Here is a 56,200-nt window from a genome sequence, read left to right on the forward strand (position 1 = left end):
GTTATTGCAAATAATGGAGTGATTCCTCAAGAAATAGAGGAAAGATATTTAAGTGAAGGATCTAAATTAGTAAAGTTAGATTATGAAAACATAGAAGATTTAAATGTAAAGGTAGTTGAGACTGATTTAGTTAAAATTACTAAGGGATACGTAAAACATGATGCGGAACATTTAGCACAAGTTTTAATGACAACTATTTTAGATAAAAAATTACTTTATGATAAAAAGAAAATTATTGAGTATATGTATTTATCTAAAAAGATTGCAAATAAGAAATAAGTATATTAAGCTGTATCAAAATTTTGATACAGCTTTTTTATTTCCATTATTATATTATGACACATACGGCACAGTTTATGATATAATAATTTATATATTTATAGTTAGTTAGGAGAATAATTTATGTCGTTTTCAGCGAAAGTAAAAGGAGAAATATGTAGATATACTGATATATCTAAGGCGGAAGCATTAGCGGAGCTTTCGGCAATAATGAAAGGTAGTGGAACAATAGGGTTTAGTGGGAAAGGTCTTAGCTTTAGAATTACAACAGAAAATCCAGCTTCAGCAAGACATATATTCACTATACTAAAGGAACACTTTAATATACATTCTAAATTAATGGTTAAAAAGAGTAACTCTTTAAAGAAAAATAATATATATATGGTTTTAATTGAAGAAGACATGGGGGTTAGGGACTTACTTCAAGAAACAGGTATTTTTAGAGAAATAGATGGAGTACTAACTATTGACTATAAAATAGATCCTGAAATGGTAAAGACTGAAGAATACAAGAAAGCCTATATAAGAGGCGCTTTTATTGGTGGGGGAAGTGTAACTAATCCTGAAAAGACATATCATTTAGAATTTGTAACTCATAGTGAGGAATATGCAATTGATTTATCTAAGCTTATTAATTCTTTTGGATTGAATTCAAAAGTTATTCAAAGAAAAAATAGCTTTATAATATATATAAAAGAAGGCGAACAAATAGTTGATCTTTTAAATATTGTTGGAGCTCATACTTCATTACTTGAACTTGAAAATATAAGAATAATGAAGGAAATGAGAAATAACGTAAATAGACTTGTTAACTGTGAAACTGCTAACTTAAGTAAAACAGTAAATGCTGCAGTGAGACAAGTTGAAAGCATAAAGCTTATACAAAATAGTATAGGTCTTCAAAGGTTACCAAAGAATCTTCAAGAAGTTGCAGAGCTTAGATTAAGTTATCCAGATGAATCCCTTAAGGAATTAGGAGAAATGTTAGATCCACCAGTAGGTAAATCTGGAATAAATCATAGATTAAGAAAAATAGAAAAAATAGCTGAAGAAATAAGAAGTGGAAACTATTAAAATAGTCAATAATAAAAATATAATATTAAAAATAAAGTCTGCTACGGCAGACTTTAAAGTTATAATTAATATTGTAATAGAATAGTTAATAGTTTAAAATTTCTTATAATAAGGGGGTGTTTCATTGGAAAATAAAAAGTTCTGTCATCTCCACTTACATACAGAGTATAGTTTGCTTGATAGTTCAGCTAAGATTAAAAAAGTTATTAGTCGAGCAAAAGAGCTTGGGATGAAAAGCATAGCCATTACTGACCATGGTGTTATGTATGGATGTGTAGCTTTTTATAAAGAGGCGGTAGCACAAGGTATTAAACCTATACTTGGTTGTGAAGTATATGTAGCAAGTAAGTCTATGAATATCAAAATTAATGATAAGGACAATGGTACATATCACTTAGTTTTATTAGTAAAAAATGAAGTTGGTTATGAAAATTTAATGGAAATAGTATCAACAGCATCTATTGATGGATTTTACTATAAACCAAGAGTTGACCATGATTTCCTAAGAAAGCATAGCGAAGGTTTAATTGCTTTAAGTGCTTGTCTTGGTGGAGAAGTACAAAAAAATTTATTAAGAGATGATTATGAAAAGGCAAAAGAAGTTGCCTTACTGTATAAGAATATCTTTAAAGATGGTTTTTATTTAGAAATACAAGACCATGGCATGGAGGAGCAAAGAAAGGTTACAGAAGGTAATATTAAGTTATCTAGAGAGACAGGAATACCTTTAATTGCAACAAATGATGTCCATTATATTAAGCAAGAGGATTCTAAGGCACATGATATTCTTATGTGTATTCAAACAGGTAAAACGGTGGAAGATCAAAATAGAAGAAGGTATCCTTCAGACCAATTCTATTTAAAGTCTCCTGAAGAGATGTGGGATATGTTTTCTTATGTTCCAGAGGCGTTAGAAAATACATTGAAAATTGCAGAGGAATGTAATTTTGATTATGAGTTCCACGTTTCTAAGTTACCTAATTTCCCAGTTCCACAGGAATATAAAACTCACTTTGATTATCTTGAAGAAGTGTGTTTTGAAGGTCTTGTTGAAAGATATGATGTATTTGAACAATTTAAAGATAAGTTAATTAATGTTCAAGAGGTAAAGGATTTTGCTGAGACTAATGAGGAAGCAAAAGAATATGTAAATAGGCTTAATTATGAGCTTGGTGTAATTAATCAAATGGGATATGTTGATTACTTCTTAATTACTTGGGATTTTATTAAGTATTCAAATGACCATGGTATACCAACTGGTCCGGGCCGTGGATCCGCAGCAGGGTCTATCGTTGCTTATACTCTTGGAATAACAAAAATAAATCCGATAAAGTATAGCTTGCTTTTTGAAAGATTTTTGAATCCGGAAAGAGTAAGTATGCCAGATTATAAATAAGTTTATACTAAGAATAAAATAATTCTTAGAGGGGTAAGGTTTTGAAGCGATAAGAGTTAGATAAATATAAGGAAGATATTATAAAGTTATATGAATATGAAAAATTATCATTTAGTAAGATAGTTTATTCAGTAAATGAAAGTTATTTTTGTAAGATAGATAAAAATCATTAAAAAAAGTATAGGCTCAGATTATGAAATTAGATCATATATATCTAATTCAATTTATGGTAAATGTGAATATTGCAGAATATTAATAAATAGCCCGATGTCAGTTAAAAATATAAAAGATAAGGGTGTTATTAACAATAAATCATTAAAACTTAAATTTCTAAATAGTAAAATATTGGATGTAAAATTATATAAACATTTCATTAGAGGATACTTTGATGGAGATGGAAGTTTGGTTTTGTCAAAAAACTCTATAAATTTTAAGTTTTTCTGAACTAAAGAGTTTTTAGAAGTATTAGTGGATATTTTTAATTCAATTTCACAATATAGATATAATAAAAGACTATACAAACGAAAAGATGATAATAAAAATAATTACTATATCAGCTATGGCGGAAGAATAAAAACATTAAATGTAATGGATTATTTATATGATGACTGTAATATTTATTTAGAGAGAAAATATAAAAGCTTAAAATCTATACTTTAAATTTAATAGTCGTGTATATTAGAAATAATGTACTTAAAGAGCCTCGAATTGCTTGAAAGCCCTTAGAGCTATTAGTGCTACAACGTAAAAATGAAATAAGTTTAAGCGTGAATGCTAAAAAACTAATAGATTGGGTAATGAGCAGCGAAGTCCTTAATAGGGAAACGTTCAACGACTAGTCCAAAGGGACGTAGTTATCTTTAAATGAAATTCCAAATTTTAATTTGGAGAATTGAATTTACTTAGCGACTGAAAGGAGTCGAGTTTCATTATAAAGGGTAGCGAAGTGGGGCAGCCCAAACCGTATAGAGGTCGGTGGGTGAAGATATAGTCTATACCCACTACATAAAGTAGTGTTTAAGTATCTCGAAAGAGAGGGTAGTAATAGATAGATTCGGATTTTTGTTATGAAAGAAGACAGGAAGTAATAGATTATGTTGTTGAAAAGTATGGAGTTAAAAATGTATCACAGATAATTACTTTTGGTACAATGGCCGCTAGATTATGTTTAAGAGATGTAGGAAGGGCTATGAACTATTCCTATGCAGAAGTAGATAGAATAGCTAAAATGATTCCTACAATGCTTGGAATAACCATAGAAAAGGCTTTAGATTTAAATCCAGAGCTTAAAGCAGCATATGACAATGAAGATAGAGTAAAGACATTGGTAGATGTTAGTAAGACTTTAGAAGGGTTACCAAGGCATTCATCAACACATGCTGCTGGTGTAGTTATAGCATCAAAGCCATTAGTTGAATATGTACCACTTCAAAAGAATGAAGATATGATAGTAACCCAATTTGATATGACAACTTTAGAAGAACTTGGACTTTTAAAGATGGATTTCCTTGGTTTAAGAACTTTAACGGTTATGAGTGATGCTGTTAAGATGATTAAAGAAAACCGAGGGGTAGATATTGATTTAGATAAAATAGACTTTGATGATAAAAATGTTTATAACATGATTGGTGAAGGAAAAACAGCTGGTGTATTCCAATTAGAATCTCCAGGTATGACGTCATTCATGAAAGAACTTAAGCCAGACTGCTTGGAAGATATTATAGCCGGAATATCACTATATAGACCAGGTCCGATGGCAGAGATTCCAAGATATATAGAAGGAAAAAGAAATAAAGATAGTGTGCGTTATGAGACACCAGAGCTTGAAGCTATACTGGATGTTACATATGGAGTAATGGTGTATCAAGAACAAGTTATGCAAATAGTTAGAGATTTAGGGGGTTATTCCCTTGGAAGAAGTGATATGGTTAGAAGAGCCATGTCAAAGAAAAAGCACAGTGTCATGGAACAAGAAAGAAAAAACTTTATATATGGAATAGTAGATGAAAATGGTAATGTGGAGGTGCCAGGTTGTCTGAGAAATGGTATAAGCGAAAAAGCAGCAAATGAAATTTTCGATCAGATGATGGATTTCGCTTCGTATGCTTTTAATAAATCCCATAATCTTATAAGTGTGGCAATATAGAGGAATCTATATTGAAAACTCCTTAAATTGCTGGAAGTTCCTAAAGCTATCTAAACTACAACGTAATTTGAAAAGATAAGCGTGAATGTGGCAGAAATGCAGAAAAAATTAGATAGATTATATAGGGGGAGACCCTAAGTATATCAATTTTATCTATTGGGTAAAACAAAATGGATAATCAGCAACGAAATTTCTAAGGTGATAATTTGTATTGATAATAGAACTTTAAAAATTATATATAAACTAAGAGTTAGTAAAGTAAAAGAAAGAGATATAAAAAAAGCAGTTAAATGAAATTTATAATATTAATTGTACAATGCAAGAGTTAAAAAGGATTCTAAATAAGATTTCTATAGTTTATGAAAAATATAGTGAATATGTATAAGCAATCTTTTATTAATAGAAATGATGAGTATAACATTGTTAAGTTGTATAAAGATGTAATTGAATTTTTATGTGATTATTTAAAGATTAGTTATACCGTTATTAAATCAGAATTTAAGGATAAGTATAGAATTGTTTTGTATGGTGAAAAATTAGTAGCAGAAATGAAAAGATTAGGTGTTAAAGAAAGACGTTTTCTTTACAAGGACCTGATTTATACGAACATTAGAAGGAATATTTATCATATATAGTAAGAGACATAATATATGGAGATGGATGGATAAGAAACGATGGAAGAGAATTTTTAATTTCATATGTATCCGATAAATTCATAAAGTGGTGTAAAGATGTCTTAAAATACTTAGGCTTTGAAGATATTTAAGAACGATTTATAGCTAACGAGTTTAATGGAATTTTTATTATAAGAACTGCAAAAAAATATAATTTAGAAGTTTTAAGACATAAAATATATAATAAGCCATTTGGTATGGAGAGAAAATATAAATTATTATTATGAAAGACGCTCAGAGACTATAATAGGAGATACTAATTCTATTAGTATATGGTATAGTCCAGACTACAACTTTATATTTAAAATAAGGGCTTATGAAAGTAAGAGTAGTAAAGGCAGCAGCCTATGCAGTAATAGGCTATCAGACAGCATACTTAATGCATTACTATCCAGTAGAAACTATAGCAGCAATGGTTAACTCTGTTATGGGAATAAGTGAAAAAGTAGCACATTATATAAAATTTGCAGAAAGTTTAGGTATACAAGTGCTACCACCAGATATAAATGAAAGCTATTCAAAATTTACAGTTAAAGATAACAGTATAAGATTTGGTATGGCGGCAATAAAAAACGTTGGAGTAAATGTTGTTGATGGAATTGTAGAAGCAAGAAAAAATAAAGGGAAATTCGAGTCATTAGTTGATTTTATTAATAAAATCGACTTATCTACAATAAATAAAAGAGCTGTAGAAAGTTTAATAAAAGCAGGAGCTTTTGACGAATTTAGGGTATTTAGATCAAAATTATTAGCTGTTTATGAAAAATTGATGGATAGTATAGCAAATGATAAGAAAAGAAATATAGATGGGCAAATTAGCCTTTTTGGTTTAGCAGAAGAAAGTATAAAAGCGCCTGAAGTAAGATATCCTGATATAAAAGAGTTTGCAAAAAATAATTTATTATCAATGGAAAAAGAAATGACTGGGCTTTATATATCAGGTCATCCTTTAGATGAATATGAAAAAAGCATAAAAATGATGACGTCAACTACAGTTGAATCAATTTTTAAATCCTATGAATCTATAATGGATGGATTAGAAGATGATGATCATTTAATTCAAGATAACCAAAGAGTTATACTTGGAGGAATATTGGCAGAAGTAAATCAAAAGGTAACTAGAAATAACTCAATTATGGCTTTCTTAAAGTTAGAGGACTTAACAGGAGTTATAGAAGTTGTAGTATTTCCTAAAACTTTAGATAAAGTAAGAAACTTAATTAATTTAGACTCAATGGTTGTTATTAATGGTAGAGTAAGCATAAAGGAAGATGAAGAACCTAAGCTTATTTGTGAAAGTATAGAGGCACTAGAAAAAGTAAATAGTGATAAGCTTTATATAAGAGTTGATAATTTAGCTAAAGCAAAAGAAATGAAACCAAAGTTAATAAGTGTTGTGGAAGAATACAAAGGAGATTCTGCACTTTATGTATTTACTTCAAATGATAGAAAAAATTATAGAATGCCACGAGATATGTGGGTAGATTTAAATACTGACGTTGTCCTTGAACTAAAAAAAGTTTTTGGAGATGAAAATGTAAAAATAGTTGAGTAAAATTTAAAAAAATATCTTCACAAAAAAGTTTGTGAAGATATTTTTTATTAATTTTATTAATTTTATTAATTTTATTAATTTTTGTAAGAATTCACAAAATTTAAATAGAAAGAATATTTTCTAAAATGAAATTTTTGAAAAAATAAAAAAAATTCAATAAAAACAATGTTAATTAAATAACAATAACTAAAAAAAACATTTAAATTTGAGGTATTTTTACATAAAATATAGTAAAATAGGATATGTATAAAGCTACAAAGAAATAAAATTGTAATCATTAATATGTATATAATTTCGATAAATTTAGGGCAAAATAGACATATAGAGTTGTAAATAAACGATATTTTTAGACATAAGTACATTTATTTTAGTTGCATTAAGAACAGTTTACAAGTAAAATAAAAAAGGTGGTAAAAAGTTTAACAATAAACAAAATAGTAATAATGATAACAAATATTTCAAAATGAGTGGACATGCAGAGTCCTTAGTAGTATCGAGGAGGAATATTTTATGAAGAAAATAGCTGTTTTAACAAGTGGTGGAGATGCTCCAGGAATGAACGCTGCAATAAGAGCGGTAGTAAGAACTGCAATACATAATGGTATTGAAGTTATGGGAGTACAAAGAGGATATGCTGGATTAATTAATGGTGAATTATTCCCAATGAATAGATCATCAGTTTCAGATATAATTCAAAGAGGCGGTACAATTTTAAGAACTGCTAGATGTTTAGAATTTAAACAAGAAGAAGTAAGAAAAGAAGCTGCACAAATTCTTGCAGATAACGGTGTAGATGCTTTAGTAGTTATCGGTGGAGATGGATCTTTCACTGGTGCTAAATTATTATCTAAGTTAGGAGTAAAAACAATAGGTTTACCAGGTACTATCGATAATGATTTAACTTACACTGATTATACAATAGGATTTGATACAGCATTAAATACTGTAGTAGATGCTATAGATAAAATTAGAGATACTTCAACTTCTCACGAAAGAGTATCTATCGTAGAAGTTATGGGTAGAAACTGTGGAGATATCGCTCTTCACACAGGTATAGCTTGTGGAGCTGAATATATAATTGCACCAGAAAAAGGTTATGATAAAGACGAATTATGCAGAGTTATCTTAGAAGGTAAGAAAGCTGGAAAAATGCATAACTTAGTATTACTAGCTGAAGGTGTTGGTGGAGCTTCAGAATTAGCTAAATATGTAGAAGCTCAAACAGGAATCGAAACAAGAGCAACAGTTTTAGGTCATATCCAAAGAGGTGGAGCTCCAAGTGCTTTCGATAGAGTGTTAGCTTCAAGAATGGGTTCAAAAGCAATTGAACTATTAATGGAAGGTAAAACATCAAGAGTTGTAGGTATTAAAGATAATGAAATCTTTGACCAAGATATAGATGAAGCTTTAGCTTTAGAAAGAACATTTGATGAAAAATTATATGAAATTTCAGAAGAGATTTCTAAATAATTTTAATAATTTTTGCTAATAATTTATTTTAAATACATTAAATTTTGAGATTAGAAGGAGAGTTTTAAATGAGAAAGACTAAAATCATTTGCACTATCGGTCCAGCTAGTGAAAACCCAGAAATATTATCACAAATAATTGAAGCAGGAATGAATGTTTCAAGACATAACTTCTCTCACGGAGATCACGAAGAACATGCAGGAAGAATCAACTTAGTTAAAGAGTTAGCTAAGAAGTACAACAAAGAAATCGCTGTTATGTTAGATACAAAGGGACCAGAAATAAGAACTGGTAAATTTGATCCAAAGAAAGTTGAATTACAAGCAGGTGCTAAATTCACTGTACATGCAGGTGGAGATGTTATAGGTAATACAGAAGAGTGTTCAGTAACTTATGCTGGATTAGCTAATGATGTTAAACCAGGAGATACTATCCTTATAGATGATGGTTTAGTAGGATTAACTGTTGAAACAATCGACGGAAACCAAATCCACTGTACAGTTCAAAACACTGGATTTGTTGCTACTCACAAAGGAGTTAACGTTCCAGGAGTTTCAATAAAATTACCAGCATTAACTGAAAAAGATATAGCTGACTTAAAGTTCGGTTGTGAAATTGGAGTAAACGCTGTTGCTGCTTCATTCATAAGAAAAGCTTCAGACGTTGAAACTATCAGACAAATATTAAACGAAAATGGTGGAGAACACATCCAAATAATCTCTAAAATCGAAAACCAAGAAGGTGTTGATAATATAGATTCTATATTAGCAGTTTCTGATGGTTTAATGGTTGCAAGAGGAGACCTAGGAGTTGAAATCCCATTCGAAAAATTACCAGCTGTTCAAAAGATGATGATCGAAAAATGTAACGCTGCTGGAAAGCCAGTTGTAACTGCAACTCAAATGTTAGACTCAATGATGAGAAACCCAAGACCAACAAGAGCTGAAGTTTCTGACGTTGCTAACGCTATATTAGATGGAACAGATGCAATCATGTTATCTGGAGAATCAGCTAACGGAGATTGGCCAGTACAATCAGTTCAAACAATGGCTAAAATAGCTGTTGAAGCTGAAACTAAATTAAACTACGAAACAGCTGTTTCAAGAGCTAAGTCTCATACTCCAGCTATTTCAGGAGTTATCTCAAGAGCTGCTTGCAACGCTGCTAACGAATTAGCTGCTGCTGCAATAGTTTCTTCAACTAAGAGTGGAGCAACTGCAAGAAGAATTTCTCAATGCAGACCAGAATGCCCAATAGTTGCTGTAACTCCATGTGAAAAAGTTGCTAAGAGCTTAGCATTCTGCTTCGGAGTATACCCAGTAGTAGCTGAAGACCAAAATTCAACAGATGCTATGATGGCTAACGCTACTAAATTAGCTGTTGAAAATGGATTTGCTAACTCTGGAGATACAGTTGTAATAGCTGCTGGATTAGATGAAGTTGGTTCAACAAACCTTTTAAAAGTAAGCGTAGTTGAATAGTTAACAATAAATAAGAAGTGTAAATATACACTTCTTATTTTTTTGTTTTTTAATAAAAGTATTTTAGTTAATATAATATATGATTTGCTTTTATAAATTAAAAAGATAAAAAAAACTACATTAAACAGTAAGATATAATATAAAAATGAATAAAATTATTCAGTGAAAAAAGATAAATCTCTAAAAATTGCAATAAATCATATCAAAAACAGGTGTTTTTATAAAAAGTTAACAAAAAGTTAACAATTAATATTGCAAATTTGGGTTATAATTGATAATATCAGATTAAGTTCGAAAGAAATTAAGATGGTAACGGCAACTGATTCATTTAACTTGGCACCGAAAGGTGTCTTTTTTTTACATAAATATATATACAATGTTTATAACAAAAGTAATATGGTATATAATATTAATAATCTTAAAGAAATTTTACGGTATATAAATAATTTTATAATAAAAATAAAAAAACTAATGATAGATAGGTGATAGTTTTGATAGAAAAAAATAAAGAGTATATATTAGATATAATAGCACAAGGATATGAGGGGGAAGGTATAGCAAAGGTTGAAGGAACTTTCCCTATATTTATAGAAGGAGCATTAAAAGGAGAAAAAGTTAATGCTAGAATAGTAAAAGTTAAAAAGAATTTTGCTTATGGAAAGTTAGTAGATATAATTGATCCATCAAAAGAAAGATGCCAAGCAAAGTGTGATATACATAAAAGATGTGGAGGATGTAAATTACAGCACTCTACATATAAGGAACAATTGAATTTTAAGTTTGAAAGAGTAAAGGATTGTATAAGTAAAATAGGAAAATTAGATGAAAGTATAGTTAAATTTCCATTAGGTATGGAAGAACCTTGGAGATATAGAAATAAGGTTCAGTTACCTATAGGAATTATAAATGGAGAACTAAAAATAGGATTTTTTGCTCCAAGAAGTCACGAAATAATAGATATGGAAACTTGTTTAATTCAAGATGAAATAGCTGATAAAGTAGTAAGTTTAACAAGACATTGGATTAAAAATAATAATATTAAGCCATATAATGTTGATGGAAACTATGATGAATCAGGAATACTTAGACACATAATGATTAGGCGTGGGTTTACAACTAATGAAGTAATGATTGTAATAGTTACTAATGGATATAAGTTACCTAATAAAGACGAGTTTATTAATTTAATGGTTGATAATATACCAGGAATAAAAAGTATAGTACAAAATATTAATTCTAAGCCTACTAATGTAATATTAGGTCAAGAGTGTATAACTTTATGGGGAGAACCTACTATAAGTGATTATATAGGTGACTTTAGATTTAATATATCACCATTATCATTCTTCCAAGTTAATCCTACACAAACAGAAGTCTTATATGGTAAGGCACTTGAATATGCAGAATTGACAGGAGGAGAAACTGTTTTTGATGCATATTGTGGTACAGGGACAATAACATTATTCTTATCTCAAAAAGCTAAGAAGGTTTATGGTGTAGAAATAATTCCTCAAGCTATTGAAAATGCTAATATAAATGCAAAAGAAAATAATGTTGATAATGTTGAATTCTTTGTTGGAGAGTCTGAAGTTATAATTCCAGATTTAATAAATAAAGGTATAAAGGCAGATGTAGTAGTTGTAGATCCACCAAGAAAAGGTTGTGATGTTAAACTACTAAATGCTATAACTAACATAAATGCAGAAAGAATAGTATATGTAAGTTGTGATCCAAGTACACTAGCAAGAGATTTATCTATTTTAGAGGAAAACGGATATAAGACATTAGAGGTTCAACCTGTAGATATGTTCCCTCATACAGCACATATAGAAAATGTTGCAGTATTAGTAAGTAAATAAGTTAATAAAAAGTTTAAGAATATAATTTAGGGTTTAATTTAATAATAAATAATTAAAAGGCTATCGCATTAACAGGTAAAAAAATCTGTTAGCGATAGCTATTTTTATTATTGATAATTATAAATTGAAATCTTTATTACTAGTGCAATTTTTTTTACGATATTCTCTTGGAGTCATGCCAGTTATATTTTTAAATTGTTTTGAAAAATAACTATGGTTCTCAAATCCACAACATATGCCTATTTCAATGATTGGTAAATTTGTAGAAACTAAAAGTTTTGAAGCTGCACTAATACGACGACGAGTTAGATACTGCATTGGAGTTATATGAAGGATTTTGGAAAAACAACGCTGACATTCTCTAATGCATATACCAGTAGCATTTGCAAGATCTGAGATAGTTATTTGTTCCATATAATGTTCATCAAGCCATGAGAGCATCTGTTTCATTCTGAGTTCCTGTTGAGTAGATTGTTTACAGGATATTCCATTTAAATGTCCATTTAATAATAAAATGATACTAGAAAGAGCATCACGTATTATAAATTCGTATCCAATATCTTTATTTTCGCAGGCCTCAAAGGCAGTTTGAAAAAGTTCAGAAATTACTGTGTCATTGCACTTATCGTCTGGACGAAAAATCCAGGCAGAACTACCCTGCTCAATAAAAGGACGAATATATAGTATATCATAAGCGCTTCCAGAAGCTCCAGATATAATACATGGGTCAAATACTATAGAGTGATATATCAAGGAAGTATCAGGAGCACAAGAAATTCCGTGAAGTACATTAGAGTTAACAAAATAGCCTTCCCCAGGACGTAAGTCAAATTCAGAATCCACTAGGGATATGTGTGCATTGCCCTCAATGAGAAAGAATATTTCCATTTCGTAATGCCAATGGGCAGGAATTTCACAAGTGATATACTGTCTAATATCTCTGTTATAAGAGGAACATGGAAAAAGAGGTGTTCCACGTTTTAATATTTCTTGCCCATTTTTATTCTTTGGAATTGAATAAATAGCGTCCATAAAATTGAACCTCCAACTTTTTATAGTGAAATAATTGATAAAATTTTTTAGTCTTAAAAGAATATAGAATATAAAATTGTCGTTTTTATTATATTATATGCCGTTTTTACCGGAGAATCAACGAAAAATAATCGCTATAATTATATTTGAGGATAGGGTAGATAACATCATAGGATATATTTTTAGTGTTACTAGTATTTGATTATATTTGTGTGTATTAGAAAGCAGGAAAGGAATGATTTTTTTATGATGAAATGTATAAAGGAAGTTACTAATTCGCTAATTATCTCAAATCTTATATTTATGACACAGGAATCTACATCTAAATCTAATTATCAGATGTATTTAAATTATTTAGTTGAATTAATGAAAAAAACAAAGGGGAGAGAGCTTGAGATGGAATATAAGCATATTATTTTTGAGCTTGATGGAACATTAATTGATACAGAAGAATCTGTTTTAAATACTTGGAGATTTACTTTAGGGGAATATAATTATGATTATTCTTTAGAAGATTTAAGAACTGTGTTAGGAGTTACTACACGAAAAGCTTTAGAACAACTTAATGTGAAAGTTGATGAGAAGTTTGAAAAGAGATGGATACGAAATTATCGAAACTTTGCTGGAGATGCAACTTTCTTTAATGGCGTAAAGGATATGCTGATGGTATTAAGAGGTCAGGGGTATTCCCTAGGAATTGTAACTTCAAGATGTAAAGATGAGTATAATGACTATTTTCATTCATTCAACCTAGAGTCTCTATTTGACTTAATTGTATGCGCAGATGATACAGAAAAGCATAAACCAAATCCAGAGCCATTATATAAATATACTCAATTAGCAAAAACTGAGTTAGATTCATGTATTTATATTGGGGACATGCTTACAGATATCGAATGTGCAAATAGAGCAGGAGTTGCTTCGGGATTAGTAGCATGGAATAATTCAGGAGTTTTTTGTAAGGAGGTAGATTTTATATTTTCTTCACCAGAGAAACTTCTTGACAATTTCCTTTAATGAAGGCATCAGAAGTTGGTAGTTAATTATAAATAAATATTATTTTAATTAGTTAAGCTTAATATATAAATGCTAGTAAAAGTAAATAAAATAAGCATTATGATTTAAAGTTACTGTTATGAACTTTATTTATTTAATGTAAAATAAAAAGAATAAAAATGAACATAATAATATTATTATGTTCATTTTTATTCTTAAAATTTATAGGAGGAAAATATGGCTGTTCAATTTGTTCAAGGAAATCCACTTTTTATAAATATAAATAAAGTAAATAAACAATACAATTATCTAACAAAAGATATAGAAACAGAGGTCATTATAGTAGGAGGAGGAGTTACAGGAAGTATATTAGGATACTATTTTTCAAAAGAAGGAATAAAATCTGTAATACTTGAAAAATCAAGAATAGCTCATGGAAGTACTTCAATAACAACATCATTACTTCAATATGAATTAGATAGCAATTTAATGGCATTAACAGAAACTGTATCCTTAGATCATGCTATTAATTCATATAAATTAGGAGTAAAGGCATTAGATGAAATAGAAAAGTTTATTAAAAAATATGGCAACAAGTGTGATTATATAAAGAGAGATACATTGCTATATACAGCTAAAAAACTAGAAATAGAAGAATTATATCAAGAGTATAAACTTAGAAAAGAAAATGGATTTAATGTTAAATTTATTAATGAAGATGAGAATCCATTTAGTTTTGACTTAAAAGCAGGTGTATATGGTATTGAAGGTGGAGCTGAATTAGATCCATTTAAGTATACTCATCATCTTTTAGAAGTAGCTTGTAATAATGGATTAAGAGTATATGAAAATACTCCAGTAATAGATGTAAGGTATAATAAGGATTATGTTGAGGCTATAACTAGCTATAATCATAAAGTAAAGGGAAAGATATTAGTGTTAGCAACTGGTTTTAATACTAAATTATTTACAGATAGAAATTTTGGAGTAAAAACTTATACATATAATATAGTAACTAAGCCATTAAATAATATAGAGGGATGGTTTAATAATGTATTAATTAGGGACAATGAAGATACTTATAATTATTTTAGAACAACTCCAGATAATAGAATAATAGCAGGTGGAGAAGATACACCTTTTACAGATAACTTTAATCCTAAAATTGCAATAGAGAAATATGATATTTTAGAACAAAGAGTAAAAAATATGTTTAATAAAATAGATAATATAGAGATTGAATATAAATACTGTGGTGTTTTTGATTCTACAAAGGATAACTTGGGATTTATAGGTAAAGATCCAAAGAATGATAAGCTATGGTATGGATTAGGGTACGGAGCTAATGGAATATTATTTGCTATTTTAGGTGGAATGATGCTACCAAAGCTATATAAAGGTGAGGTTAGTGATTCTATAAAATATTTTAATGTATGTAGATTTGATTAAAAATTGTAAAGTTTAATTAGAAATAGTTATTAATAAAAAGTAATAATGTGTGCAAAAAAATTATATTATAAAATAAGTAGTTTTAAAAATATCAATTGATTTTTACGCTTTGTTTGTTAGTTCATTGGCATATATGGTATAATTTTCATTAGAAATATGTTAAATTAATGTTTTGAATATAAAGCAATTGTGGGTGGATTATGAATAATAAAAAAGAAGATGTGCATACAGCGTTACAAGATAGTTTTAAAAATTTAATACTGAAGCATAGCTTTGATAAGATAACAATTAAAATGATAACTGATGGTGCAGGTCTTATTAGACCAACGTTTTATAATCATTATGCTGATAAACATGAAGTATTAGAAGAGATTTGCTATGATGATATATTTAAAGGTAGTGAAATGCTTATAGAAAATAAAATGCCATATGAAGCAATATATTATATGTTTTCAAGAATAGAAAATAATAAAGAATTTTATATTCAAGCAGCAAAGGTAGAAGGGCAAAATTCCTTTGAAGAAATAATAAATAATAATTTAATTAAAATTTTTAAAGAACTATTTGAGAAATATGGAACGAATAGTAGAGGAAAAGATAAGTTTTCAGCTAAGGATATAGCAGAATATTATTCTAGAGGATTAACATTTATAATACTAAGATGGATAGAAGAAGGCGTAAATATATCTGCAAAAACATTATCTAATAAATATAAATTATTAGTAACTAATTCATTAGATGATATAATACATGATTTAATTAATTAAAGATATAAATGATAATATAAACACAATGTATATTAAAATAGATTAATCCACATTGTGTTTTTTATTACTATAAATCCACATTTTAAATTAATTGTAAGAGATAAAAATACAAATTAAAGTGTTTGCAAAAAGACGACTACAAAGTTGTCTTTTTGTTTATTTATATAGACATTAAGCTAAAATTATAGATTTATTTAATTTCCTAAATTTACTAAAATAAACTTGTAAGGGGGAGTTGGATGAATGAGCTTATGGGAAGTGATTATAGTATCCTTTGGATTAGCTTTAGATTCCTTTACAATAGCAGTGTGTAAGGGATCTACACAAGGAAAATTAAGAAGGTCAACAGTTACAATAGTAGGATTAATATTTGGTGCTATACAAACAATAATGCTTGCTGCTGGAATGATAGTTGCAATATATCCTATGTTAAATATACAAAATGAAAAAATAATATCAATTAATCAATGGTTTTCAGCAGTTATATTAATTTATTTAGGAATAAAGTTTTTTAAAAACGCATTTAAGGTAAATAATCTTAATGAAAGAAGAGAAGAGTTTTTTGGATATAAAGGAAGTGTAGGATTGGCATTAGCTACTAGCTTAGATGCATTTATTTTAGGAATAGGCTTTGGATTATTAAGAACAGGAATTATAAGTAATATATTAATTTTATTTATAGTAACAAGTCTTTTAGTTTCTTTAGGATTATGGGTTGGTTATTGCATGGGAAATAAATACAAAAGGCAGATAGATATCTGTGGGGGAATTATTCTTTTAGTTATTGGTATAAAGGTTATTTGTAATTATTTTAATATTATGTGAAGGGGAGAGATAGTCGAATGTTAAGTCCAAAGTATAAGATTCAACAATTTGCTTTAAAACAAGTTTTAGGATATTTAAAAAAGGATCCAGAAAAGAATTTACCCAAAATTATAAGTTGGGTAAGAAAATTTGACACAGAGAAAATATATGTAGATCAATATGATATGATAGATGAATATTTAAAAGATCCAGAAAATAATTGGACTAAGTTAATGCGTAATTTAATAAATAATGTCCATCCTAATATTGTACAAACTGTATTTACAAATTTTTTGTTAAATGCATCAATTAGAGGATGGGCTGAAATACAAAGAAATAAAGATAAATATGGTCATGAAATACCATTTACAATACTTGTAGATCCAACTACAGCTTGCAATAAACATTGTGTAGGATGTTGGGCAGCCGATTATAATAAGGCATTAAATTTAAGTTATGAACAATTAGATAAACTATTTACTGAAGGAAAAGAATTAGGAATATACTTTTATATAATGACTGGTGGAGAGCCATTAGTTAGAAAGAATGATATATTAAAATTAGCTAAAAAACATAATGATTGTGTATTTATGTTCTTTACAAATGGTACATTAATAGATCAAAAATTCTGTGATGATTTAATAGCGGTAGGTAATTTAGTACCAACAATAAGTGTTGAAGGTTTTGATGATGCAACTGATGGTAGAAGGGGAGAAGGTTCTTGGAAAGATATCATGAGAGCTATGGATCTTATGAAGTTAAATAGAATCCCATTTGGATTCTCAACTTGCTTTACTACTGCAAATTGCGATAGTGTTTTATCTGAGGAATTTATAGATTTAATGATAGATAAAGGGGCATACTTCTCTTGGTATTTCACATTTATGCCAATAGGTTGTAAAACAGATACATCATTAATGGCGAATCCAGATCAAAGGGAAAAATTATATAGAACTATTAGATCTTGGCGTAGTACAAAAGCTATATTTAATATGGATTTTTGGCATGATGCTGAATATGTTGGTGGATGTGTAGCAGGAGGAAGAAGATACTGTCATATTAATGCAAATGGAGATGTAGAACCATGTGTATTCTGTCATTATTCAAATGCAAATATTAAAGATGTATCATTAATAAAAGCTTTAGGTCAACCACTATTTATGGAATATCAAAAAAATCAACCATTTAATGAAAATCAATTCAGACCATGTCCAATATTGGATAATGCTCCTAAAATTGCAGAAATGGTTAAAAATTCAGGAGCTAAATCCACTGAATTTATAGATCCTGAAGATGTAGATGAGTTATGTAAAAAGACTGTTAATTATGGATTAACTTGGGCAAAGAGAGCAGAGCCATTATGGAAGGAAAACCTAGAGAAAAAAGAGCATGATAAAGAAGCTAAGAAAAAGAAAAATGAAGAAGAATTAATAAGGAATTAATTTAAAAGCAGTGATTAAATTCACTGCTTTTTTGTATAAAATATATATTTATTGGAATAATTTAATATATAAGGCGAATCAAGCCTAAAACCATTGTTATTAATAATATATTTATAAATTCTCATATAGCGCCATAAATATATTTATTAATTACAATGGTTAATTTATTTTACAATTTTATGAGAGGAGTTAACTATATGGATATAGAAAAAAGCTTTTTTAAAACTTTTCTAAAGAATTTCGATGAAATTTCTTTTAGATTAAAGTTTTGGGATGGTGAAGAAATAAAAATAGGACCAGATGAACCTAAATTTAGAATAATATTAAAGAAACCATTAAAGAAAAAGGATTTATTAACTAGTACTTCATTAACATTTGGTGAAGCATATATGAATGGAGATGTAGAAATAGAAGGTGACATGTTCACTGTATTTAATGAACTATTAAGATGCATAGATAAATTCTCAACAAACTTTAGTAGTTTAAAAAACATATTCTGTGGATCAACATGTATGAAAAAGCAAAAAGAAGAAGTTTCATCACATTATGATATAGGAAATGATTTTTATAAAATATGGTTAGATGATACATTAAGCTATTCATGTGCATATTTTAAAAATGAGAATGAATCATTATATAATGCACAAATGAATAAGATTAATCATATATTGAAAAAGCTTAATTTAAGTGAAGGGTTAACTTTGCTTGATATTGGTTGTGGCTGGGGAGGGTTGCTTATAGAAGCAGCTAAGCAATATAAAGTGAAAGGATTAGGCATAACTTTAAGTCGAGAGCAATATAAAAAGTTTAAAGAAAGAATAAAAAAAGAAAATTTAGAAGATTTATTAGAAGTAAGAATGATGGATTATAGAGAATTAGAAAAGAGTGCTCTTTCATTTGATAGAGTTGTAAGTGTTGGTATGCTAGAGCATGTAGGTAGAGCAAATTATGATTTATTCTTTGAAAATATTGATGCTGTATTAAAGAATGGTGGATTATTTTTATTACATTACATAAGTGGACTTAAGGAATCTGAGGGAGATGCATGGATAAAGAAATATATATTCCCAGGTGGTGTTATACCAAGCTTTAGAGAAATAATAGAGATAGCAGCAGATTATAATTATCATACTATAGATGTAGAAAGCTTAAGATTACATTATAAAAAGACTTTATTAAATTGGGCAAAGAACTTTGATGATAATATAGATGAAGTTAAAAAAATGTTTGATGAAAAATTTATAAGAATGTGGAGAATGTATCTATATTCTTGTGCAGCTTCATTTAATAATGGAGTAATAGACTTACATCAAATACTATTTGTAAAGGGAGTTAATAATAATTTGCCTATGACAAGAGAATACATGTATAAATAGATAAAAATAATATTTTAGATATTAATAAATACTAATTAAAAAAAGTGGCTGTTAAGCCACTTTTTTTAACTCTAATATTTTAAATACATTAAATCTTTATATTAATAATATTATTCACCAAGAATTTCGTTTATAGCATTTTTGTAAGCATCTGCTTTTGCACCGAAGATAGCTTGAACTCCGTTACCAACTTCAACAACACCAGCAGCACCAAGGTTCTTTAATTCTTCCTTGTTAACATTTGCTTTGTCTTTTACTTCAACTCTTAATCTTGTTATACAAGCATCAACAGATACTATGTTAGCTTCTCCACCTAAAGCAGCTAATACTAAAGGAGCTTTTTCAGCTATTTCACCTTTAGCTGAAGATTTTGGAGCAGCAGCTTCTGTAGCACCACCCTTAGCGTTTTGGTAATCAGCCTTAGTGTAAAGTTTAGTTTCACCTTCGTTTTCGTCTCTACCTGGAGTCTTTAAGTTCATCTTAGTGATCATGAAGTAGAATACGAAGTAGTAAATTACTGCATATATAGCACCAACTATTAATACCCAGTACCAGTTAGTTGGAACTCCTGCACCTGCTGGAAGTAAACCGAATAATGAGTAGTCAATTACACCACCAGAGAATGTCATACCGATAAATACGTTGAATATATCCATTAACATGAATGATAAACCTGCTAATACACAGTGAACAACATATAATACTGGAGCAACGAATAAGAATGTAAATTCTAATGGTTCAGTTATACCAGTTAAGAATGAAGTTACAGCAGCAGCTAATAATAATGATCCAACAGCTTTTCTCTTGCTTGGAAGAGCTGCTTTATACATAGCAAATGCAGCAGCTGGAAGACCGAACATCATGAATGGGAATTTACCAGCCATGAATCTAGTAGTTCCACTAACGATATCGTTCATAGTTGAAGCTGAAGCACCAACTAAATCAGTCATGCTTGATAATTGAACGAAGTAAGCAGTGTTAGCACCAGCAACAGTTTGAACAGCACCGTTAACTAAAACGTTAGCTTCAACGAATGATCCAAACCAGAATGGAGTATAGAATACGTGGTGTAATCCAAATGGAATTAACGCTCTTTCAATTACTCCGTAGAAGAAAGTACCGATTGTACCAGCTTCTCTAACAAGGTTAGCAACAATAGAAATACCATCTTGAACAACTGGCCATGCAAATGCAAGTACTGCACCAACTAAAGCCATTGTAAGTGAAGTTATTATTGGAACAAATCTTGCACCTGAGAAGAATCCAATAACTGGTGGTAATTGAATTGTGCAGAATTTGTTGTGTAATAATGAAGTAACTATACCAGTTATAATACCACCAAATACAGACATATTTAATGTGAATATACCTAAGTTAGTAGTTATATAAGTTCCATATTCACCAACTGAATCTGGAGTAAGAACTCCTAATTGAGTAACTCCTAAAGCTAAAAGTGTAGAAACAACTTGGTTCATTACGATAAATCCAAATACTGAAGCTAAAGCAGCAGTACCTTTATCTTTTTTAGCTAAACCAACAGCAACACCAACAGCGAATAGTAAAGGTAAGTTACCGAATACTATATCACCTATATTTTTCATAACAGTTAAAACAGCTGTAATAGCTGGGATGTTAACAAATGCTATTAATGGTTCATAAACAGCAGGTGGATTGTTTAATCCAGCTATTCCTAGTAATGCACCACCAACTCCTAGTAAGATACCAGCGATTGGAAGTGCTGCAATTGGAAGCATGATTGCTTTACCGATTCTTTGTAAAAATTGCATCATTTTATTATTCCTCCTAAAAATTATTAATTTAAAATTGAACTATAATGACATGAGCCTAAAGCTTTTTTGAAAAATAAAAAAGGCTCAAATATCTATAAATTAATATAATTATCCTCCCTTATTATTTGAGATAAAAATATAATTTATACATATTTAAGCCTTGCCTGCTTTACCAGTAACACGCTTGCTATTCAATTTACAAAAGTAATGATAGCATAGTAAAAAAAAACTGTAAAGGTTTTTTGAAAAAAATTTTATTTTCATAAAAAAATTTAAATAAACTTTGAATAAACAGTAAAAAAGTTTTTAAAATTATGAATAATTCAATAAATCCATATTATTCATATTGAGATTTTTAAACTTATTCTATAAAATAGAAATTACTAAATACTAGGGGGATGACCAAATGGCATACATAGTTTCATATGCATTATTAATAGCAGCTGGATTTTGTTCATATAAATTAGCTAAAGAAAAATTACAAAATCATGTTTTATGGCCTATATTAACAATTATTTTAGGACCAGGAATATTTATAATTCAATACTTAGTAACAATATTTAAGAAAAAGACAATAGTATAATTAAATTAAAGCTGTAGCTAATATTAGATAAAAAAATCTGATATGCTACAGCTTATTTTTATGTTCAAAAATATAAAGTTTTAATTTAAATATGATTATATGAATTTGATTAAGTAATAATAAATGATAAATTTATTTATAGAAAATGTGTATAATTTTATTGTTGTGTGTAAAGTGTCTTAATAGTGTTAAAAGTTATCCACAAAATGTGGATAACTTTAAAAAACTGTTGAAAACTTTTTAAAACCTATTGACACAACATATTAGGGTATCAGAAAAATATACAACAAGATAGGGGGGATTGTAGAAAAAACACATAGAATGTTGAAATAAAAAAATCGAACAAGCATTCTATTAAAAAGTTATCAACAATATTAACATAATTGTGGACAAAATCTGTGGATAACATGGCTTTTTACTAAATATAGAAATAAAAACTTTAATTTCAAGATGAAAAGTTGTGGATAACTCTTATTAAGAGATATAATAATAAGAAAATAAATGAATAATATTAATATAAATTGTAATATTTTAAGGAGAAAAGATGAAATATAATAAAAAAATAGTTAAAGCGGAATTTATAAGTAGACCTAATAGATTTAATGCTATTGTAAAACTTGATGGAGAAGAAATAAAAGTTCATGTACCTAATACAGGAAGATGTAGAGAAATATTAGTACCTGGATGCACTGTGTTTTTAAGAGAAGAAACTAACCCTACAAGGAAGACCCCCTATGATTTAATTGCAGTATATAAAGAAGAAAAACTTATAAGTATAGATTCTCAGATACCCAATAAAGTAGTTGATGAAGCATTAAAGAATAAAAAGATAAAGGGATTAGAAGAGTATACTAATATTTTAAGAGAAAAAACCTTTGGAAAAAGTAGATTTGATTTTAAAATAGCCACAGAAGATAATAAAGAGTATTATTTAGAAGTAAAAGGGGTTACTTTAGAGGAAGATGGATATGCAAGGTTTCCAGATGCACCAACAGAAAGAGGCGCTAGGCATTTATTAGAGTTAGTTGAGGCAAAAAAGCAGGGGTATGGAGCAGGTGCAATGTTTTTAATACAATTAGAAGCTGTTAATAAATTTTCTCCAAATGATATAAGAGATAAAGAGTTTGGAGAAGCTTTAAGGTTTGCAAAAGAAAATGGAGTGGATATTTTTGCATACAATTGTATAGTAACTGAAGATGGAATAGAAATAAATGAACCGGTAGAAATTATTATATAGAAAAATTAAGAGTTGCATAAAAGCAACTCTTAATTAGATTCTTCTCTAATTATGCTAATTTTTAAGATTCCATCTTTATAAGAGATTTTAGCGGAGTTTATCATCATACCAACTAATGTAAGTTCAGAATCAAATTCACATTCACCACCAAGATTCCAATAGTAATTTTCAACTTCATATTGTCTTGGGGTATTTAAAATATTAGCTAAAGACTCTAATTCATCTTTTGAAATACTACCAACTTGTCCATAAATATTAAAATAAGAATTTTCATTATCAGAGCTTAAATCAATATGAACATCAACAGTTCCTAGCTTATAAAAGTAAGCAATTAATTCATTAATAATCTTAATGTTTTTTTCAATTTTAAATTTCATAAGTTTAGATCTCCTTTTTAAAGGTAGTTATTAATGGAATTAATATCATTGCAACAAAACCTCCAGCTAAACCATTATTATAAAGATTAAGACCACCATGTAAATACCCTATGTTTGTAACTATATTAACATGAATTATACCAGCTAAAACACCATATTTCCAGCCAAACTTCCCACAAATAGGAGCAAGTGTAGTAGAAAATAATATAGATAATAATAAAGAAGGTGAAGTAACTCCATTTACATTAAATATAGCAGCAATTGTAGCTCCTATAATTATAGGAATAGTATTCTTAATATTCTTACCAAAACAACTAAAACCTATTATGGTAAAAATCCCACATATGGTAGCACCATTTAAATCACCACCGATTAAAATAACAAAACAAGTTGCTAAAATACCTAAGACCCCCATGTTTATATAGGTAGTTTCTCCAAAAACAATATAAAAGTCACTTATTAATCTACCAGTTTGCTTATTAATATTAATAAGGTTAGTTTTTTTATTCTTACCATAAATTACTCCAATAATGATTAAATAAACGCAACAAATCATAAGAAGGATAAATAGAATTTTATTTGATCCAGTATGCCAGACAAGTCTAGAATCTAAATCTATACCAAAGCCTCTCATCATTGACATTAATAATGTTGCAAGTAGTCCACTAGCAAAGCCTATATTATATAAATTATAACCATTATGAGCCTTAATGCTATGTGAAGCTATAGGTGGCAATATAAATCCAACAGCAATACCAAGTAATATACCTAATATTAATGGAATAGGCCCTGTTATATTATTACTAAAGCTAACCTGACTTACTACTGGAGAAAGAGAAGTACCTAATAAAGCAACTAATATATAATTAAGAAAAGGTTCTTTTTGATATTTAGAAAATAAATATACGCCTAGTATTATAGGCCATATATTAAATATATTTTTACCTAAAAATGAAAAACCAGTCATAAGCCATAGAGACATTATAGTTGATCCATTAGGCTTAATTCCTATAATCATTAAAAGTAATAATGATAATAAACTTGTTAAAGCAGCATTTACTAAAGCCGCTCCAATTCCTCCAACAGCCATATAATCAGTTATTAATATATCTGATGACAGTATTATAGCTTTTAGTCCAGAGAAAATTTCTGAAGGTGTATCTAAGCAAAAAGCAAATACAATAAGAAATAAATACAGAATGGAAAGGATTACATAGGGAGGGTAATAATTTTTTAATAATTTCATTCAAACACCTCATAAGTCATAACCAAAATTTAAATTTGATTAATCGATATTAAATATATTTTATCAAATAATTGTTAAGATTTATATAGAATGTGTTAAATTTATGGCATTTTAATATAAACTTCTTTAAAATTTAATTTAAAATAGTATAATAATACTTATAAATTTATTGATAGGGGTGTTTTAATGGAGATAAAAAAGCATAAAACTGTGCCTGAGATTAAAGGACTTCTAAGAAGCCATGTAGTAGAAGTACCACCTTGTATTAGAGATTGTTCAGGGATAAAAATATTTGGAAAAAGAATAAAATCATTACTATTTACAACTGATGTTGCAATTATAAGAAATACAAATGCAGATGCAATAATAGCTGTATATCCATTTACTCCTCAACCATTAATAACAGCAGCATTAGTTATGGCAGCGGATGTACCGGTTTTTTGTGGTGTTGGGGGAGGAATAACTCAAGGTAAAAGAGTAGTCAATTTAGCACTAGATGCTGAGTTTAAAGGAGCTATGGGAGTAGTTGTAAATTCACCTACATCAAATGAAGTAGTTTCAAAGATAAGAAAAACAATAGATATACCGTTAATAGTTACAGTAGTTTCAATTCATGAGAATATAAGAGAAAGAATAGAAGCAGGGGCAACAATATTAAATGTTTCAGGGGGAAAAAATACTCCAGAAATAGTAATGAAGATAAGAGAAGAGTTCCCGGACTTCCCTGTAATCGCTACAGGAGGGCCTACTGAAGAGACTATAAGAAAAACAATTGATGCAGGAGCTAATGCTATCACTTATACACCACCAGCAAATGGAGATACTATGAGTGGGTTGATGGATAAATATAGAAGTATATAATTAAAATGGAATAAAGATTAAAATATGGTTGAATAATTTTAGTTATATGGTATCATATTATTAAACATGAACATACAATATAGAAGCTAATAGAATACCTATGTTAGAGGAGCCGTTTATAAAGAGTAATAAATAGGAGTCGACGGGCAAAGATTATTTATGAAAGGTATAATGGCCGAAGAAATAATTTATGTAAAAAGTTATTTCTGGGTATACATATAATATATGTATAACTGTCACGGAAGTGGAGTGCTAAAAAGGTGCGATTATTAAATTGTTCAATTGTATTTATTGAATTTATTTTGAAAAAATTGCATTTTAAATAAGCATAACTACCATTATAGGTTTTTCTATAGTGGTAATTTTTTTATGTTTTTTTAATATTAAAAAAGAAGTTAGAACTTCAAAGTTAGCAATTTTCAAAAATTTTAAATTAATTGTTAAGGAGTGACTACTAACTAAATTAAGTGGAGGCAATAGCAATGAAATTATTTGGGGCAATGGAAATTAGAGAAAATGAACTATTTATTGGGGGAGTTAGTTCAACAGAATTGGTGAATAGATTTGGGTCACCATTATATGTAATGGATGAAAGTCTTTTAATAGACACATGTAAAAAATATTATAGAGATTTTAAATGTTTAGAAAATAATAATAGAGTAGCTTATGCAGGAAAAGCATTTTTAACAAAGGCAATGTGTAGACTTATATATGAACAGGGGCTTTATTTAGACGTTGTATCAGGGGGAGAATTATATACAGCTTATAAGGCAGAATTTCCTTTAGATAAGGTATATTTCCATGGCAATAATAAGAGTGTAAATGAAGTTGAATTAGGAGTTAAATTAGGTGTTGGAGTTTTTGTTGTTGATAATTTAGATGAAATGAAAAGATTAAATGAAATAGCTAAAAGATACAATAAGAAGCAAAATATTTATTTGAGATTAACACCAGGAATAGAAGCTCATACTCATGATTATATAAAAACAGGTCAAATAGATTCAAAGTTTGGTTTTGCACCAGTTGGTGAAACAATAATGGAGGCTGTAAAATTAGCTTTAGACTGCGAAAATTTAGATTTAAGAGGACTACATTGTCATATAGGCTCACAAATTTTTGAGATACAACCATATGAGGATGCAGTTGAAGTTATGCTTGGATTTATAAAAGAAATAAAAGAAGAGACAGGACATATAATACCTGAATTAGATTTAGGTGGTGGATTTGGTATACATTATACCGATGAAGACAAACCAAAAGAAACAAGGGATTATTGTACTTCTATTTTAAATAAGGTTGATGAAGTATGTGAAAAGCTAAGAATAGAGAAACCTATATTAACAATAGAACCAGGTAGATCAATAGTAGGAAATGCAGGTACTACTCTTTATACAATTGGAGCCATTAAAGAAATTGAAGGCATTAGGACTTATGTTTCAGTAGATGGAGGAATGACAGATAATATAAGACCTGCATTATATGGGGCAAAGTATGATATGGCTATAGCAAATAAAATTACTGATAAATGTAATGATAGAGTTGCGATAGCTGGTAAATGCTGTGAATCGGGCGATATATTTGTTAATGATATCTGTATTCAAACACCTAATATAGGAGATATATTAGCAGTATTTTCAACAGGTGCATATGGATTTTCAATGTCAAGTAACTATAATAAGAATCCAAAAGCAGCAGTTGTATTTGTAAAAGATGGAGTAGCTAGGGTAGTGTCAAAGAGACAAAGCTATGAGGAACTTTTAGCACTTGAAGTTTAGATTCTGCTTAAAATATAGTAAAGCTATATCAAAATATTTTGATATAGCTTTTTTTTGTAACAAAACTGACATAATAATGATATATAATGGAGAGTAATACTATTAGTTATTAATTAATTGTGATATACTTATAAACAGTTATTGAAGTTAAAGTTAAAAAAACTTTGATTAGTAAAAAATTTATGTAGTAAAGCTTTAGATTAAAGTTGTTTCATGATTTAAATATTTAATTAATGGAAGTTATGAAAGGTGGATTTAGCAATTATTGCTAGTTGTTATGAGGAATAAAAAATTTATAGTAGATAGAATAGAAAATAAATCTGTTGTTTTAGAAGATGAGAAACAGGATATAATCTTAATAGATATAAATTTATTTGATAAACAACCTAAAGATGGCGATGTAGTGATAATGAATAATAATTCATTTTATGTAGACGAAGATGCTACAAAAGAAAGAAAAAATAAAATTAATAGTTTAATGAAAGGTATGTGGGAATAGTGAGTCAAGAAGTAAAGAAATCAAACTTCTTTAGTGACTGGATTGTACCTATAGTAATAGCTGTAATATTAGCTATCTTAATAAATAGATTTTTAATATTTAAGGTTAAAATTCCATCAGAATCTATGGTACCAACATTAAATGTGGGTGATAGATTATTTGTTACTAGGGTTTATAAACCAGAGCATTTAAAAAGAGGAGATATAGTAGTTTTTTATTCAGAAGAAAAGAATGAAGATATGATTAAAAGATTAATTGGTTTACCAGGAGACAATATTGTAATTAAAGATGGAATAGTAACTGTTAATGGTGAAATCTTAAAAGAAGATTACATAGGAACAGCAGATAATTATAGTGGTGAATTTACAGTACCAGAAGGAAAGTATTTCTTTTTAGGAGATAATAGATATTGGTCATTAGATTCTAGGTATTGGAAGGATCCATATATTGATGGAGATGAAATAAAGGGGAAAGCTCAAGTAAAGGTATATCCATGGAAAGACTTTGGAAAAATAGAGTAAAGAGCCTTATAAATTGAATTCTTAGTTTTAGTAGGAGATTTTAAAAATATGAATAATGATGTAAACAATAGAAAAGATGGAGAAAAAAAGAACAATAATAAAAAGTTTTTAATAATTTATGCAGTAATAGCATTCCTATTTTTATACTCATTTTCAACAGCAAAGGAAATGTTAACGACAAAAGAAATTTCTTATAATGAATTTGTCCAAATGGTTGAAAATAAGGAAGTTAAAGAAGTTACTGTTGATGGAACAGCACTTGTAATTAAACCACAAGATTCAAGTGAGATGAAAGGTAAAGTTCTTTATACTGGTAATGCAGATAATCCAGATTTAATAAAGTTATTACTGGATAATGATGTTAAATATTATCCGCAAATAACAAAACAACAATCTGTATTTATGGATTTCATAATACTTAACGTATTACCATTAGTATTAATGTTCTTCTTAGTTAGATTTGTATTTGGGAAAATGGCTAAGAAAATGGGTGGCGGCCCAATGGGAATGGGCATGGGTAAAAGTAATGCCAAAGTATATGTTGAAAAAGATATAAAAGTTAGTTTTGAAGATGTTGCAGGGCAAGATGAAGCTAAAGAATCATTGACAGAAATAATAGATTTTCTTCATAACCCTAAGAGATATACAGAAATAGGAGCTAAATTACCTAAGGGTGCGCTTTTAGTAGGGCCTCCAGGAACAGGTAAGACTCTTATAGCAAAAGCAGTTGCAGGTGAAGCAAAAGTACCATTTTTATCAGTTTCAGGTTCAACATTTGTTGAAATGTTTGTTGGTATGGGTGCAGCTAAAGTAAGAGACTTATTTAAAGAAGCAGAAAAGATGGCACCATGTATAATATTTATAGATGAAATTGATTCTATAGGTAAGAGTAGAGATAATCAAATGCAAAGTAATGATGAAAGAGAGCAAACTTTAAATCAATTACTTACTGAAATGGATGGATTTGATACCTCTAAAGGAATAGTTATCTTAGGTGCTACAAACAGACCAGAAATATTAGATAAAGCACTTTTAAGACCAGGTAGATTTGATAGAAGAGTTATTGTTGATAGACCTGACTTAAAGGGAAGAATTGCAATATTAAATGTTCACTCTAAAGATGTTAAAATGTCTCCAGAAGTTGATTTAGAATCAATTGCAAAAGGAACACCGGGTGCTGTAGGGGCTGATCTTGCTAATATAGTAAATGAAGCAGCTTTAAGAGCAGTTAGAAGTGGAAGAGAATTAGTTATTCAAGAAGATTTAGAAGAGGCAGTTGAAGTAATAATTGCTGGGAAAGAAAAGAAGGATAGAATACTTTCTAAAAAAGAAAGAGAAATTGTTGCATTCCATGAAGTTGGGCATGCACTTGTTGCTGGACTTTTAGAAGGAACAGACCCAGTTCATAAAATAACTATAGTTCCTAGAACAATGGGTGCATTAGGTTATACAATGCAGCTTCCAGAAGAGGAAAAATACCTAGTTTCTAAGGAAGAGCTAATGAATCAAATAATGGTTATGCTTGGTGGTAGAGCTGCAGAAGAAGAAGTGTTTAACCTTGTATCTACAGGAGCTTCTAATGATATTGAAAGAGCAACTCAAACTGCAAGAAATATGGTTACTGTTTATGGTATGACTGATAATTTTGATATGATGGCTTTAGAATCAGTTCAAAATAGATACTTAGATGGTAGGGCAGTTAGAAATTGTAGTGAAGAAACATCAACTTTAGTAGATAAAGAAGTTTTATCTATAATAAGAGAATGTCACCAAAAAGCAAGAGAAATATTAAGAGAAAATAGAGATTTATTAGATAAGATATCTGAATATTTATTAGACAAAGAAACAATCTTCGGAGATGAATTCTTTAAGTTTGTATATGAAAAATATCCAGAGTTAAAGATAAAGAGAGAAGAAGAAAAGAAGAGTAGAGAGCTTGAAAATAATGAGAATGCTTCTGAAGAGGTAGTAACTGAAGTAGAAGAAGAATTGCAAGATAAAAAAGTTGCACAAGAAGTAATCGAAGCAGTTGAAAAAGAAGAAGAAGATATTATGAAAGAAGCATCTATCGAAACTGTAGAAATATTAGATATGGACAAAGAAGAAGAGTCAAAAGATAAATAAGAAAATATAAAGATAAGGGGTTAAGACGGTATATCGACTTAACCCCTAATGTTAGTTAGAAGTTAATATATAACTACTAATAACTAGCTAATCAAAGGAGTGTGTTGTTTTGAATAAATTTGAATTTTTACAAGAGGAACAAAATCTAGAGGTAACTTTAGATTTATTAAGTAAAGAAATATTAAATTACATACAAAAAAGAAAAGATGTTGCAGATTATATATTAGAGTATAGAAAAAAATTCATAGAAGAATATAGAGATGATGAAGATAAAGTAATGGAATACTTCGATCATGAGAGATACGTTAAGGAAGAAATGTATAGAACTATAGATAGAAAGTTAGCAGAGTTTACAAAGCTAAAAGAATCACCTTACTTTGGAAAAGTTAATTTTGAGGATAATGGTTATGCTGAACAAATATATGTTGGTAGATATGGTTTAACTCCAGAAGGAAGCTTTGATGCAGCTGTTGTAGACTGGAGAGCTCCAGTAGCATCCTTATTTTATAAGGGAACATTAGGTGAAACAAGTTATAAATCACCAGATGGAGAAGTACCAGTAGATATTTTAGCGAGAAGACAAATAATGATTAAAAAAGGTAAACTAGAAGGATTCTTTGATTCAGATGTTGATGTAAAAGATGATATTCTTCAAATGATTCTATCATCAAATGCCGGTGAGAAACTTAAAGATATAGTTATGACTATTCAAAAAGAGCAAGACGAAATAATAAGAGAAGAAAGAATGAAGGTTGTAGTAGTTAATGGAGTTGCTGGTTCAGGAAAAACTACAATTGCCCTTCATAGAGTTGCATACCTTCTATATAATTTTAGAGAACAATTAGGAGATAAGGTACTAATATTAGGACCTAATGATATCTTTATTGATTATATTAGAGATGTACTTCCTACATTAGGAGAAAGCAATGTTAATCAACAAACATTTGCTCATTTTGCAATGAATGAAATAGAGTTAAATGAGGCTGTAGTTGATTTTACTGCTTATTTAGAAGAAGTTTTAAAAGGAAATGAAGAAGTTATTAATGAAATTAAGTATAAAGCTGGAGAAGAATTTATAGATGTTTTAGATAAAAAGTGTGAAGAACTAGAAAGTAATTATTTTACATTTAAATCAGTGAAATTCTTTGATGAAGAGGTAGTTTCATTAGATGAAATAAATGAATTATTTGAAAAGCATTATAAATACATGCCTTTATTTAGAAGAAGTCAAAAGATTAAGAGAGTTATTATTTCAAAGCTAAAGGATAAGAGAGACGAATTAGTAAGAAACTTAAATTCAGAAGTTAAGGATAAGCTTGCTAGTCTTTCGGAAGAGCAATTAGCAATTGAACAAAATAATATAGAATTCCAAAGAAGATTAAGAGTTAGAGAAATTGTAGGAGAACTTATGGCTCAAAAGGATAATTTAGCTCATTGGATAGATAATAAAAATATAGTAGATATTTATAAAGAGTTTACTAATACTGATCAGCTATCATATTTAGATTTACCTGCAATTCTGTATATGATGATTAAACTTGATGGTAAAAAAACTAAACAAGATATTAAGCATATAGTAATTGATGAATCTCAAGACTATAGTATGTTACAATTCATAGTATTAAAAGAATTAACTGGTTGTAGAAGTTATACTATTGTTGGAGATGCAAATCAAAGATTAATAAAAGTAGAAGAAGAACCAGCAATGCTTAAATTAAAATCTCTATTTGGAGGCTTTGTTAAGAATTATGCTTTAAATAAAAGCTATAGATCAACATTCCAAATAATGGAGTATGCAAGCAAGTTGTTAGATGAAAATGCTATAGTTCCATTTGTTAGAAAGGGAAAATTTGATGTTGAAGAAGTTAATATTAATGATAAAGATGATTTAATTGATACTATTTTAGAAACACTAGAAGAGTATGATGATGAAAATTATGACAATATTGCAATTATAACAAAGGATAAAGAAGACCTTAAGAATATAGCACCAGAACTTAAAAAGTTTACTAAACTTTTATCTTTTGATAGAGAAGAAGTTATGTATAGAGGTGGTAAGGTTATAGTTCCATCTTATTATGCTAAAGGATTAGAATTTGACGGAGTTATAATAGTGAATTTTGATGATAAGACTGATGATTTAGTAAAATATATTATGGCAACTAGAGCACTTCATAGATTAAAAGTGATAAATTATAAATAATTGAAAAAAGCTGTATTTTAGACAAAATACAGCTTTTTTATGGAACTTTTACAATTAAACGTTTAAGATAAAAATAATAGTTGCAAATTTGAATGAATGTCTAAAAATTAAAATATTATTTTTTAAAGGTAATTATTAATTAATTTAAACTATATGATTTTATAAAAGATTTTAATAAAAATAGACTATAAATTTTCAATTTGTATATTGAACTAAAATTAGAATTTTGTTGACAACGATTACTTCTGGTGATATTTTATATCTTCAGAAGGACTTTAATTAAATTTTAAGATGAGGAGGGGCCAAAATGATTATAGAAAAAGTTTTAAATAATAATACTATTGTAACTATTGATCCAAAAACTAATAAGGAGATTATTCTAGTTGGATGTGGTATTGCCTTTAATAAAAGGACAGGTCAAGAGGTTGATGAAGATAAAATAGAAAAAACTTTTATTATAGAAAATAAAAGGATGGGAAATAAGTTAAAAAAGCTTATTAATCAAATACCAGATGGCATTTTTGAATTATCACATATTATAATTAGTCATGCAAGTAAAGAGTTGAATAGAAATCTTGATAAACAGGTTTATATTTCTTTATCAGATCATATAGCTTTCGCTATTAAAAGATATAAAAAAAATATAATTATAAAAAATCACTTTTTAGATGAAATAAGAAGAATTCACAAAGATGAATATAAAGTTGCATTATGGGGAGTTAAGCTTATAAATGAGAAGCTAAATATAAATTTACCAGAGGATGAAGCTGCATTTATTGCATTACATTTAGTTAATGCAGGTAATAATGACAGTTCAAAGGAGTCTTTAGAAACAACTAACATAGTAAAGGGAATACTAAACATAGTAAGATACTACTATTCTGTTGAATTTAATGAGGATGATTTAAATTACGATAGACTTTTAACTCATCTTAAGTTTTTTGCAAAGAGAATATTTACTGAAAATCAACATAAAGAAAGTGATGGAATGCTTTTAGAGATAGCTGAAAAAAACTATCCAGAAGCATTTGATTGTGCATTAAAAGTTAAATATTATATAGAAAATAATTATAATTATGTGGTTGTTGATGATGAGTTAGTATATTTAACTATACATATTCATAGGGTTATTAGTGTTTTAAGGGATGAACTTAAATGAGTATAAGAGAAGTTTTGAAAAATTCCTTTGGTGGATTACAGAAAATAGGGAGAGCACTTATGTTGCCAGTTGCATTATTGCCGGCAGCAGGGTTATTAGTAGGAATTGGACTAATTTTTAATAGTAATGAAATTACACTAGATTCATATTGGATTAATACTTTTGCTAATATTTTATCAGCAGCAGGAAATATTATATTTGATAATTTACCACTTTTGTTTGCAACAGGTGTTGCTATTGGATTATCTGACGGAGATGGAGTATCTGGATTATCAGCAGTAGTAGGATTTTTAGTTTTTAATATGACAATGTCAGTATGTATAGGGTTAACTCCAGGAGCAATTAGAGGTAATCCATATTTTGATATGGTTTTAGGAATTCCAACATTACAAATGGGAGTAATGGGAGGAATAATTATAGGGGTAGTAACATCAATCATATACAAAAAGTTTTATAGAATTAGATTACCGGAATGTTTAGGATTTTTTTCGGGAAAAAGGTTTGTACCAATTATGACTGCAATAGTAGCTGTATTTTTAGGCTTAATTCTAGTAGGAATTTGGCCTAGAGTACAAACTTTATTAATGAGTATATCAAGAAGTTTAATAAATACAAACCCTAATTTATCTACGTTTATTTTTGGGACTGTAGAAAGAGCATTGGTTCCAGTTGGATTACATCACATATGGTATAACCCGTTTTGGTATCAATTTGGTGAATATTTAAATTCATCAGGACAATTAATTATAGGAGACCAAGCAATATTTTTTGAACAGCTTAAAGATAATGTAGCTCTTACTGCAGGTACTTTTATGACAGGGAAATTCCCAATAATGATGTTTGGATTACCAGGAGCTGCTTTAGCAATGTATCATGAAGCTTTTGATGAAAATAAGAAAAGAGTATCGGCATTGCTTTTATCAGGTGCCTTATCATCATTTTTAACTGGAATAACAGAGCCAATAGAATTTTCATTTTTATTCTTAGCACCAGTATTGTTTGCTATTCATTGTGTATTTGCAGGGTTCTCATTTATGATTATGAATATCTTAAATGTCAAAATTGGAATGACTTTTTCAGGTGGATTAATAGACTTCTTATTTTTAGGAGTACTTCCAAATAAAACACCATGGTATTTAGTTATTCTAGTAGGAATAGGATTTTTTATTATATACTATTTAGGTTTTAGGTTTATAATCAGAAAATTAAACTTACAAACTCCAGGTAGAGAACAAGATTATGAGCTTGAAGCAATAAATGAGTTTGAAGTAGAAATTGATTTAAATGGTGAAGAATTAGCTAAAAATGTTTTAAATGCATTAGGTGGAAAAAATAATATAAAATACCTAGATGCTTGCATAACAAGATTAAGAATAACAGTTAAAAATATAAGAAAAGTACAAAAACAAAAATTAAAAAAATTAGGTGTGGCAGGAATTATGGTAGTAGGAAATAATATTCAAGCTATTTTTGGACCACAATCAGATCTTTTAAAGGATCAAATAAAAGATATAATGGCAGGAAAAGAAATAAAGTTACCTAAAGCAATGAATAAAGAGCTTCCAATTATGAAAAAAGGAGAAGATACTGGGAAAAAATTATTTGTTCCTATTTCTGGAACTATAACAGCGTTAGAAAATGTTCCAGATGATATTTTTTCTCTTAAGCTTATAGGTGATGGCTTTGCAATAGAACCGTCTGAAAATATAATAGCTTCACCGGTTGAAGGAGAAGTAATATTTATATCACCTAATAATCATGCTATAACAATAAAATCAAATGATGGATTAGAAATACTTATTCATATAGGAATAGATAGTATTAAGATGAAGGGCAAAGGATTCAACTCATTAGTTAAAGTTGGAGATATAGTAAAAGTTAATGATCATCTTATAGAATTTTCATTAGATTTATTAAAAAAAGAAGCTAAATCAACTATAATTCCAATAATATTTAAGAATTTATCAAGAAAGGAATTTATATATTTTATACCAGATAAAACTGTTGAAAGAGGTATGAACAATATAGTTCACATACATAAAAAACAAGATAATTCTAATAATAATTTAGATAAAATTCAGGTTTCTGAATAAATATGAAAAAAAATTCACATAACATGTTGACAATGTTTACAGTACATTGTACAATGAAATCAACTTAAAACAATTTATAAATATTAGGATTGTTACTGAAGAAGGCGATACCTAAACAAAGAATAATTTTTAACGAAATTATTATTCTTTGTTTAGGTATTGCCTTTTTGGCTTGTATTAATTATGTCGCGACTTTTAATAATAACAATATATTTAAAGAGGAGAGAAATTTTATGGCATTAAAATTAGGGAAAAAATCACTTATGGCAGCAGCTTTAGCTACGGCATTAACTTTAAACTTAACAGCGGTAAATGTACTTGCTACAGATAAAAGATCAAAAGTTGTAGATTTTAGCAATGTATTAAATGTAACAGCAAACCCAACAGATTTATTATATGGATCATATTCAACAAATAAATACAACAACTTCTCAGATCAAGGGGCATGGCATGGATACTACTTACCATCAAAGGATGCTACTAACATCTATGGAGGATTTGCAGGACCTGTAATAATAGCTGAAGAATATCCAGTAAACTTAGGTGACACAATAAGTAAAATTACAGTAAGCAATGTAGAAGATGGACAAGTGTATGATTTAACACAAGCAGAAGTTTCATTTGATTATTATCCAGGAAAGTTAGTTCAAACTTATGATTTAACAGATTTTAAATTAACTTTAGAATTAATATTTGCTTCTAATAGAACTGCATTAATAACAACTAAAATTGATAATAAAACTGATAAAGATTTAAACTTAAACCTAGAATGGACAGGAAATATATTTAACCAATTCAAAGAAAAAGAAGATGGAAAAGTATATGAATTAGGACAAAGTTTACAAGCTACTGAAAATGGAGTACAAGTTAACTTCTCTGAAATGAGAGAAACTTGGAGATATTTCTCAACAGAAGAAACTAAATTTGTAGTTAATTATGAAGGTGATGTTGAAACTACAGTTGAAGGAAACTCTTATACAACAAGACTTACAACGCCGGTAACTATTAAGTCAAATGAGTCATTCACAACAGATTCAACTCAAACATATACATTTACAACGGATGAATTAAATAAAGAACAATCAAAGATTCAAGATATGCTTGATAATTCAGAAAAATACTTTGTAGAAAATAACACTCGTTGGCAAGGTTACTTAGATAAGACTTTTGCTAATGTAAAAGGAAAAACTGATGAAAGCTACAAAAATGCAGCTGTAAAATCTATCGAAACTTTAACTACTAACTGGAGAAGTGCTGCAGGAGATATATTACATGATGGTGTTGTTCCTTCAATGTCATACAAATGGTTCATTGGAATGTGGGCTTGGGATTCTTGGAAACAAGCAGTAGCTACAGCAGAATTCGATGGAGAATTAGCTAAAAATAACATAAGAGCATTATTTGATTACCAAATTACAGAAGATGATGAATTAAGACCGCAAGATGCTGGAGCAATAATCGATGCTATATTCTATAACAAAGATGGCGCTAGAGGCGGAGATGGTGGAAACTGGAATGAAAGAAACTCTAAGCCAGCATTAGCAGCATGGGCAGTATGGAATGTATATGAAGCTACTGGAGATGAAGCTTTCTTACAAGAAATGTATCCAAAATTAGTTGCTTACCATGATTGGTGGTATACAAACAGAGACCATGATAAAAACGGTATAGCTGAATACGGTGGAATGGTTCACGAATTCAATAATTCAAAAGAAGAAATTATATTAGCAGCAGCTTGGGAAAGTGGAATGGATAACGCTCCAAGATTTGATGTTGAAGGATTTGGAGAAGGAGATACAGGTGTAGATGTATTTGAAAACAAATCTGAAGACGGAACTCTTTTAGGATATTCTATAAACCAAGAATCAGTAGACTTAAATGCATACCTTTATGCTGAAAAAGGATTCTTAAAATCAATGGCAGATGCTTTAGGAAAAACTGAAGATGTTAAGAAGTACACAGAAGAAGCAGAACACGTAAGAGAATACGTAAGTGATAACATGTTTGATGAAGAAACAGGATTCTTCTACGATTTACAAATAAATGAAGATGGTTCAGAAAAGAAATTATTAGTTAACAGAGGTAAAGGACCAGAAGGTTGGATACCACTATGGGCTAAAATGGCTACTCAAGAAGAAGCAGATCAAGTTGTAGAAAATATGTTAGATGGAAACAAATTCAATACAACTGTACCATTTGGAACAGCTTCTCAAGATAACCCAAGCTTCAGCGCAAGCAAATATTGGAGAGGCCCAGTTTGGTTAGACCAAGCGTTATATGGAGTTGAAGCTCTTCAAAACTATGGTTACTATGATCAAGCAGTAACAGCTGCTAAAAAGATGTTCAACAACGCTGAAGGATTAATGGGAGATGGACCAATAAGAGAAAACTATAACCCATTAACTGGAGAAGGATTACACACTAAAAACTTCAGTTGGTCTGCATCAGCTTATTACTTAATGTACAAGAACACATTAGAAGGTGATGAAACAACTTCTCAAAAAGGATTTGCTATTCCAACTAATGTTGAAGTTCCAGAGGTTCCAGAAACACCTGAAACTCCAGATGTTGATGTTAAACCAGAAACACCAGAAACTAAACCAGAAACTAAACCAGAAGTTAAGCCAGAGGTTAAGCCAGAAAACAAACCACAAAAACCAAGTGGAACACTTCCACAAACAGGTGCTGTAGTTGGTTCAGGAATTTTAGCTGCAATAGGTGCAGTAACTGCAGGGGTAGGTTTCTACTTAAATAAAAAGAAAAAGAATAAATAATTAATTAGCCCTATATCCTATTAAATATATAAAACTTAAATACTTATGGAAAAAATAACCTATACAGATAAACTCTCTTTTGAGAGTCTATCTTATAGGTTCTTTTTTTTATCATATATTTTAGGAATTATAAATCAATATTTTAGAAACTTAATTCTATTTGATTGATAATAAAAATTTGTAATAATATATATGAAGATTAAGAAATCGATTTCTTTTAAAAGTTTAATTAAACGGGTATTACAAATTTTATTATAAAATATAGAGGTGATGGTTTGAATACTACGATAAATAAAAAATTGATAAAAACAATGATATTTCCATAAAAACTTTACTTACTTATAGTTGCGGAAGCCTAGGGAATAATATGATATATGCATTAATTAATTCGTATCTTTTAATTTTTTTAACAGATAATTTTGGCGTAGGTGCAGCAGCGGTAGGAACATTATTTTTAGTAGCTAGAATTATAGATGCCATAACAGATCCTATAATGGGTGTTATAGTTGACAATACTCATGCTAAAATTGGGAAAAGTAGACCTTATTTATTTGCTATTCCAATATTTATATCAATTACGACTATAATGTGTTTTTCAACACCGGATTTAAGCTATAGTAATAAAATTATATGGATATATGTAGCTTATATTTTATGGGGGATATCTTTTACTGCTATGGACATACCATATTGGTCACTATCTGCTAATATTACAAGATCTTCTGAAGGAAAAACTAAGATTGTTACATCTGCGAGAACAGTAGCATATGTTGGTAGTTTTATAATTTTTACTCTTACTATTCCACTTGTATCACTTCTTGGAAGTTGGACAAAGGTAGCTATAATTTATGTATGTTTTGCTAGTATTTTCACATGGATTACAGCCTTTGGTATTAGAGAAATTAATACTAGTGATAATAAGAAGAAAAAAGAAAAGCAAGGTTTTAAGCAATTTATAAATTTATTAAAAACAAATAAGCCCTTAAGAATAGTACTATTATCAATGTTAGTATTAGAATTAAGTGGTTCAATAAAAAATACAATATCTATATACTATATAAAGTATAATTTTAATGCAGAAATGATGATTCCAGTAGTAAGTTCAATTGGTATGGCGGCAAGTATATTGGGTGGTTTAATATCTCCATATTTAACAAAAAAACTAGGAAAAAGAAATACGGCTCTTTTAGGGTTATTAGTTAGTTCAGTTGGGTCACTTTTAGTATTTTCACTATCATACTCTTCTTTATATGCAATGATTGCTATAAACTTTATATGTGGAGTTTTTGATGGAGCTGGATATATTACCTTAACTTCAATGGTTGCTGATTGTGTTGAATATGGTGAGTGGCAAACAGGACATAGATCAGAAGGAATGATATTTTCTCTAAATATATTTAAAAGTAAGATTTCTAGTGCAATTGGTGGTTCTTTATGTGGATACATTTTAGCTTATATTGGATATAAAGCAAATTCCACTCAATCTAAATTCACATTAAATGGAATACACATTATCCAAACTTTAATTCCATGTATAATTATATTAGTGAGTTTCTTATTATTAAGAAAATATAACCTATCAGAATCAGAATATGATGCAATAGTTGATGATTTAAAAAATGGTGTTACGAGAATAAGTGAATAATAAATTAATAGAGGTATAAATGAAGTTAAAGTCAAACTTCATTTATACTTTTTATATTTTGAATATAAAAATAACCATTAATATAAGTTTAATCAAGACTATTTAATTGATCGTTTCTATAATTTAATGGAGATATTGAAAAATATTTTGAAAATGTTTTTGAAAATAATAAAGAATCACTATATCCTACCATATTTGCAACTTCACCTATAGGAAGTTTAGTTGTTCTTAGTAAAATTGTTGATTTATAAAGCCTAAGATTTATTAAATATTTTTGAGGAGAGATTCCAAGATTTTTTATAAACATTTTATATAAATAACTTCTACTTAAATTAACATGATTAGCAATTTCGTTAACAGTTATACTATTCATATAATTAGAGTTAATAAAGTTAAGAGCATCTTGAATATATGTATGTAATTCTTTGTCCTTGAAGGAAAATGGCTTTGGAAATTCTTCTATAAGTGAATAAAGTAAGGAATAAAGTTCTTTTAATAATAGCATATCATCAGAAGATGAAGGGTTATAAGTTTTTGAGATTTCACACATATTTAATATTGTTTGTGGTATTTTTGAATTAGTTTTACAAGTTACAGCATAAGAATTTATAATAGAAGTTCTGTCTAAATATTCATTAGCATTTGAACCACTAAATCCTATCCAGTAGTATTCCCAAGGATCATTAATAGAAGCTGTATATTCAACCTCCATTCCTTTTAAAAGTATAAATATATCGCCTTGCTTTAAGTTATAGACTTTATTATTAAATTTAAAAGTACCAAATCCCTTAGTTATATAGTGGATAACAGCATTTTTAGATACTTCATATTTATATCCTAGTCCTGGAATACCTTGTTCTATACCACATTCATCTACATTCATTTCAAAATTTTCTTTAACGTATTTTTTCCAAAGTATTTGCATGGGCACCTCCTAAATTTATAAAATTAACTTATTTAATCGAATATAGAATAGGTGAATAAGATAAGAAACATTATAACATATTTTAGAACGTTATAACTATTTTAAAAGAGTTATTTACATATTAATATGAAAATAAAGTTAAAAAATAATGTTTTTAGCTTTATATATGGAATTATGTTTCGTGATTATATAATTATGTTTCATGAATATATGATAATAATAAAGTATTTAGGAGGAAAGATATGATACTAAAAAATGAATATCATGAAGATATTTCTAAACTACATGTAAATATGATGCCAAGAAGAAGTTATTATGTTCCATTTGTAGATATTAATGAAGCTATTACTATTAAAGATAGAAATAGGCAAAAGAATTTTTTCTCGCTTAATGGAAAATGGAGATTTAATTATTTTAATAGCTTACAAACAGTAAAAGAGTTTAATGATATTAATGAAGTTAATCTTTCAGATAATATTGAAGTACCTTCTGTTTGGCAATTAAAAGGATATGATTATAATCAGTATACTAATGTTAAATATCCTATTCCTTATGATCCACCGTTTGTTCCTAAAGACAATCCATGTGGAATTTATAAAAAGGATTTTGAATTTGAAATATTTCCAGAGAAATATGATTATAATATAAACTTTGAAGGTGTTGATTCATGTTTTTATTTATGGATAAATGGAGAATTTGTAGGATATAGTCAAATAGCTCATAGTATATCAGAGTTTGATATTACAAAATTCTTAGTAAATGGAAAAAATACAATTACCGTATTAGTTTTAAAATGGTGTGATGGAACTTATTTTGAGGATCAAGATAAATTTAGAATGTCGGGAATTTTCAGGGATGTATATATCTTAAGAAGAGCTAAGTCAAGAATAGTAGATTATAATATAACTTCCAATATAGATTTATCTTCAAAAGAAGGAAAGCTAGATATTGAAATTTTATCTAATATTGGGTGTAAAGAAGTTCAATATTATTTATTTAATACTAACAATGATATGATTTCATCTGGGAATATAGATAATAATAAAGTGGAAGTAACTATTAAAGAAGCAAAGCTATGGAGTGCAGAGACTCCTAACTTATATACATTATTAATAAAAACTGATGATGAGGTTATAAAAGAAAGAATAGGGATTAGAGAGGTTAAGATAGAAAACTCTATTTTAAAGATTAATAATACTCCTATAAAATTAATAGGAGTTAATCACCATGATAGTCATCCAACTAAAGGATATGTTATGACATATGATGATATGATTTTAGATTTAAAATTAATGAAAGAATCTAATATTAACTCTATAAGAACTGCTCATTATCCTAAGTCTCCTATTTTTTATGAGTTATGTGATGAGTATGGATTTTATGTTATGAATGAAGCTGATATTGAAACACATGGTGTTGTTGAATTATATGGATTAGGCTATTTAGATAATTATAATATGATAGCAGATGATAAGGTGTATGAAAATGTTATCATTGATAGAATTGATTCCTCAATAGTACCTTTTAAAAATAAAACTTGTATTTTTATGTGGTCACTTGGAAATGAGTCGGGATTTGGGTGTAACTTTGAAAGAGGAGCAGAATATGCTAGAAAATTAGATTCTACAAGACCAGTACATTATGAAGGTGCATATTATGCAAGTAAAGAAAGAAAAAATGATTTTAGTAACCTTGATGTTATTAGTCGTATGTATCCAAGTATAGAGGAAATTAATGAATACTTTAAAAATGGAATAGATAAGCCGTTAATATTGTGTGAGTATGCACATGCTATGGGGAATGGACCTGGTGGATTAAAGGAGTATGATGAAATAATTAAGAAGTATGATCAATTTGCAGGAGCATATGTCTGGGAGTGGTGTGATCATGCAATACTTATAAAAGAAAATATTAATGGTAAAAAGGCATATGGTTATGGTGGAGATTTTGGAGAAAAAAATCATGATGGGAATTTCTGTGTTGATGGTTTAGTCTATCCAGATAGAAGACCTCATACTGGATTACTAGAATACAAAAATATTAATAGGCCAATAAGAGCATTAGAATTTGATGAGGATAATGGAAGAGTTAAACTTAAAAACATGCTTGATTTTAAAGAGGTTGATGAATTAGTTGATGTTACCTATAAAGTATATTTAGATGGAGGAATAACCTTTGTAGATAAGTTAATATTAGACAGATTAAAGCCAAAAGAAGAAAAATGGTATGTTTTAAAGATGCCGGAAGTAGAAAATAAACTTATTACTATATTATTTGAATATGGTATAAAATATAGTAATTCTCTTTATGAAAAAGGAGTTATTTTAGGTCATGATCAATTTATTATAAACAATGAAGTATCTAATATAGCATCTATTAATAGGTTAATAGATACTAAAGAAGATGTTGAGTTTTATATTGAAGAAACAGTTAATAAAATTAAAATTTCAAATGCTGAATTTAATTTGATATATAATAAAAACATCGGATCTTTTGATTTTATAGAGTCAACAGGAGAAGTGTTTGTGGATAATCCAATGAATTTTATTATTTGGAGAGCACCTACAGATAATGATAGAAAGATTAAAAATGAATGGATAGAAGCCGGGTTTAATCAAGTAACTACAAGAGTATATAGTACTAAGTTTGAGGAATATTCAAATAAAATTGAAATAATTAGTGATTTAAGCTTGATTCCACCATATAGAGATAGGGTTCTTGATATTAAAGTAATATGGAATATTTACTCAAAAGGATTAATTAAGTGTCATATTAAGGCAAATAAGAATATGATTACACCTTATTTACCACGTTTTGGTGTAGAGATTAAGTTAGATAAATCATATGAAGATGTAAGTTATTTTGGATTTGGACCATATGAAAATTATATAGATAAAAATTTATCTTGTTATTTAGGTAGATTTAATTCAAAGGTTTCTGAAATGTATGAGGATTATATAAGACCACAAGAAAATGGAAGTCATCATTTCTGTAGAGAGGTATCCATAAATAATAAAAAAGCAAAAATTTATGTTTTATCAGAAAATGATTTTGCGTTTAATGTATCAAATTTTTCAATTAGTCAATTAACTAATGCAGAACATAATATTGAGTTGATTAAAGAAAATATAACTTATTTAACTGTAGATTATAAACAAAGTGGAATAGGCTCAAATAGTTGTGGCCCTGAGTTAGATGAACAATATAGATTTAACGAAGAGGAGTTTTCATATGACTTTTATTTGAAATTTGAAAACTCTAATAAATAAATTAATATAGTTAATATATAGCTGTCTCATAAGTTATTTTAAAATAACTTATGAGACAGCTTTATTTTGGTTAAAAGTTTAGATAGTAATTTAAATGTATTTAGAAAAGCAATAAAATTATCTTAAATGTATAGTTGAAATGTATAGTTTGAATTAAGGAATATATATATATAAGAGACGATTTTAGTTTTTAGGGTATAATTATTACTTAAAAAGGGAAAACTGTAATGAAAATGTTTAAAAAATTTTTATAAAACCACTTGAAATGTCTATACAATTAATATACAATGTATACATAAGGTGAGAAAACGAATACATTATTAAATAAATGTTTGGAGGTATATATTATGATTAAAATTATGTTAGCTTGCTCAGCAGGTATGTCAACAAGTTTATTAGTAACTAAAATGCAAGAGGCTGCAAAAGAAAAGGGAGTAGAATGTGAAATTTGGGCTATTTCAGAAGTAAATTTACAAAATGAAATAACAAAGTGTGATGTTTTACTATTAGGACCACAAGTTAGATATATTTTAAGTAAGGCAAAAGGTTTGGCAGATCCACATGGAATTCCAGTAGAAGTTATCAATATGATGGATTATGGAAGATGTAATGGTAAAGCTGTTTTAGAAAGAGCATTAGAATTAAAGAAATAGAATATAAAAAGTGGTATTTAGGTATTGAGAATTAAGAAAAAAGTATATAAAAAATGTAAGGTAAAGGTAGGGGAAGAACATGGAAAAGTTTATGGCTTTTATGGATAAATATATTACTCCATATGCAGCAAAGATGGGAGCACAAAGACATCTTGTAGCGGTTAGAGACGCTTTCGTTGCAATGATACCGTTAACAATTATCGGATCTTTAGCAACACTTATAAATAATGCACCAATAAAAGCATTAAATAATTTTTTAGCAGAAAATACATTCGGACAACAAATAAAATCATTAAATGGAGATATATGGTTTGGAACATTAGCTATTATGGCATTACTTTTAGTAATAGGTGTTGCATATAATCTTGCAAAATCATATGAAGAAAATGGTCTTCAAGCATCAATGATAGCAACCTCAATATTTGTTCTTTTAATTCCACAAGTTGCAAAGATTGCAGTAGATGGACAACCTGCAGTAGAAGGTTGGGGATTCATTGGAGTTGCATACTTAGGAACAGGAGCATTATTTACAGCAATTATAATAGGTATATTATCAACAGAAGTATTTATAAGATTAGGAAAAGTAAAACAATTGGTAGTTAAAATGCCTGATGGGGTACCACCGGCAGTATCAAGATCATTTGCGAAGTTAATACCAGGAATGTTAACAGTAGTTATATTCGCAGTTGTAGGATTATTAATAAGATTAGCAGCAGATGGACAATTCTTAACAGATTTAATAAACAAATACTTAGGAATTCCATTAAGTAATATAACAGATACATTACCATCAGCTATATTAATAGCATTCTTTATTCATGGATTATGGTTTGTTGGTTTACATGGTGCAAATATTGCATTACCTTTCACAGGAACAATGTTAACTAACTTAGGAGCACAAAATGCAGAAATGATTCAAAATGGAGCTCCATTAGAACAATTACATGTATTAGCAGGACCATTCTTCGATGCTTTCATATTCATGGGAGGATCAGGAGTAATCATCGGTTTATTAGTTGCTATAGCAATTGCAGGTAAAAGAAGAAGAGATATGCTTGCTTTAGGATTAGCACCAGCCATATTCAATATTAGTGAACCAGTAATATTTGGATTACCAATAGTATTAAATCCAATATTCGGAATACCATTTGTAATTGCACCAATTGTTACAACAGTAATTTCATATCTTTCGATTTCATTTGGTTTAGTTCATCCAGTAATAATGGCAACTATGCCTTGGACTACACCTCCAATACTAGGTGGATTTATGGCAACAGGACATTGGTCAGGTGCAGCATTATGTGTGGTTAATATAGTAGTTTCAATATTAATATACTTACCATTCGTAGTTATGGCAGAAAAGATGGATGCTAAAAAAATGGACATGTATCAAGCAGCTTAAAAAGACTTAGTTAAACACATAAAAATAGAGTTTGAGTTAAAAGAAAAGTAAGGCCGATAATTAAGTCGGCTTTACTCTAAACTCAAAATGTATAGAAGTTTGTATTTTGCTTTTTATTCATTTATATAGTGAGTAAAAATCAGCATATAAAGTGCTATCTTAAATGATACTTTAAAAATAAATATAAAGATAATCAAAAGAGAATTAATACATATAGCTTAGTTAGAGCAAAATTTATAAATAAAAAGTTAGGATGGTGGATAGTATGAAAAACGGAATAAAAATAGTTACTATAGGTGGAGGATCAAGTTATACACCTGAATTAGTAGAAGGTTTTATAAAGAGACATAAAGAACTACCAGTAAGAGAATTATGGTTAGTTGATATAGAAGAAGGTAAGCATAAGTTAGAAATAGTAGGTAATCTTGCAAAGAGAATGGTTAAAAAAGCAGGAATAGATATGGAAATACATCTAACTTTAGATAGAAGAGAAGCATTAAAAGATGCTGATTTTGTAACTACTCAATTAAGAGTTGGATTATTAGATGCAAGAATTAAAGATGAAAGAATTCCACTTTCACATGGAGTTATAGGTCAAGAAACTAATGGAGCAGGTGGATTATTTAAAGCACTTAGAACAGTTCCAGTAGTATTAGATATTATAAAAGACATTGAAGAGCTTTGTCCAAATGCATGGCTAGTAAACTTTACAAATCCAACAGGAGTAATTTCGGAAGCAGTATTTAAATATACAAACTTTAGAAGATATATTGGTTTATGTAATGTTCCAATAGGTGTTAAGAATGGAATGGCAGATATATTAAAAGTAGAAAAAGATAGACTTGAAATGGATTTTGCAGGTCTTAATCATATGGTTTATGCATTAAATGTAAGATTAGATGGAAAGGACATAACTAAAGAAGCAATAGAGAAGTTTGTTACTTCATCATTAACAATGCAAAATATAAAGGATATTCCATTAAATGCTGATTTTGTTAGAGCATTAGGAGTTATACCTTGTCCATATCACAAATACTACTATAAACATAAAGAAATGCTTGAAGAAGAATTAGAAGGCTTTAAAGATGGAAAAACTAGAGGTGAAACAGTTAAGGCATTAGAAGATGACTTATTTGAATTATATAAAGATGAAAACTTAGCAGTTAAGCCACCACAATTAGAAAAAAGAGGTGGAGCATATTATAGTGATGCAGCTTGTAACTTAATTAACTCAATTTACAATGATAAAAAAGATGTTCAAGTTGTAAATACATTAAATAATGGGGCAATAAGAGACTTTAGAGAAGACTCAGCAGCAGAGATGAGCTGTGTAATAACTAAAGATGGACCTAAGCCTTTAGCAGTAGGATATTTACCAGTTGCAGTTAGTGGATTAGTTACTGAAATAAAAGCTTTTGAAATATTAGCAGCTAAGGCAGCTGTTGAAGGAGACTATAATGCAGCATTACAAGCATTATGTATAAATCCATTAATACCATCAGATGATTTAGCTAAAACTATATTAGATGAAATGATTGAAGCACATAAAGAGTATTTACCACAATTCTCAAATTAGTTAGAAGTTTAGAGTTAGAAATAGATTAAAGTAAATTCCATTAGGGGTTTCTTCCTAAACTGATAACTCCTAACTAAAAACTATTAACTGCAGGAAAGGGTGTTAGTATGACAAAGATAATAGTAAATGCAGATGATTTTGGATTAAGTGAAGCTGTTAATTATGGAATTATATCAGCTTATAAAAATGGAATAGTAAGGTCAACGACTATAATGCCTGGTATGCCTGCTTTTGATCATGCTGTTAGTTTATTAAAAGAAAATAAGGGTTTAGGATGCGGAGTTCATATGACATTAAGTGCAAATAAACCTATTTTAAATTATCATAAAACAATAGTAGATGAAAATGGAAACTTCTATAAGAGATTAACTAATGAAATTATAGAAGAAAAGTTTAATTTAGATGAAGTATATGAAGAGTTTTCTGCTCAAATTGATAAAGCAATTAATAGTGGAGTTAAGGTTGATCATTTAGATTCTCATCATCATGTACATACATTAAAAGCTTTAAAGCCTGTAATAGAAAGAATATTAGAAAAATATCAACTACCTATAAGAGGTGGATTTGAATATGAAATTCATTATGATAAAGTTATTCCAATGACAGAAAGTTTCTATAGCGATAATGTAACAGATGATTATTTTGAAAAATTTATAAATGAACTTAAGGAACATGAAGTAATAGATATTATGTGTCATCCGGCATTTATAGATGAAAACCTAGTTAACTCAACATCTTATGTAATGCAAAGAATAAAAGAGTATAGTATTTTAACATCTAAAAAAGTAGAAGAATTTTTAAGAAGAAATAATATAGAATTTATTAATTATAGTAGATTATAGGAGAATATAAATATGAACGAAGAATTAATGGAAATATCATTTGGATTAATAGCAAATGCAGGAGAAGCAAAGGGATTAGCTTTTGATGCTTTAAGTAAAGCAAAAGAAGGAAACTTTGAAGAAGCTAGGAAGTTAATAAAGAAATCAAGAGAAGAGATGCATAAGGCTCATGCATTTCAAACTCAGCTTATAACTAAAGAGGCTTCAGGAGAAAAATTGGAAATAGGTGTATTATTAATACATTCTCAAGACCATTTAATGAACGCTATGAATTTTCAACAATTAGCTGAAGAGTTTATAGATATATATGAAAGATTATCAAAGTTAGAAAATAAATAATTAAGAAGATAAACCATTTAACATTTTAAAAATATATATTATAAAGTAACGATGTAGTTGTAAGGGAAAGTTTCTTATTAGCTATGTCGTTATTTTTATGTACGTTACAAAGTAAATAAAAAAACATTTATAGTATTTTAGTAAAGTTTAATAATTAAATTACATTATATTATAAGTAATTAAGTTTAGCATTATGGTACAATAAATAGAGAGAATATTTGAATTTGTATTTAATATAGTGCAAAGAGGAGTTTAGTAAATGAGTGAGCCAATATATATAAAAATAGAAAAATATTTAAAAGATTTAATTGATTCTGGAGAAATAAAGCAGGGAGAATTACTTCCTTCTGAAAATAAATTATGCGAAAAGTTTAATGTTACGCGAATGACAGTAAGATCAGCATTTAATAATTTAGTTAAAGAGGGGTATATATCAAGGAAAAGGGGTATAGGAAGTATAGTTTTAGTTAATAGAATTTCTGATAATATTGGTACTATAGAAAGCTATACAAAGGAAATGGTTAATAAGGGATATAGTATTATAACTAAATTAATAAGTTTAACTATAGTTGAAGCGGATAATATAATAAAAGATAAGTTAAATTTAGATTTAGGGGAAAATGTTTGGGAAGTTAAAAGAGTTAGATATGCAGAAGGATGCCCAGTGTCATATATGATAACTTATATGCCAGTAAAAATGTTTCCTAATTTAAAAAAATCTGATTGTAATTCACTATATAATTACTTAGATCAATGCGGATATAAAATATCAACAGCACAACGTGTAGTTGAAGCATTAATATCAACAGAAGAGTTAATGGAATTACTAGAGTTAGAGTGTGAATCACCAATATTACATATAGAACAAGTTGGAATATTAGAGGATGGAGAAGCTTTCGAGTATTCTCATACATATCATTATGGGTATAAATTAACTTTAAATGCAGCAGTAGATAAATTTTAGTATTATATTCAGATTAAAGTTTATATTTATACAAAATATCCTTTACAATATGTATAAAAAATTGTATATTATAAGTGACAAGTAGATATGAAGTAGATAGAGGTTGCGATATTTAAGAGTATGTTTACGGAGGTAAGCACAAGGATGTAAACAGAAAGGAAATTTCGCCGAAACCTATAGTTAATGCTTTGAAACTATAGCGTTGGGGTTATATAAAATATATATAACACTGTCACAAATTCATTTGTGAAGAGCTATCACTTAACGGTTATATTATTTATAATAAGTACTTTAAATTAAGTTGTTTAGTATTTAGTGATTGTATAGTCTTGAGTGAATAAGCTCAAGGCTTTTTTTGTGTATAAATATCAAATGAAACGTGAAGAACTATCACTTATTAGTTAAAAACTTTTAAAAGATTATCTCCTTCAACCTATCATGTCAAGATACAAAAATTTAGGGGGATTTTAAACTAATGCAAAATGTAGCAAATAACGAAAGAAAAGGGTTTTTTAAGAAGTTTAGTGGGGGAATAAAGATTCCACATACTTTAGTTATTATTTTTTCAATAATAGTTTTAGTAGCTATAGCAACTTACATAGTTCCGGGGGGATCTTATGAAAGGGTAGTAACGGAAGTTAATGGACAGAGTAGAACTGTAGTTTTAAATGGATCATTTACATATGTTCAGAATGAAGCACAAGGATTATTTTCTGTGATGCAGGCACCAGTAAAAGGGCTTGAACAGTCAGCAGAAATTATAGCTTTCTTATTCATAGTTGGTGGTGCATTTAATTTAATAACAAGAACAAAGGCAATAGATTCAGCTATTGCTAAAGTTGTTAATGTTTTTAAGGGAAATGAAATATTAATAATTCCTATTATATTTACATTATTTTCTCTTGGTGGTGCAACTTTTGGTATGACAGAAGAGGCAATACCATTTATAACAATATTAGTACCATTAATGCTTGCCTTAGGGTTTGATAGTATATTAGCAGTTGGAATAAGTTATTTAGGTTGTATCGTGGGATTTGCAACAGCTATGCTTAATCCATTTACAGTTGGAATAGCACAATCAATAGCTGAAATTCCATTATTTTCAGGAGTAACATATCGTACTATTGCATGGGTTATAACAACAATTATAGGAATTATATTCTTAATGGTTTATGCAAGAAAAGTTAAGAAAAATCCTGAATTTAGTCCAATGTATAAAATAGATCAAGAAAAACGTGAAAAGTTAAGTGATATTCAAAGTGAAGAGGTTAAATTTACATTTGCACATAAAATTATTATTGCTTCAATTGGTGTTTGTTTAGCAGTTATTATATGGGGCGTGTTAAAGCAAGGTTTCTGGATTCCAGAAATAGCAGCAGTATTCTTAATAACAGGAATATTTGCAGGAATAGTTGGTGGGTTAAAGGCTGATGAAATGGCAGAATCTTTTATAGCTGGAGCTAAGGATATGATTGGAGCTGCAATGATAATTGGATTTGCAAGAGCTATAGTAATAATAGCTGAAAATGCTCAAATTATAGATACAATATTATATGGCTTATCATCATTTATTGGTAAGTTACCATCAATGTTAGCTGCATGTGTGATGCTACCAGTTCAGATGTTTATAAACTTCTTTGTTATTTCAGGTTCAGGACAAGCGGCATTAACTATGCCTATATTAGCACCACTTGGTGATTTACTTGAAATATCAAGACAAACAACAGTATTAATATTCCAATTAGGAGATGGTTTTTCAAATGCTATTTTCCCAACATCAGGAGTATTAATGGCGTGTCTAGGAATGGCTGGTATACCTTATTCAAAATGGTTTAAGTGGATAATGCCATTACAAATTATTTTATTTGCACTAGGTATAATATTTATAACTTGTGCTATGATGATGGGATGGGCTTAGTTTAGAGTTAGTAGTTAGAACGATTATCAAATATTAACAAATAATATAACATAGATTTAAAATTTATTAATTTATAGTTATGTAAGAAAATATATAGTAAGAATATGCTCGATATCTGTTATAGAAAATTGTTGTAGCTTTTTTATTACAGGTGGAGGGCATATTTCTTTAATAACATAATATGGGGGGAAATAATAAATGAAAGAAAGATTATATAATGAAGGTCAATTAATTAAGGAAAGATTAGCTGAAATAAGTGATTACATATATAGAAATCCAGAGCTAGGGAATGAAGAATATAAGGCAGTTGGAGCATTAACTACTTTTTTAAGAGAGCATGAATTTGAAATAGAGTGTCCTTATGCTGAAATGAATACCGCATTTAAAGCTACATTTGATAGTGGAAAAGAAGGTATGACAGTAGGGTACTTATGTGAATATGATGCTCTTCCTAAAATAGGACATGGATGCGGACACAACATGATTGGTGTTATGTCAGCTGGTGCAGGAGTTGTTTTAAGTAAAGTTTTATCTGAAATTGGTGGAAAGATTATAGTTTATGGAACTCCAGCAGAAGAGACTAATGGTGGAAAGGTTATATTAACAGAAGCAGGCGCATTTGATGAGTTAGATGCTGCTATGATAGTTCATCCAGATGGAGAAACTAGAGCTAGTGGATCAAGTAGTGCATTATATCCAATAAGATTCATATATAAAGGAAAAACTGCTCATGCAGCATCATGTCCAGAGAAAGGAATAAACGCTTTAAATAGTGTTATTCAATTATTCAATGGAATAGATGCACTTCGTCAGCATGTAACACCAGATGTAAGAATGCATGGAATAATAACTAAAGGTGGAGTTGCAGCAAATATAGTACCAGATGAGGCAATTGCAGATTTCTATTTTAGAGCAGCTACTAAGGAAAGAGTAACTGAAGTTGTAGAAAAGGTTAAAAAAATTGCAGAAGGTGCAGCTTTAATGACAGGAGCAACTCTTGAAATGGAAAGATATGAATTACCTTATGATGATTTAAAAACAAATGAAGCATTATCAGAAATGTTTAATAATAACTTAAGAGAATTAGGAATTACAGATATAAAGGAAGCTAAGGCAACTGGAGGTTCAAGTGATATAGGAAATGTTAGTCATGTTACACCGACAATTCATCCGTATATTGGAGTAACAGATTGTCCCATTGTTGGACATAGTGTTGAAATGGCAAATTCAACAATAACAAGTAAGGCACACGATAGATTATTAATAGCAGCTTTAGCTATGGCTTATACAGGTTATGATATAATAGTTAAAAATGAAAGTTTAAGATAAAAAATCTACTTACGGGGTCAATCGAATATAAGATTGACCCCGTAGGTAGGTTTTATTACTTTACAAGATATTTAATTCCACGAGTTGAAATTAAGCACTCCTCATCATTAATCATATGAGCTATTCTATCCTTTTTATTAATTTCTTTGATTTTATCTTTGTTTACTATAAAAGAAGTATGACATCTGCAAAATCTATCATCTAATATTTCTTCTAATTCTTTCATTTTTTTATAGAATTCTATTTTCTTATCCATACAATGAACTATGACTTTATGAATAGTTGATGATGTTTCAAAAAATAAAATTTTGTCATAATCAATATTTTGTATTTTATCATTGGCCTTTATAGTAAGTACTTTGTGAAATTTAGTTGCTTTTGATATTTTATCATTAGCATTTTTTAGGCAGTCTTTTATTCTTATGGGTATAATTTTAAAATCGGTTTTTAATATATAATCCATAGCTTCAACTTTATGAAAGAATATTGTACTACTTTTACTTGGATCAGCAGTTATGAATATTATAAAGCATCTAGGATCATAATAACGTATTTTTTTAGCAAGATTTATTCCATCAATATCTGAATTTAAATGTATATCTAAAAAGTATATTCCAGTATAATTTGTATCTTTTATAATATCTAATAACTTATAAGGATCAGAAGTTACTAATGAAAGCTCCATATCATAATTCTCAATACAAATAGTATTAGATATTATCTCCTTTAGATAAAGTTGTTGATAATATTCATCTTCACAAATATAAACTTTAAGCATAATAACCTCCTTTTAACAAAATAGAAAACGTTACCAGAATATTTTATCATGATTTCAAAGCTTGGTTCAATAAATAAATGTAAAAAAGAGTATTATTTATTACTTTTTGTAAAAATATACAAAATAATAACAAAAATGCAATGAATTTTATTAGAAATAAAAGAATTTTATAAGATTTAGATAAAAAATGATAAATTTAAAATAAAAAGTGAATCTTTTAATAGCATAAATCGCAAAAATTAGAAAAAACAAATAAAGTATTATATAAATGAAAATATGTGTAAAAAAATGGTTATTATAAAAGTGTGATATCGATATCAAAAAAAAGTTAAGTTCGGGGGGACAAAATAATGAAAATAAAAAATATTAAAAAATCAATAACAGCATTAGTTTTAGGGGGAATAATTTTATCAAATTCAGCAGTAGCAATGGCTGCTAAAAAGAATATTGGAGGAGGGATATTATATTATGGGGTAACATTTACAGAATGTTATTCAAATTATTATCATTCTACAAAGACTCATATGTCAACAGCTGTAAATGGTAAAGGATATATGAAGAAGAGTTACTGGATTAATTCTAGATATACATCTTATGCAAGTATAGATAGAACATTAACTGGAAATGCATCTTATTATGATACTAAATAAAAAGTCATAATATAAAAGTTACATTCCTACCTAAATAAATTTTTAGGTAGGAAATTACTAAATATAGATTAAGAATTGGGGGAAATTATGTGGGGAAACTTAAAAGTATAGTTAATGTTTTACTAATAAGTATAGTAATCTTAATAAATATTGCTGGATGTTCAATTGAGGAAAAAAATGTTATTTCAGATAATTTGTTTATAGAAGAAAAAATAATAGTTCCAAGAGAATTAAATCAAATATTTAAAGTTGTTAAAAAGGATTATAGCTTAGAGGTATTAGGAATTAGTGAAAATAATGATTTAGTATATTTTGAAGTTGATGATAATTTTAACTCGTGGAAAAGTATAGATATAGATTTTATAAATGAATTAATAGAGGAGAAAGAGATAATTTTATCTACTGATATAAATTCAGAAGGGGAAATAGTTATTCATTATGTAGACAATTATGAGGAAAAGGAAAAGATATTATTGATTAATCTAAATACTTCTGAAGTATTTAAATTAAGTTTAGAAAATCAAGCTAATAAAGTATATATACATAATAATGGAGAAATAATAGTGTATTTCCAAGAAGATGAGAAAATAAAGCATTATGATATGAAAAGTAATACTTTAATTAGAGAATACAATAATATTGTTATGGCAGATATAGAAGTCGTAGATAATGAATTAATTATTAATGACAGTGATAAAGAGGAAATAGATTTTTACAATATAGAAACTGGTGAATGTGTAAAATCTATTGATAAATTAAGTAAATATAATAATTGTTTTATTTTTTTAGATAGATATTCTAAGGATACTTACTTTAAAAGTAATGAAGGAGTATTCAAATATAATTATGATAATAATCAAGTAGAATT

Annotated in this window: 41 protein-coding genes, 3 pseudogenes and 2 riboswitches (1 of these 46 running past the window's edge); of the genes and pseudogenes, 38 read left to right on the forward strand and 6 right to left on the reverse strand. The window is 28.5% G+C overall.

Annotation, left to right across the window (positions count from 1 at the left end; all coding sequences use genetic code 11):
- From I4V51_RS10050 to rlmD, 9 genes and pseudogenes are all read left to right on the forward strand, one after another.
- On the forward strand, positions 1-279 hold the 3' end of the coding sequence (locus I4V51_RS10050; protein ID WP_195988305.1) for a YvcK family protein. It extends 1,047 nt beyond the left edge of the window; only the last 279 of its 1,326 coding nucleotides appear in the window; the start codon falls outside the window, past its left edge; its stop codon occupies positions 277-279.
- Between the two features lie 123 nt (positions 280-402).
- A complete protein-coding gene (whiA, locus tag I4V51_RS10055; protein ID WP_195988306.1) occupies positions 403-1,353 on the forward strand; it encodes a DNA-binding protein WhiA in 951 nt (316 codons plus the stop codon).
- 124 nt (positions 1,354-1,477) lie between these two features.
- Positions 1,478-2,740 (forward strand): annotated as a pseudogene (dnaE, locus tag I4V51_RS10060) (DNA polymerase III subunit alpha); the annotation flags it as partial.
- 1,032 nt (positions 2,741-3,772) lie between these two features.
- Positions 3,773-4,871: pseudogene (gene dnaE / locus I4V51_RS10065) on the forward strand (DNA polymerase III subunit alpha); the annotation flags it as partial.
- A 383-nt stretch (positions 4,872-5,254) separates the two neighbouring features.
- A complete protein-coding gene (locus I4V51_RS10070; protein WP_195988308.1) occupies positions 5,255-5,530 on the forward strand; it encodes a hypothetical protein in 276 nt (91 codons plus the stop codon).
- A gap of 376 nt (positions 5,531-5,906) precedes the next feature.
- Positions 5,907-7,124: pseudogene (locus I4V51_RS10075) on the forward strand (OB-fold nucleic acid binding domain-containing protein); the annotation flags it as partial.
- A 510-nt stretch (positions 7,125-7,634) separates the two neighbouring features.
- A complete protein-coding gene (pfkA, locus tag I4V51_RS10080) occupies positions 7,635-8,594 on the forward strand; it encodes a 6-phosphofructokinase (RefSeq protein ID WP_195988309.1) in 960 nt (319 codons plus the stop codon).
- 68 nt (positions 8,595-8,662) lie between these two features.
- Positions 8,663-10,075, forward strand: a complete 1,413-nt coding sequence (gene pyk / locus I4V51_RS10085; RefSeq protein WP_195988310.1) for a pyruvate kinase — start codon at positions 8,663-8,665, stop codon at positions 10,073-10,075.
- 491 nt (positions 10,076-10,566) lie between these two features.
- Positions 10,567-11,934, forward strand: a complete 1,368-nt coding sequence (gene rlmD, locus I4V51_RS10090; protein WP_195988311.1) for a 23S rRNA (uracil(1939)-C(5))-methyltransferase RlmD — start codon at positions 10,567-10,569, stop codon at positions 11,932-11,934.
- A gap of 117 nt (positions 11,935-12,051) precedes the next feature.
- On the opposite strand, the gene I4V51_RS10095 is transcribed toward rlmD, so the two are convergent.
- Complete coding sequence (locus tag I4V51_RS10095) at positions 12,052-12,966, reverse strand: AraC family transcriptional regulator (RefSeq protein ID WP_195988312.1); 915 nt, start codon at positions 12,964-12,966, stop codon at positions 12,052-12,054.
- Positions 12,967-13,212: 246 nt separating this feature from the next.
- Here I4V51_RS10095 and I4V51_RS10100 point away from each other — a divergent pair, with 246 nt between their 5' ends.
- From I4V51_RS10100 to I4V51_RS10125, 6 genes are all read left to right on the forward strand, one after another.
- Positions 13,213-13,983, forward strand: coding sequence for an HAD family hydrolase (locus I4V51_RS10100; RefSeq protein ID WP_195988313.1), 771 nt, complete (start codon positions 13,213-13,215; stop codon positions 13,981-13,983).
- 216 nt (positions 13,984-14,199) lie between these two features.
- Entirely contained in the window at positions 14,200-15,411 is a 1,212-nt protein-coding gene (locus I4V51_RS10105; protein ID WP_195988314.1) for an FAD-dependent oxidoreductase, read from the forward strand.
- 200 nt (positions 15,412-15,611) lie between these two features.
- Positions 15,612-16,178 (forward strand): TetR/AcrR family transcriptional regulator, encoded by a 567-nt coding sequence (locus I4V51_RS10110; protein ID WP_195988315.1) that lies wholly within the window; start codon positions 15,612-15,614, stop codon positions 16,176-16,178.
- A gap of 243 nt (positions 16,179-16,421) precedes the next feature.
- Positions 16,422-17,003, forward strand: a complete 582-nt coding sequence (locus tag I4V51_RS10115) for a manganese efflux pump (protein WP_195988316.1) — start codon at positions 16,422-16,424, stop codon at positions 17,001-17,003.
- Positions 17,004-17,020: 17 nt separating this feature from the next.
- On the forward strand, positions 17,021-18,424 hold the full coding sequence (locus I4V51_RS10120) for a radical SAM protein (RefSeq protein WP_195988317.1): 1,404 nt from the start codon (positions 17,021-17,023) through the stop codon (positions 18,422-18,424).
- 197 nt (positions 18,425-18,621) lie between these two features.
- Positions 18,622-19,800 (forward strand): cyclopropane-fatty-acyl-phospholipid synthase family protein, encoded by a 1,179-nt coding sequence (locus tag I4V51_RS10125; protein WP_195988318.1) that lies wholly within the window; start codon positions 18,622-18,624, stop codon positions 19,798-19,800.
- A 110-nt stretch (positions 19,801-19,910) separates the two neighbouring features.
- Here the strand turns inward: I4V51_RS10125 and I4V51_RS10130 are convergent, their stop codons facing one another.
- On the reverse strand, positions 19,911-21,590 hold the full coding sequence (locus tag I4V51_RS10130) for a PTS transporter subunit EIIC (RefSeq protein WP_195988319.1): 1,680 nt from the start codon (positions 21,588-21,590) through the stop codon (positions 19,911-19,913).
- A 406-nt stretch (positions 21,591-21,996) separates the two neighbouring features.
- Between I4V51_RS10130 and I4V51_RS10135 the strand changes: the two genes are divergently transcribed.
- Both I4V51_RS10135 and sfsA read left to right on the forward strand, forming a co-directional pair.
- Positions 21,997-22,173, forward strand: coding sequence for a hypothetical protein (locus I4V51_RS10135; protein ID WP_195988320.1), 177 nt, complete (start codon positions 21,997-21,999; stop codon positions 22,171-22,173).
- Positions 22,174-22,717: 544 nt separating this feature from the next.
- Positions 22,718-23,410 carry a DNA/RNA nuclease SfsA gene (sfsA, locus tag I4V51_RS10140; protein WP_195988321.1) on the forward strand — a complete coding sequence of 231 codons (693 nt, stop codon included), beginning with the start codon at positions 22,718-22,720 and terminating at the stop codon, positions 23,408-23,410.
- 29 nt (positions 23,411-23,439) lie between these two features.
- Here the strand turns inward: sfsA and I4V51_RS10145 are convergent, their stop codons facing one another.
- Both I4V51_RS10145 and I4V51_RS10150 read right to left on the reverse strand, forming a co-directional pair.
- Entirely contained in the window at positions 23,440-23,787 is a 348-nt protein-coding gene (locus I4V51_RS10145; protein WP_195988322.1) for a hypothetical protein, read from the reverse strand.
- A gap of 4 nt (positions 23,788-23,791) precedes the next feature.
- Positions 23,792-25,033 carry a DUF1576 domain-containing protein gene (locus I4V51_RS10150; protein ID WP_195988323.1) on the reverse strand — a complete coding sequence of 414 codons (1,242 nt, stop codon included), beginning with the start codon at positions 25,031-25,033 and terminating at the stop codon, positions 23,792-23,794.
- A gap of 186 nt (positions 25,034-25,219) precedes the next feature.
- Here I4V51_RS10150 and I4V51_RS10155 point away from each other — a divergent pair, with 186 nt between their 5' ends.
- From I4V51_RS10155 to I4V51_RS10200, 10 genes are all read left to right on the forward strand, one after another.
- On the forward strand, positions 25,220-25,894 hold the full coding sequence (locus I4V51_RS10155) for a hydrolase (RefSeq protein WP_195988324.1): 675 nt from the start codon (positions 25,220-25,222) through the stop codon (positions 25,892-25,894).
- Between the two features lie 96 nt (positions 25,895-25,990).
- Positions 25,991-26,157: riboswitch (Lysine riboswitch) on the forward strand.
- Between the two features lie 219 nt (positions 26,158-26,376).
- A complete protein-coding gene (gene lysA / locus I4V51_RS10160) occupies positions 26,377-27,669 on the forward strand; it encodes a diaminopimelate decarboxylase (RefSeq protein WP_195988325.1) in 1,293 nt (430 codons plus the stop codon).
- A gap of 265 nt (positions 27,670-27,934) precedes the next feature.
- Entirely contained in the window at positions 27,935-28,168 is a 234-nt protein-coding gene (locus I4V51_RS10165; RefSeq protein ID WP_195988326.1) for a DUF3006 domain-containing protein, read from the forward strand.
- Positions 28,168-28,689 (forward strand): signal peptidase I, encoded by a 522-nt coding sequence (gene lepB / locus I4V51_RS10170; RefSeq protein WP_347708654.1) that lies wholly within the window; start codon positions 28,168-28,170, stop codon positions 28,687-28,689. The genes I4V51_RS10165 and lepB overlap by 1 nt, the downstream gene beginning before the upstream one ends.
- Positions 28,690-28,737: 48 nt before the next feature.
- Positions 28,738-30,813: an ATP-dependent zinc metalloprotease FtsH gene (gene ftsH, locus I4V51_RS10175; RefSeq protein ID WP_195988328.1), complete on the forward strand. Its 2,076-nt coding sequence runs from the start codon at positions 28,738-28,740 to the stop codon at positions 30,811-30,813.
- A 109-nt stretch (positions 30,814-30,922) separates the two neighbouring features.
- A complete protein-coding gene (locus I4V51_RS10180; RefSeq protein ID WP_195988329.1) occupies positions 30,923-33,016 on the forward strand; it encodes an AAA family ATPase in 2,094 nt (697 codons plus the stop codon).
- Between the two features lie 307 nt (positions 33,017-33,323).
- Positions 33,324-34,175 carry a PRD domain-containing protein gene (locus tag I4V51_RS10185; protein WP_195988330.1) on the forward strand — a complete coding sequence of 284 codons (852 nt, stop codon included), beginning with the start codon at positions 33,324-33,326 and terminating at the stop codon, positions 34,173-34,175.
- On the forward strand, positions 34,172-36,268 hold the full coding sequence (gene ptsG / locus I4V51_RS10190; protein WP_195988331.1) for a glucose-specific PTS transporter subunit IIBC: 2,097 nt from the start codon (positions 34,172-34,174) through the stop codon (positions 36,266-36,268). Before I4V51_RS10185 ends, ptsG begins: the two co-directional genes overlap by 4 nt.
- Before the next feature lie 233 nt (positions 36,269-36,501).
- On the forward strand, positions 36,502-39,042 hold the full coding sequence (locus tag I4V51_RS10195; protein ID WP_195988332.1) for a trehalase family glycosidase: 2,541 nt from the start codon (positions 36,502-36,504) through the stop codon (positions 39,040-39,042).
- A 322-nt stretch (positions 39,043-39,364) separates the two neighbouring features.
- Positions 39,365-40,687: a glycoside-pentoside-hexuronide (GPH):cation symporter gene (locus I4V51_RS10200; RefSeq protein WP_347708655.1), complete on the forward strand. Its 1,323-nt coding sequence runs from the start codon at positions 39,365-39,367 to the stop codon at positions 40,685-40,687.
- A gap of 88 nt (positions 40,688-40,775) precedes the next feature.
- Here the strand turns inward: I4V51_RS10200 and I4V51_RS10205 are convergent, their stop codons facing one another.
- Positions 40,776-41,612, reverse strand: a complete 837-nt coding sequence (locus I4V51_RS10205; protein ID WP_195988333.1) for an AraC family transcriptional regulator — start codon at positions 41,610-41,612, stop codon at positions 40,776-40,778.
- Between the two features lie 242 nt (positions 41,613-41,854).
- Here I4V51_RS10205 and I4V51_RS10210 point away from each other — a divergent pair, with 242 nt between their 5' ends.
- The 9 genes from I4V51_RS10210 to I4V51_RS10250 all read left to right on the forward strand — a co-directional run bounded on the left by I4V51_RS10210 (position 41,855) and on the right by I4V51_RS10250 (position 53,904).
- A complete protein-coding gene (locus I4V51_RS10210) occupies positions 41,855-44,881 on the forward strand; it encodes a glycoside hydrolase family 2 TIM barrel-domain containing protein (RefSeq protein ID WP_195988334.1) in 3,027 nt (1,008 codons plus the stop codon).
- A 347-nt stretch (positions 44,882-45,228) separates the two neighbouring features.
- Entirely contained in the window at positions 45,229-45,534 is a 306-nt protein-coding gene (locus I4V51_RS10215) for a PTS sugar transporter subunit IIB (RefSeq protein ID WP_207745941.1), read from the forward strand.
- A gap of 79 nt (positions 45,535-45,613) precedes the next feature.
- Complete coding sequence (locus tag I4V51_RS10220; protein ID WP_195988335.1) at positions 45,614-46,936, forward strand: PTS transporter subunit EIIC; 1,323 nt, start codon at positions 45,614-45,616, stop codon at positions 46,934-46,936.
- Between the two features lie 265 nt (positions 46,937-47,201).
- Entirely contained in the window at positions 47,202-48,512 is a 1,311-nt protein-coding gene (locus tag I4V51_RS10225; protein WP_195988336.1) for a 6-phospho-beta-glucosidase, read from the forward strand.
- Between the two features lie 107 nt (positions 48,513-48,619).
- Positions 48,620-49,354 (forward strand): chitin disaccharide deacetylase, encoded by a 735-nt coding sequence (gene chbG, locus I4V51_RS10230; RefSeq protein WP_195988337.1) that lies wholly within the window; start codon positions 48,620-48,622, stop codon positions 49,352-49,354.
- 12 nt (positions 49,355-49,366) lie between these two features.
- Positions 49,367-49,693: a PTS lactose/cellobiose transporter subunit IIA gene (locus I4V51_RS10235; RefSeq protein WP_195988338.1), complete on the forward strand. Its 327-nt coding sequence runs from the start codon at positions 49,367-49,369 to the stop codon at positions 49,691-49,693.
- A gap of 259 nt (positions 49,694-49,952) precedes the next feature.
- Complete coding sequence (locus tag I4V51_RS10240) at positions 49,953-50,657, forward strand: GntR family transcriptional regulator (RefSeq protein WP_195988339.1); 705 nt, start codon at positions 49,953-49,955, stop codon at positions 50,655-50,657.
- 89 nt (positions 50,658-50,746) lie between these two features.
- A riboswitch (Lysine riboswitch) is annotated at positions 50,747-50,922 on the forward strand.
- 210 nt (positions 50,923-51,132) lie between these two features.
- Positions 51,133-52,575: a YfcC family protein gene (locus tag I4V51_RS10245; protein ID WP_195988340.1), complete on the forward strand. Its 1,443-nt coding sequence runs from the start codon at positions 51,133-51,135 to the stop codon at positions 52,573-52,575.
- A 198-nt stretch (positions 52,576-52,773) separates the two neighbouring features.
- The gene (locus I4V51_RS10250) at positions 52,774-53,904 is read left to right on the forward strand and encodes a M20 family metallopeptidase (RefSeq protein WP_195988341.1); all 1,131 of its coding nucleotides are present in this window, start codon (positions 52,774-52,776) and stop codon (positions 53,902-53,904) included.
- Between the two features lie 55 nt (positions 53,905-53,959).
- On the opposite strand, the gene I4V51_RS10255 is transcribed toward I4V51_RS10250, so the two are convergent.
- A complete protein-coding gene (locus I4V51_RS10255) occupies positions 53,960-54,682 on the reverse strand; it encodes a LytTR family DNA-binding domain-containing protein (RefSeq protein WP_195988342.1) in 723 nt (240 codons plus the stop codon).
- 350 nt (positions 54,683-55,032) lie between these two features.
- On the opposite strand from I4V51_RS10255, the gene I4V51_RS10260 reads away from it, so the two are divergent.
- Together I4V51_RS10260 and I4V51_RS10265 are read left to right on the forward strand one after the other, a co-directional pair.
- On the forward strand, positions 55,033-55,332 hold the full coding sequence (locus I4V51_RS10260; RefSeq protein WP_195988343.1) for a lactococcin 972 family bacteriocin: 300 nt from the start codon (positions 55,033-55,035) through the stop codon (positions 55,330-55,332).
- 89 nt (positions 55,333-55,421) lie between these two features.
- The coding region (locus I4V51_RS10265) for a hypothetical protein (RefSeq protein ID WP_195988344.1) at positions 55,422-56,200 on the forward strand (779 nt) is incomplete at its 3' end.

The organism is Clostridium sp. D53t1_180928_C8 (assembly GCF_015667795.1).
In the GTDB taxonomy this organism is placed as follows: Bacteria; Bacillota; Clostridia; order Clostridiales; family Clostridiaceae; genus Clostridium.

Coding starts and splice junctions, on each gene's coding strand:
- whiA (WP_195988306.1), top strand. CDS start 403: ATGTCGTTTTCAGCGAAAGTAAAAGGAGAAATATGTAGATATACTGAT.
- I4V51_RS10070 (WP_195988308.1), top strand. CDS start 5,255: ATGAAAAATATAGTGAATATGTATAAGCAATCTTTTATTAATAGAAAT.
- pfkA (WP_195988309.1), top strand. CDS start 7,635: ATGAAGAAAATAGCTGTTTTAACAAGTGGTGGAGATGCTCCAGGAATG.
- pyk (WP_195988310.1), top strand. CDS start 8,663: ATGAGAAAGACTAAAATCATTTGCACTATCGGTCCAGCTAGTGAAAAC.
- I4V51_RS10095 (WP_195988312.1), bottom strand. CDS start 12,966: ATGGACGCTATTTATTCAATTCCAAAGAATAAAAATGGGCAAGAAATA.
- I4V51_RS10100 (WP_195988313.1), top strand. CDS start 13,213: ATGATGAAATGTATAAAGGAAGTTACTAATTCGCTAATTATCTCAAAT.
- I4V51_RS10105 (WP_195988314.1), top strand. CDS start 14,200: ATGGCTGTTCAATTTGTTCAAGGAAATCCACTTTTTATAAATATAAAT.
- I4V51_RS10110 (WP_195988315.1), top strand. CDS start 15,612: ATGAATAATAAAAAAGAAGATGTGCATACAGCGTTACAAGATAGTTTT.
- I4V51_RS10115 (WP_195988316.1), top strand. CDS start 16,422: ATGAGCTTATGGGAAGTGATTATAGTATCCTTTGGATTAGCTTTAGAT.
- I4V51_RS10120 (WP_195988317.1), top strand. CDS start 17,021: ATGTTAAGTCCAAAGTATAAGATTCAACAATTTGCTTTAAAACAAGTT.
- I4V51_RS10125 (WP_195988318.1), top strand. CDS start 18,622: ATGGATATAGAAAAAAGCTTTTTTAAAACTTTTCTAAAGAATTTCGAT.
- I4V51_RS10130 (WP_195988319.1), bottom strand. CDS start 21,590: ATGATGCAATTTTTACAAAGAATCGGTAAAGCAATCATGCTTCCAATT.
- I4V51_RS10135 (WP_195988320.1), top strand. CDS start 21,997: ATGGCATACATAGTTTCATATGCATTATTAATAGCAGCTGGATTTTGT.
- sfsA (WP_195988321.1), top strand. CDS start 22,718: ATGAAATATAATAAAAAAATAGTTAAAGCGGAATTTATAAGTAGACCT.
- I4V51_RS10145 (WP_195988322.1), bottom strand. CDS start 23,787: ATGAAATTTAAAATTGAAAAAAACATTAAGATTATTAATGAATTAATT.
- I4V51_RS10150 (WP_195988323.1), bottom strand. CDS start 25,033: ATGAAATTATTAAAAAATTATTACCCTCCCTATGTAATCCTTTCCATT.
- I4V51_RS10155 (WP_195988324.1), top strand. CDS start 25,220: ATGGAGATAAAAAAGCATAAAACTGTGCCTGAGATTAAAGGACTTCTA.
- lysA (WP_195988325.1), top strand. CDS start 26,377: ATGAAATTATTTGGGGCAATGGAAATTAGAGAAAATGAACTATTTATT.
- ftsH (WP_195988328.1), top strand. CDS start 28,738: ATGAATAATGATGTAAACAATAGAAAAGATGGAGAAAAAAAGAACAAT.
- I4V51_RS10185 (WP_195988330.1), top strand. CDS start 33,324: ATGATTATAGAAAAAGTTTTAAATAATAATACTATTGTAACTATTGAT.
- ptsG (WP_195988331.1), top strand. CDS start 34,172: ATGAGTATAAGAGAAGTTTTGAAAAATTCCTTTGGTGGATTACAGAAA.
- I4V51_RS10195 (WP_195988332.1), top strand. CDS start 36,502: ATGGCATTAAAATTAGGGAAAAAATCACTTATGGCAGCAGCTTTAGCT.
- I4V51_RS10205 (WP_195988333.1), bottom strand. CDS start 41,612: ATGCAAATACTTTGGAAAAAATACGTTAAAGAAAATTTTGAAATGAAT.
- I4V51_RS10210 (WP_195988334.1), top strand. CDS start 41,855: ATGATACTAAAAAATGAATATCATGAAGATATTTCTAAACTACATGTA.
- I4V51_RS10215 (WP_207745941.1), top strand. CDS start 45,229: ATGATTAAAATTATGTTAGCTTGCTCAGCAGGTATGTCAACAAGTTTA.
- I4V51_RS10220 (WP_195988335.1), top strand. CDS start 45,614: ATGGAAAAGTTTATGGCTTTTATGGATAAATATATTACTCCATATGCA.
- I4V51_RS10225 (WP_195988336.1), top strand. CDS start 47,202: ATGAAAAACGGAATAAAAATAGTTACTATAGGTGGAGGATCAAGTTAT.
- chbG (WP_195988337.1), top strand. CDS start 48,620: ATGACAAAGATAATAGTAAATGCAGATGATTTTGGATTAAGTGAAGCT.
- I4V51_RS10235 (WP_195988338.1), top strand. CDS start 49,367: ATGAACGAAGAATTAATGGAAATATCATTTGGATTAATAGCAAATGCA.
- I4V51_RS10240 (WP_195988339.1), top strand. CDS start 49,953: ATGAGTGAGCCAATATATATAAAAATAGAAAAATATTTAAAAGATTTA.
- I4V51_RS10245 (WP_195988340.1), top strand. CDS start 51,133: ATGCAAAATGTAGCAAATAACGAAAGAAAAGGGTTTTTTAAGAAGTTT.
- I4V51_RS10250 (WP_195988341.1), top strand. CDS start 52,774: ATGAAAGAAAGATTATATAATGAAGGTCAATTAATTAAGGAAAGATTA.
- I4V51_RS10255 (WP_195988342.1), bottom strand. CDS start 54,682: ATGCTTAAAGTTTATATTTGTGAAGATGAATATTATCAACAACTTTAT.
- I4V51_RS10260 (WP_195988343.1), top strand. CDS start 55,033: ATGAAAATAAAAAATATTAAAAAATCAATAACAGCATTAGTTTTAGGG.